The sequence below is a fragment of the Legionella septentrionalis genome, from assembly GCF_003989745.1.
Classification (GTDB): Bacteria; Pseudomonadota; Gammaproteobacteria; order Legionellales; family Legionellaceae; genus Legionella_A; species Legionella_A septentrionalis.
In genome coordinates this window covers 1-46,613 of record NZ_RZGS01000019.1, presented here as the reverse complement: position 1 = coordinate 46,613, position 46,613 = coordinate 1, and the positions used below count along the sequence as shown (strand labels likewise).

Sequence of the window (46,613 nt, the reverse complement as noted above, 5' to 3'; positions counted from 1 at the left end):
GTTTCAAATAGCCCACCACCTTTGTGGGAATACAATAATGTGGGAAAACATAAAAGTGGTTATAGTTATGAGTTTCTTCCCTTTTGATGACTTATGTTTGAGATAGATAACGTACCTTATCTTTCACAAATAGGGTATGATCGTGAAAAAATAAAAATGAGACCCTATGAATTTATTGGACGAGCAAAATTCGAAAAATCAAAAGTTTGTGATAGATAAGATTTTTCATCCCCTAGATGTTCATTTTGATACCAATTCACTTTCAGTATGGCTGTCTTATTATTATTCAGTGCATGTGAAGGGTGCTCCTGAAAAAACGGAACAGGCAAAAAAGAAAGACTTGGCCAAATTCGCCCAATTTTTTCAAATGGAAGTAGGGCATGACTTAGTAGATAGTTGGACTCCAGCAGTCAGTAAACAGTTTCAAAAAAATTTAATCAGAACAATTTCGGAGAAAACGGGGAAGCCATATAAAGCAACGTCCATTAATCGCACCATGGCAACGATTCGTCATGTTGGTCGTTGGCTCCACCAGCAACGTCCTTTATTAGCAGGCGATCCTCTTGCCCAAGTAAAAGATTTACAAACGGATGCTCCCGATTGGAACGGGTTAACCCCAAGACAATTAATGCGCTTAAAGTCTGCCTGTGAGCAACGCATTAAAAGCTGCACTCGTAAAAATCAAAACCCGCTAATGGAAACGGCACTATTTTATTTGTTGTTGGGTACTGGGCTTCGGGAATCCGAAGTGGTTTCTTTAAATGTAAGCCAATACCGACAAAAAGGATTATGTGAAGTACTACGCCATAAATCAAAACGCATTAGTCAGAAAATTCCATTACCACTAGAGGCTAGGGGGTATTTGGAGCAGTATTTAGAACAAAGAATCACCCAAGAAGATGAGCCATTATTTGTTACACGTTATGGGACGCGTTTACAAACCCTAGATGTTTATCGGATATGCCAACGAGTCTTAAAACAAGCATTGGCTTTTTTGCCTGAACACGAGAAATTTGAATTTACACCCCATAAACTGCGGCATACATTTTTAAAAAAAGTGACTGATAAGCACGGGGTGCATTTTGCTCAGGAGCTCAGTGGAAATGTTTCGATCAAAGAAATTTTCCGCTATGCCAAGCCCAGTCAAGAAGAGATGCAGTCGACCATAGAAGAGTTATTTGAGAGTTAGGAAACTGAGATGATATATCAATAGGTTTGGGGCTATGTGGTTTGGTTCTATCAAATGAAACAATCAGCAGCTTTTGACGTGGTCAAGCAAATTGCGACACACCATTTAAGCAACCATTTTTAATAATCTGACTTCCTTTTCAAATTGATTAGGGCTTTTGTAATTAATAGTTGAATGAAGCCGAAAATCATTATAAAAAACTGTGATGTAATTTAGAACATCCCGATGTGCTTCAGAACGTGTCTGATAATGTTTCCATTGAACCCGTTCTTGTTTCAAGCTACCAAAAAAGCTTTCTGCTACAGCATTATCCCAACAATCACCTTTTCTGCTCATGCTGCCAATGCACTTCCAGTCGTTGAGTAATTTACGGTACTCGCTGCTGGCATATTGAGAGCCTCTATCTGAATGTACAATTAAGCCAGGCTTTGGTTTACGTTGCCATAAAGCCATTTTCAAGGCATCGCAAACTAAATCTGCCTTCATCCTTGAACTCATACTCCAACCAACAACCTTCCTGGAAAACAAATCAATAACCACTGCCAGATATAGCCAACCCTCTTGAGTTAACAGGTATGTAATATCTGAAACATAGGCTCGGTCTGAGGCACCGGGTGAAAAATCCCGATTCAACACATTTTCAAAGACCGGCTTTTTATGCCTGCTGTTCGTGGTGACTTTGTATTTTTTTCTATACCGAACAATAACACCGGCCTCCTTCATCAGACTTTGAGTTTTTCGCCTGCCAACTGGATACCCCAAGGCATTTAGTGCTTTCCTCATGCGCCTGCTTCCAAATGTATAAGTGCTTTTTTCCGCAATCTCTTTCACAAAATTTATTATTTCCTCATGTGCTGTGTTCCATGGCTTATCACGTCGATTGAATTTGCCGCCGCCTTTTTTAAAATTTCTTTTTCCATCTTCAGGCGTCGATTTTCTTCTCTTAATTGCCGAAGCTCTAGCTGTTCAGCCGTTAACTTTCCATTACCCCTGAACGCATGATCCTTTTCAGCTTCTTCCTCTTTTATCCAGCGACTAAGCATATTGGGATTAATTGACAAACTGCGAGCTACCTCAGCTCGACTGTAGCCTTGATCTTTTACAAGGCTTATCGCATCAAGTTTAAATTCTTGGGAAAATTTTCTTCTAATGACCATCTTTTTACTCCAGTTAAGGTTTAGTATCTCTTAACTGGTGTGTCCGAATCCATTAAACCACGTCATTTTGATAGCTAAAAAGCGAAGGTACTTCGATATCACAGCAGGCATCACAAGGGTGTACCCTATTGATGGTCATCTAAACTAGAAAAATTGAAAATGTAATGCATTTGTTATACAATTAAAGTGTAGGCACTATTGGAGTAACTAAGATGAGTAAGGCGGCAACAATTAATGCTCGTATTGAGCCTGCTCTTAAAATGCGGGCCGAGGCGATTTTGCATAAGGTGGGTTTATCTACAGCTGAGGCAATTCGACTGTTCTATAGCCAGGTCTGTCTTCAAAATGGCCTGCCATTTGAGGTAAAAATACCGAACAAAGAAACACGGGATGCCATGGCAGAACTGGAATCAGGTAAGGGCGAGCGATTTAAAACAATGAAGGATGTATGGGATTCTGTAGATAATGCTTGAATTAGAATTGGCAACACAATTTAAGCGTGATTTGAAAAAGATTACCAAACAAGGAAAAAGCAGGAAGCTTCTGGACTCCATTGTTGAGCAATTGCAAAAGGAGGAGCCTTTAGATCTGAAACATAAGGATCATAGTCTTAGCGGAAATTGGGGTGGTTATCGTGAATGCCATCTTACCCCCGATTGGTTATTAATTTATAAGATCATTAAAGATGATCGCATCCAATTGCTACGATTATCGCGAACAGGCTCTCACAGCGATTTGTTTGGATAAGCCCTAATTGTGTCGCGACCTGTCGCAAATAAATAATAAAATCGTTACCACCCAGTGTGATGTAACCATAATTCAGAAATAATTTGTCGAGCGTCCTGATTTAAAACAGATAGCGCTTGCACAAAATTGGGTGCTTGGGTTTTCTCAAGAAGTTTTTGACCATCTTCTGGATTAAAAAAAGAATACATCATTGCTAATAAAACTTGTTTTCCATGACTGTAGCCACCCATAGCACTTTGAATAAAAGTGTAATTAGGTTCTAATTGCCATTTTTTCTGTGCAGCATCAAGAGATGATGCCTTTATATTAAAAAATTCAACACAAAAGACCTGATGTTAAGATCTATTTGTTTCTCAAGCCCATTTTTTGGCCTTATTTTTTTGTGACCGAAAAAAGCCCAACGGAACGCTTGTCAGAACTGTTTTTTAAACATTATGGCGATGAGGGGCATACTTATTTTGGTAATCAGGGGCTTAAAAACTTTTTAAACGACTTGTTCAAAGGAAAAAGTCGCTATAAAGAGTGTCAGATAAAATCACTTTGTTGGTCTATTGATAAAAACTCTCAAGATTGGATGGATTATAAGAAATTTTTTAATGAAGATAATCTTTATGCGCATATTATCCATACAAAGAAACAGGACAAATATCTTTTGAGAGTAACCTGGGAAAAAGAGAGCACTTCACGCCCAGCTGCTTCTGTAAGCCGATTTGAGTTAGATCAATGTGAAAGGCTCAGCGAGCCTGAATTTAGGCCCTTGGGGAGTAATGGAACGGCCAACCGACTTAAGGAATGGCTCCCTCCAATGCACTTGCTAAAATTTGCTCATCATAATTGTGTAAAATGGAAATATGACCTTCGTCTTCTAAAAACACATAATTAGCTTGAGGTACATGTTGCGCATAGATTTCTGCGTGCTTTACTGGTGCCTGCAAATCTTTACCTCCTTGCCATACAACAAATGGACATCGAATTGCGTTTAAATCAAATCCAAGTGTTTTTGTAAGTAATTTGAAATCATCTATTACTCCGGAAGCATTTTGCCGAAACGCCTCTTTTAATGATAAAACCATTAATTCTTTATAGTGAGTGTTTTCAAATATTTTTGCATCAACTTCCGGTAATTGTTTAAGCATTGATTTTAAACGATTAGGGTTTTCCAATGCTTTGCAAGACATTTTCATCATTAGTTTCAATAGAATAGGACAATACCGAATCATCCAATTCATTTGCTTTTGAGATTTAGATAAGCTGGTTATTGCTTCTGGGTAAGTTAATGGCGCCATGCCTGAGACAATGACTGCTTTATGAAGTTTTTCTGGAAGGCGATAAGCACAAGCAGCTACATAGGGTGCGCCACCAGAATGACCCACAATAGAAAATTTTTTTAAATTTAATGAGGTAGCAAATTCAGATATGTCATTTGGCCAATCTAGTATGATTCGATTTTTTTGATGTGAAGATAGTCCCATTCCAGGTCTATCCAGCCCGATTAATCTCACCTGTAGTTTAAGAGCAGCAGCATGTAATTTCTCTGCTTCAAAGCGGCTACCAGGTAAGCCATGAAAAAATAATATGGGGAACCCATTGCTAAAACCGTATTCTGTATATCCAAGGCTTCTCCCATCTTTCAGCGTAATATAAGTACTTAAATTGGTTTTCATAAAAAACTCCAAAATCAAAAATATTGCCTACTAAATATATAAATAGGCAGCCAAATTTAAGTTAAATTATGTTTTGCATACACTTTCATAGCAGCAACAATGTACTCGGCCAAATCTGGATGAAAGCGATTATAGAAATCACGAAAATCAGGATGGTCCAAATACATTTGTCCGAGTCCTAAATAGGTTTCCTGATTAGGTGTCCAAAAATTATTAACCCAATCGTAGTGCTTTTGAATAAGTTCCTGAACTTTATCGGAGTCTACTTCTTGACCTTGTTTGAGCACTTCCACAAGTGCTACATGCAGTTTTTCACCCGCGTCTTTAAATTGCTCCCAATCAGGTTTTTTCCAATGGGCAACACGTTGCCAACTATCATCAATTTGCTGTTGAGAAATAACTCCTGTGTCCAGCATGTATTTTTCATGTTCTTGTTGTTTAATTGGGTCAAAACCCTCAAACATTTCCTCAATACACATTTTATTTTGTCCTCTTAAGTGTGAAATAGTTTTATCAATCGTCTGAATGAGTGTTTGTGTTCGCTCAACATTAGATTGCAAGGAGGATTTGTGTTGTTGTAATGAATTTATTTTATCGAAGTCATTACAATGCAAAATCCGCTTAATATCATTAAGAGGAAACTCAAGTTCACGAAAAAACAAGATTTGCTGAAGCAAAAGTAGTTGTTCTTCTTTATAATAACGATATTGGTTATCACCATAAAATGCTGGCTTTAATAAACCAATCTCATCATAAAAGCGCAAAGTGCGGGTACTCACACCAGACAGTTTAGCCAATTGTTTAATCGTGTACCTCATGTTGTACTCCTCTTAATCACCAGATACACGATAAGGGTTGACGTTGCGGTAAGGTCAAGCATTTGTTTATTAATCTTGTAAACGATATATCGTAGCTTTGTGGACGTTAAATGTTTTGGCAATTTCACTTACGGATTTATTTTCCTCCAACAATCGTCTGGCTAATAATTTTTGTTCTTCATTCATTTTTTTAGGACGGCCAAATCGAATTCCACGTTGTTTGGCAGCCAACCGTCCCGCAGTAGTACGCTCACGAATTAAATCACGTTCAAATTCAGCAATGCCAGCAAATACGGTCATGATCATTTTACCGGCATGAGAAGTTGTATCTGCCCATGGTTCTGAAAGTGAGCAAAATGAGGCTTCAGCAATTCTTATTCGTTCTACAAATTCTAATAGGTGGTGGGTAGAACGAGCTAATCTATCTAATTTCCACACAACCACTATGTCATTAGGACGAAGTTGATCCAATAAACGTTCCAATTCAGGGCGGTCTTTTTTTGCCCCTGAAATTTTTTCTTGGTAAATACGACTACATCCAGCTTCTTTTAGAGCAGCTAATTGCAGTTCCAAGTTTTGATCAGTGGTTGAAACGCGTGCATATCCTATTTTCATAACAAATTCCAAAATGTTGTTGCAAATTATATCGCAAAACAATAGACTTTTGCATCTGATTTTTGCGACAAATTTAAGCTAATAAATTTGATGATATGAGATTTGTTGCAAAACTTAGAAGTTTTGCAACAGATTTATAATGAGATGTTATGCCAGTCGATTTTCTTTCTCCTACTCATCGTGAAAACTATGGCAGGTACCCTAATGACTTAACACCAGAGTTTATCGCTAATTATTTTTTTCTGGATGATCAAGACAGGGAATGGATAAAAAGTAAACGAGGTCAGTTTAGCAGATTGGGGTATGCACTTCAGTTAACTACGGCTAGATTTATTGGCACTTTTTACAGTGATTTGACTGAAATTCCTTATAAAATCATTGAGCGAATAGCCATCCAAATTAATGTGGATGATATTCAGAGCTCTCTTGATCGTTACCAACAAAGTGAGCAACGATGGCGCCATACTGCTGAAATAAGGATACGCTATGGATTTAAAGAATTTCATGACAAAGGTATTCGTTTTAAGCTAGGTCGGTGGCTGTATGCTTTATTTTGGACTGGAACAGATAGGCCAGGATTATTATTTGAGCAAACAGTGTTATGGCTTATAAACAATAAAGTTTTATTGCCAGGAATAACAACAGTAGAACGTTTTATTGCTGAAGTTCGTAGTAGAATGGATACGCGCTTATGGCGATCGTTGATTAAAAATTTAACTAATGACCAGACAGAGAAACTTAATAATTTACTATTGGTGGAAGAGAAGCAGCGCCAATCATTGCTTGATATTCTTCGCAAAGGCCCTGTGAGGGCAAGTAGTAAGACGTTGGTTAAAGCGCTAAAGCGTATTGAAATGGCGCGCGAACTAAGCATCGAATTACCTAAACGGTTACCTGAGGGGAGAGTATCTGTTCTTTGTCGCTTTGCTAATACTGCAAAGACAACAGCTATAAGCCGTCTTTCTTATGAAAGAAAAATGGCAACTTTAGTCGCTTTTGCTCATCATTTTGAAGCTACAGCACAAGATGATGCTCTTGATATATTATCTATTGTATTAAGTGAACTATTTTCAAAAGCAAAGCGCACTAATCATAAAAAAAGGTTACGAACAATTAAGGATTTAGACTCTGCTGCAGCTACATTGATTAATGCCTGCAAAGTTGTCTTAGATAACAATCTTACTGATCAAGAGGTACGTAGTAAAATCTTCAATACCGTGGGATATGAGGAATTAATAATCGCGGTTAGCGAAGCAAATGCGCTAATTCAGCCGCCGGATGATGTATTTTATCGCGAACTTGAGGATAAAGAACAAACCATTAAAAACTTTTTGCCTGCTCTTCTTCGTGTTATTCACTTTGACGGCAATGAAGCAGGAAAACCCATCATCGAGGCTCTTAATTGGTTAAAGAATAAATCGAAAAAAGAAGCGCCACTGGCTTTAGTCAATAAAACATGGAAACGATATGTTCTGGATAAAGAAAATCAATTCAACAAAACCGCCTATATTTTTTGTATTCTTGATAAATTACAAGGAGCATTGAAACGTCGCGATCTCTTTGTAAGTCCAAGTTGGCGTTATTCTGATCCTAGAGCCAATCTTCATGGAGGAAAGGAGTGGGAAGCGATACGTCCCGTGATTTGTCGTTCCTTGAACTTAACAAATGAACCTCATGGTTATTTACAGGAGTTTGTTAATGAATTAGATGAAACATATAAATTGGTAGCTAAAAATTTTGATAATAACCCTTTTATAAGATTCGATCTGATTAAAGGCAATGAGGAGCTTATCCTAACCCAATTAGACAAGTTAGATGAACCTGAATCTCTAAAGCTGTTGCGCAGCGAAATTAAATCCAGACTTCCCCGTGTAGATTTACCTGAAGTATTGCTGGAAATTGCTAAGCGAACTAACTTTATTTCGGCCTTTACTCATATTAATGAAGGGAATGCTCGGGCTGTTGATTTAGAAATTAGTATTTGTGCTGTTTTGCTTGCCCAAGCTTGCAATACTGGTCTTGAACCTTTTGTTAGAGAAGACATACCGGCATTAAAAAGAGATCGCCTGATATGGGTTGATCAAAATTACATTCGCGATGAGACAATAACGGCATCTAACGCAATATTAGTTGCAGCACAAAACCAGAGTAAATTAGCGAAAAAATGGGGTGGTGGAGATATAGCCTCTGCTGATGGGATGCGTTTTGTTGTACCGGTCCGCTCTTTGCATGCAGCTCCAAACCCAAAGTACTTTAATCAAGGGCGCGGAGTAACCTGGTATAATTTACTTTCAAATCAAAGAACGGGCTTGAATGATGTTACGGTGCCTGGAACTTTGCGAGACAGTTTGATTCTATTAGGAGTAGTGCTAGAACAACAAACAGAGTTAAAACCTACTCGTATCATGACAGATACAGGTGCTTACAGTGATATTGTATTTGGCTTATTTCGTCTCTTAGGGTATCGTTTTAGCCCGCGATTAGCTGATTTGGGAGATGCTCGTTTTTGGCGGGTTGATCCACTCGCCGATTATGGCAAACTCAATATTCTTGCAAAACATCGTGCAAATCTTGAGCGTATTATTCCTCATTGGGATGATGTGCTGCGTTTGGTTGGATCTTTAAAACTTGGCCGGGTACCTGCAACAGGGATTATGAGAACTCTTCAAGTGGGTGATAAACCCACAAGATTAGCACAGGCGATTGCTGAAATTGGACGCATAGATAAGACTATTCATATGCTTAACTATATTCATGATGAATCGTGTCGTCGTAGTACTTTATTGCAACTGAATTTGACCGAGGGACGACATAGCTTGGCACGCTCTGTTTTTCACGGAAAAAGAGGAGAACTTCACCAACGCTATCGTGAAGGACAAGAGGATCAATTAGGGGCACTAGGACTGGTGCTTAATGTTTTGGTTCATTGGAACACTATTTATATGGATGCAGCGTTAGATCAGCTAAAGAACGATAACTTCCCCGTTAATGAAGAAGATGAAGTGCGACTATCACCATTTGCAAAAGCACATTTTAATATGCTTGGTCGATATTCATTCTCAATGCCTGATGAAGTAAAAGATGGAAAATTAAGGTCACTAAGAGATCCTAATAACCCTTAAGTCGGTTGGCCGTTCCATTACTCCCCAAGGGCCATTTAAAACAAGAATGAAACAAATTAACGCTACTGTGGCTAACAGGTTATGCTATGATATTAAACAAAAAGCTGAGTAACGTTCATGATGAATGCGCTTTGGGGTGATAAGAGACTACAATTTGTTCCATGCTATGCCAGCTAAGGGCGCGTATTTTGTTGAGCAATAGCTCCCGATTGAATTCGTTGTCTAAAAGCGGTTTTACCCACAATAAAAATAGCTCGTTATCGTTTAAACACCGTTCTAAAATCGGTAAGCGTTCCTCAATTAATACATCAATAGCACAAGCTACTAACCATTTTGCAGGTTGTGATTCACCGCTGGCCATTCCTTCGATGGCTTTGGGCGAGTAACTTTTATCTTTATCAAATAGGGCTAAGGCTTTCTTATGTAGTTTTTCAGATTTATTATGAACTGCCAAAAGCTCAGAAAATACAGCCTGAACAGGTGAGGTGAGATCGAGTTTTTTATAGGTAGCCAGTCCGATTTTATCCAATAAGGTTAATGCCTCTTGTTTTTTTCCATCGTCCAGTTGTACTGTCGCCATCTTCATCTGTTGAATGATGCCAGTAAGGGCTGCCTCAAAAAAATTATATTTAATGTTCTGGTGGTTAAAAAGGGAGCTAAGTTCATGCAAGGTTGCTACAAAATCGATGGGTAAGCGAAATCGAAAATCCATCAATTTATTACTGGCCTCACTCCCTAATAGGGTATTTATTGCTTCAATGTTTTGAATAAACAAAGCCAGTTCAGTGGCCTGCTCTTCGGTGAGCAGGCTCCATCCATCAAACGATGAAGGATTGTCCGCATGAAAATAGCCATAGTTAGTTTTTAGATCGGGTGATTTCACATAAATACGTGTTGGCCTTCGTAAATTTTGCTTCATTTCAAAGCGGAGCACTTTTTTCATCAGATTAATTCCAAGTTATTGATTGCTTGATTATGGAATAGCATCCCAATAAAAGTCAATATAAAACAACTTTTAAATAGTTGTTTTATATTGACTTAATCTCGGATTTTTGTAATAATAATCATGTTCATTAAGAACATCAGAAATCAAAATTAGGATCTAATATGACTACAATAATTACTGCACAATCAGTTAGCGACAATCAACGCCTTTCCTTCTTACCTAAGCATTTTGGCTCAATGATGATAAGAGCCGAACAATCCATTTATAAAACATTAAGAACGCTGTGCTCCTCTTATGACGGAGGCTACTGGCATTTTTACGAATTGAGTAATTGTGGCTTCTACTTAGCTCCTGACTTAGATGAGCAACTTCCCATCTATGTGGAAGGTAATGGCTACGATGGGCAAGTGAGCTCAGATGCTGCTGGAATCATTACAACCCTGTGTGTCCTTAATCAATTTTGTTGGATGACTAAATCGGATAAAACAATCCATCAGTACTATTTATTACGGGATTACATCGAATACCACAAGGAAGCAGCGGACATTTACGCAGCGATTGATTAATCACATTAAAAAGAGGTCGTAAATTTAAATTGCGGCCTCTAAAAAGTGGAAAAAAAAATCAAGATTAATGTTGGATAAAGGAAAAATGATGAAATTAAGATTATACCACGGACGCAATAATCCAGAACAAGAAATGAATGACTGGGGTTTTGAAGGCGCAATACTTAACGGAGTTGATGGGATTATATGGACTTATGGGGTGCCAAGAGTCTTCTTTGTTAATGATAACGCTTTAAAGACGGCGAAGGATTTAACGGGGTGGGATGAGATTTCTGTGTTGCTTCCACTCTTTGTCTTTTGCGAAAATCATAACAGATGATTCTTCAAAGAAATGACTAATATCATCGATCCCAGCCCATGAGCAGTACGCCTTTATTTCCGAGTAGATATCTTTGGTTATTTCGATTTTAATTTTTTCTTTTTCAGGTGTTACTTTCGCACTGATTAAAGCCATAATAAGTCCTCAATTAAAATTTATAAAATAGCGTTAATAGCGATTATTGAATGGATCATAACTGCTATTGTATGTTGAATTACGATGATAATCATTATTCCAATAATTGTCTCTATCAGATGCACTTGTTCCAATAGAATTTCCCATGCTATCTAAAGCACCAATCATTGGCAGTCCCGTTGCAGGATTGTATTGTGTTTGATTTGATTCAATATCGAAATTTTGTTTATTGTTTTTTGCGTTTCTTGAGTTGGTAATAATGATAGCTAAAAACACAACAATTATTAAGATTGGAAGCATGATCATTTAAAACTCCTTTTTAAAGTATTAAGTCAGATGGTAGAGAACATCACCAATCGAGTCAAATCACAAACGCGCAATTGAACTGCGCTCAACAAGAAATCAAACAAAAACCATAAAAAAATCATAAAAAAATCATGGCAAATAAAAACACAAAAATAGTAACTTCTAAAAACAAGCACACACCACGCAATATAAATATTGCATTTTATTTCAGATAAGTTATTGATAATTAAGTAATATTTATTATAAATTTTGTTTTTAATTTTTTGAAAAAAATCTATCTCATAGATTGTAATCTTTTGTAAACAATTTATAATCTATTGAAATTAAATAAATTAATTTAAATTTGATTACAATTGCACACTTTTTTATAAAACTCTCCAAATTAATTATTGAGTTCAACTTACTGTGGGTAATGTAAAAAATCGTCAAGGAAATAAAAATGACCAGCTTATCCGTGCGACTATCTGAGGAAGAAATAGCGTATTTAGAGGCTATTTCAAAGAATAAAAAATTATTTAGATATAGCTCACGTCGCTCACCAGGTAGAGCATTAAAAGCATTAATAAAGTGGTGCGCTGAAAACAAAATTGATATTAGTGAGAATTTTGAAAAACCGGCAAATTCTTCCAAAAAATTATTGGAACAATTGCATGTCACAATGCCGCATATTCTTTATTTATTAAGGATGCATATTCTTATGGATAGTGGCAAAATTTCAAACGAAGAAATTACCAGCGCAAAGCGGCAAGCCATTGATTATATCAATACCGTTTGTGGTGAATTCCAACTCCATAAATATACTGAAATCGAAGCAATTCCGAATAGCATAGGCATGAAACAACTTCCTATTGAAACAGCAAATTCTGGTTGGCAAGATTCGAAGTAATATATTAATAGGTTATCGCTCAAGAACCAATTCTTTTGGTGAAGAAGTTATTCTATGAGCCTGAGTTGGCATTATATTATTAGTCAATGGATCACTAATTTTTTTATCTTTTAATAGGGCTTGCTCTTTAGGAAACAGGCCCGAAGTATCGCCTGTAAACTGACTAAATTTTTCGTAATTTTTTAATAATTCATGTCCACTTATTGTTTTATTGATAAGGCTTCTAACACCTAAAATGCCCCTGCTTTTCAAGGTATCGTTGAAATCTGTGCCAGATTTGTCGGGAAGGACTATTGAGATCTTTTTCCCTGCTTGCTCCAAGCGTTCTACCGCCTTTCTGATAAGGTTGTCTGAAAATGTTTTTTCTCCATCATTGTCAAGGCATAAAACCACATGATTTCCTAATTGCTTTAGATTGACATTAGCAAAATTACTTTTACTTAAGAGTGCAAGAACATTAGCATTTTTATCACTTTCAAGAATCGATAGACCTGTTTCGACTCCTTCCGTAAGAAAGGTAACATCTGTATTGCCGTGTTTATTTAATTCAATCCCGATACCATTAATGGAGCCATAGGTCTGTTTGGCAATGTTTGACTGTTTGTCTTTGTCTCCTGAAATAGGATCAAGTCTTATAACTTGGACATGATTAATTTTCCCCTCTTCATCCTTTGCCACACATAATAAAGCTGGAACATGTGTTTTGTCCTTATCATGCAAGGTTGAAATTCGTGGTAAAAATCGTAATGCTTCACTTTTATATTCTAAAATTCCGCGATTTTTAAGATATGCTTCAGCGAGTGTGCCATGAATGGGGCGACTCTGATTAAAAAGTTTTTCCGCATATTGTTTTTTGTTATTTGATTCTTTGTGTCGTATTTTCTGTATGGGATTAACCTGCCGGATTTGTACCTTATTGTCCTCGTAATTTAAGTAATCTTTAGCGTAGCCAACCGTATCCTTGAAATCAGAGAAACCCATTTGCATAGCAATTAATTGCAACGCATTGCCTTTTTCTCCTGTTTCAAAGTTATGCCATAAACCTTTTTGGAGATTTAAGCTTAAGCTTCCTTTGCTTCCATATCGAAGGTTATTTGATGAAGAAAGTTTTTGATTCGGCTCACCTAATAAATGATGAGCCAAGTTCTCAAATTGGGCTGTGAGTGCATCGCTGATTTTTTGTACGGTTTCCTGTCTCCTTTCAAAAGTGAGCTTCTTGTTATTATTTTTTGATGAAATTTCTTGGCTCTTATTTAGTTCAGATTTAATTTGAATCTCACCTGTTTTTTTCAACCCATTAACCAACCAAGCCGATGTTTTATCTCCCTCAAATTTCTTATACCGCTCAATCAGCGCTTGTTGATTTTCAGTATAAATGGTTACCTGAGCTCTTGGGCGAGTCACATCAATGATGTGCGCGCGATAGCTGGTGGCCTGGCGCCTTTTTGCAAGCTCAAGTGCAATGACAAAGGGAGATGTTTGTCCCTGCGCACCAAATGCCGTTGTTGAATAAGCATAATCCCAATGACGATGTTCTAACTGAGTTAAATCAATCACTAAAGAACCTTCTTCATTTTTTAGATGCGCTTTTTGATTAAATAGGGATTCAATGGTGTATTCTTTGTTGGCGATATGGCTAATATTTTTTTGCGACAATTTAAGCCTAATACGATCACCGGAAGCAAGATTGACTTGCTCTTCTTCATAAACTGTCATGCCCGACTTGATCGCTATTTTGGCAGGATTAATAGAGAATTTAATTTTGCCCTTTTCTAAACAGTGTAATAAATTTTTTTCTTTATCTAATCCTTCAATCTTGAGATAACCTCCCTTCTCAGCAACAGAGTAATTTTTCTCAAAACGAATTATCTGTCCAGGTTTGAAGTGATTTACATCCAATAACTCTGCGTTCGTTAACGAAACATTTTTAAGTCGTATGCATGAGATCTCCTCTTTTGCAATTTGCCCTTGTTCTTTAAGTCCTTCACGAATAAGGCTATTAATGATTTTTCTATCTTCATGCGCATGCGCAATAACCAAAGTCTTTTCCTGATGTTCGGGGATACGAGATAAATAATCATTCGCTATTGCTCTGTAGATAGGCGTGTAATCTGTCTTTTTTTCTTTCTTATTAAAACAGCTGATTTCAGTTACAGAGGTTTTTGTTTCGTTTTCCAGAGGAGCACTTCGCTTAATGTAATCTTCGGGATTGATTTTATTCAACTGATTAAAAGAGTCGTCAATATTTTTGTTAATTGCATGCAATACTCCCTCTTTCAAAATAGGATTTGCGTTTTGTCTCATAATTTCGGACATTTTGGCTTGTTTTTGAGATGTAGTTTTTATGGTTAATTCATGAGGAATTCCCGCAGTTGGCGATTGTAATTGAGTAATATCTCCTGAAAATACAGCGCGTGCGTTAAAAGATTTTATTTTTTCTTGGATATTCAAATAATCTTCATTACCTATCATGGAGCATTCATCAATGATAAAAAGTGTTTTATCGTCAAACTTTTTATCTTCTACTAGAAATTGGGCAATCGTTTGGGCGTCAATTTTGTTAGCAATCAGCTCTTCCTTAGAAGTGTGCATGGGAGCTAACCCTACTACATGGTAACCGGATGCTTCTGCTTTTTGCTGCAAGACTTGCATCATGGTGGTTTTACCAACACCAGCAAGCCCTTGCACAGATACAAATCGATCTCTTGTACCAAGAACCAAAGAAACGGCACTTTTTTGCCCATGAGTGAGGTGCTCAGGGAATGTAATTTCTTTTTCCAAAATAGGAGAAAGGCAATTTTGTGCATTTTTATTGTTAGCAAGAATTTGTTGTTCAACTTTCAAAGCTTGTGGTGTTATCCAGTAGGTGTTTGCATGGATTAACTCTCCCCTCTCCTGTTTCTCGGAAAGTGCTTTTTCAATATCTGTAACAGATGCTTTACCCATTGCCGAAACTACCGCTTCTTTTAGTAAGTTATAATGGGAAATAGCCGCCTCTCTCTCACCCAATTTTGCTATAGCGAAATGTAATGCTTTGGAAATAACTGTTTCAGAGGAATCCAAGCCTGATTTTTTAAAAATTTCCTCCAATTGCTTAAGTGAATCCTTAATTGCTATAGGTGCAAAACTGCAATCTCGATAAATCATCGTTGCAGAATTCTCAATTGATTCTTTGATCGTGTACCGTAATTGTTCTTTAACCAGCGCCTCACGCGCTTTGTCTTTATCTTCAGTATAAAGGCGTACAGTCTTAGCAAATTCAGCAATTTCTCCAAGACAATTTTGATTGATTTGATAACTTTTCAGGGGAACTAGGGCATGATTAATGGGATTTTTAAGATGAGATGGCTTTTTTACATAATCATAATCAAGTTTCAGGGAAGTTAATTCTTCATTGGAGAAATAGAGACGTGATTTGCCGTTATGGCTTAACACCACACCGTCTGATTGAATATCAGTTACATAGAATTGCTGGCCTTTATTCATTTTAAACTGCCCTATCATAAAGTCCTGATGACTACAAAGAACATCCCCTGCTCCGATTTCAAGCGGCTTGGTTTTGGTAACCAAAGCATCATGAAGCATCGAAGGTGTTACGTTCTTTTGAATTCCGTTTTTATCTTGCGCCACAAGATGGTGTTCGTCTTTTGCGACAATTTTCAGGTTCTCTTGGTTTTTGGTAAATGGACTTAAAGTTATTTGATATCCAGGTTCGTAAAATTTGAGATGTTTTCTTTGAGCTTCACTTAAATACTCATTACCAAGCACCGTTATTTCACGCGTATGCCAGGAAATTTCCCCGTGGTTTTGCAAGTGAGCACGAATTGATTCAGTTAAATCTTTGTGATCTTTATTGGTTAACGCTATAACATGTGTTTGTTCGCGCTCCTCTTTTCCCATTTTGGCAAAGCATGCTGCAACATCTTCTTTTCCATGCTGGGTAGGATGAATTTCAATAAGATGCTCTGGTTTAGATTGTTGCGAAGTTTGACTTATAATTTGAGCTTCACGAAGTGCTGTGATGGGGTTGCCGGCATGAGATCCCGCACGTGATTGCTGATTATTTAAAAGAATAAGTTTGCTTTGATTTTTTTGCGCAAGCCTTTCTAAATCGGATAAATCATTATAAGAAAGTTTTTGTGCATCATGAATAATAAGGACATCATGTTGTGCCTTACCTTGTTTAATTTGCTGTTCATAATTGAATTTAAAACCAGAGACTGTATGTGCCACATTAGGTTTAAATAGATTAAAGAACCACTTTTTCCAGGTTGAACTATCGCGGTGAATAGTGTCATTAATTCGTGCTGCCTGAAATTTTCCCTGATTCAAAATAAAAGCACGAAAACCCTCTTCTTCAGTTGTTTGTACCAGTTCTTGAAGCAATTCCTTTTCTGAAGAGAGTCCTTGTATATCAATCAAATGCACCGCATCTTTAGAGCGCAAGATATTAGCACTCAAAGAAGCCCCTTCAACATCAATTGCAAAGCCTCTTTTCTTTGTTTCTCTAAACTGTGCAATGAATTGTTCCTCACGCTTAAGCATATTTTTAGAGGTATAAAATTGATGTTCAATCCCGAGGATTTCTTTGGTTTGTAATTTATTGGAAAGTTCTTGCTCCAATTCTTCATGTGACACCAAGCCCACCGCAAATTTAAAGGCTTCTTTGATGAGACTTGCATGTTTAATGTGGGTATTAAATTCAGATAAGTGATCGAGCGCATCATTTAATGCTTCTTTTGCATCAGCACTAATCACTAAATCCTCATTAATTTGCACGTCTCCGGCATCAATGGACTTTGATTGTGCGATTAATCGTTCAAAATCAATTCCATATTTCTCTGCCTCTTCACGCCAAAATTCTTTTAAGCTGGCGTTGTCCACCGTTTCTTTTTCTGATCTCAAGTCCAAATTGGCTTTTTCAGCCGCTTTAGCACTGGTTAAAGAAAGTTCTTGAAGCCGATTAAGGATTTGAACCCTTCGTTTGGAAGTGTGCTCCAAATAAGCTTTTGGCAAACCCTTAATTTCGAAATTGCCATATTCATCTTTAACCTCAATATCATATCCAAGCGCCCTTATCTCTTTTGCAAGCTCTGAAGTATATATAAGACCAAAGTAATGTTGATTTTTATAAAGCTGTTCCCGAAAGCCGTTATCATTATGCTCCTTGTCATTTTTGCTTTTTGAAGACAATGCTCGCCATTTTCCATCGGAACGTTCTGTCATGTTCAGAATTAGGCAGTGATTATGAAGTTGAGGATCGAGCTCTCTTGAACTTGTATGTTGAAACTGGGCAACAACTAAATTTTTAGTTTTTTCAAAACGAGTTTCTCCTTTTTCAGTAATGCGTGCTTCAGCAATTTGATCTTCGATGGCATCCAAAGTCTTGGATACTGCTTTTTCATGTGCTTTTATTAATCGCTCATCACCACCAACAAGGCTTAATAAGGAGACTGATTTTGGTGCAGATAAAGTCACGTCCGTGGCAGGCCTATGTTCAATTTCACCTTTTTCATTTTTGATACCTAATTGCTGTCCAGACGGTAATCTTCCTTGTAAAAGAGATAGAAAAGCTTCTCTTTCAATCATTCCTGACAAGCTAAGTGTGAATGCTCCCTTTCCATACCAGCTTGATGCCTTGTCCAAAGATTCAATGTCAGAAAGATAATAATTATCTTCCGCATTGTAATATTTAGCAGCACCTGATGCTGACTTAACAGGTTTAATCGACAACATAACTTCCCTTGCTCTTACTGATTAAAATCGTGTTTCTTCATACATCAAGGAGGCTTCTCTATTTTCAATTTGCTCTGAATTATTGGGAAATTTGTCTGAATACTTTTCCTCAGATTCCTCTTCTTCGATTGCAAAGGCCTCCTCTTCAAATGCTTGCATTTTTTTTATATCTTTATCAGTAAGCGGATTATTTTGAGCTTTGATTGCGATTTGATTAACTTTTTCCAAGGCATCAAAATCAATGCTTCGCTCAATTAAAGGTTCAATTTTCACCGGCCTTTCAATGTAATCGCTTTTAATTTTGGCAATGGGATGGTTACCCGTTAATCTTACATAGCACTCCAAATCTTCCATGGTCATCACACTGCCCGCATCCACTGTTTTACGAACAATCTTTTGTGAGCCAATGGTATTGCCATCCCTGATGGAATTAGGTCCATAGGATTGCGACTCGCGAACCTCTTCAATCACTTGTTCCCCTAAATCATCGGAAACCCATTTCGCTACACGACTTTTAGGACTTCTGAAATAAAGACTGGTATTAAGTAAATCCACAATGGCATGAGCCTCGTGGCTTCCGTAGAGAAATTCAAGTTGTGAAATAGATTGAATGCCGACTGCAACACAGCCCCCAAATTTTCGAATATCAGCCAAAGTATCGGATAACATTTCCAAACGATGTAAACTCGCAAGCTCATCCATAATTAGCCAAATGCGTTTATTGGTGTTGGGCTTTAATGATTGGATTCCCAACATTGCAAGCCCTAACCACAGCGATATCAACGGCTTAATTTCTTTGTGGTATTTCGAACGAGAGGTTATAAATAACCATCCCTTTGGTTTATTTGAAGAATCATGAGCGTTTTTTATCCATTCTTTAATTGAAAAGCCTGAATCCTTATCTGGATTTAATCCTTCTAAAAAGCGCAAGGCTTTAGTGTAAGTAGCAAGTACGGATTTGATAGAAATCGCTGTTTTTTCAATTTCCTTACTGACTAAATTTTCAGATTCTGTGCCCTTTAGAATATCTCGCATCTCCTCAAGCGAAGTTGTCAATAACAGCTTCAATAATAAAATAGCGTCTTTATCATCTCTATTTCGAATTTTCCAAGCCATGGAAGTTAAAATTGTTCTTGCCGAATCAACCCAAAAGGGATCACTTCCCTGCACAGATTTGGGAATAAGATAAGCAGCAAGGCTGCCAAATTCCATTGGATTTTCACATTCCTTCCATAAATCCCAAGGAGCACAACGATTGGAAACAGGGTTAAGCTCTACATCCAGTTTTTCATCAAAGAAATAAGGTTTTATAGTGCATTCTTTATCATAAATGATCGCAGGATCACCAAGGCGTCTAATTTCATCAAGAAGCCTCATAATCGCTTGGGTTTTTCCAGAGCCAGTTGATCCGTGGAAAAAGAATCCCTGAAATTCCGAACGAGCAGGTATTGGTAGTACTGACAACATCCTGATATCAGAAACACCACGTGATGAATTCACCACTGACTTTTTTGTTTCTTTTAGCGAATGGCTTAGCCTAGTACCTGAAACAAATTTATCTTTACTATATTTCTCTCCTTTGCGAATAAACAAGCGCGTAAAGAGAATAATAATTCCTATATAAATAATCGTGCCGATGAAAAGAGACAATAGTGTATTACGTAAAAGAGAGGCTTTAGCATAATGAATAGCTGATTGAATGGTTTTGGCTTTAAGATAGTAGCTTGCATTTACTGTACTGCCATTAGTGCTAGTCCATACAACCTGGTCTTCATAGCCTGTTTTCACTAAAAAACGACTATACTCCTGCAATCCCAGTAACTTAATTTCTGTCCAAGATGTATATAAAACTAATAAAGTGACAAGGAGGATAAATCCAATAATAGCAAGATTTAAAATACGTCCTGAAACCTGGAACCATTGTTTCCAATTGTAATCAAATATTTGTCCACCACGGATAAACTGCAACGCCTTTTGTTTCATAATAGTGCCTCAGCCACTGATCTTATTTTTCGTGGCTTTGAATGCATGGCCCATAACATTCAATAACGGTGCAAGACCCACGCGTTCGAGATCAGTTGTCGCATAAAAAATCGTTCCGACAAAAGCAAATAACAAACCTACAAACTGAGAAAGCAAGGTGTAGATAATTTCATAGGCTGGATCGATTAATATTTCTTCTAACTCAACAAAATGCTCACAAATGGCAATACCAAAAAGAAAGATTCCGATATAAGTAAAAATGAAGCCATGGGCATATTGCTTTAGTTTTGTTTTAAAAAAAGGGGTTGTTTTTAATTCAGACGGCATCATGCGTAATAAAAGCAGTACACGATACACTGGAATAGCTACAAATAAGCCAATAAATAAACAACTACCCCCTGTCACAAGAATGATGTAAAACGTAAACGGGGCATGATACAAACCAACTGCCTTTAGAATGAGCTTACCTAATAGGCTTAAACTCAAAAAAATGAAGGACAGCGTGAAGCCAGTTGAAAAAATGCCATTAAAAAATTTTAACGGTGATGGTGTTTTAAAACGTACATTGGGTAGGTTTTTTAAATCATCTTCTATATCTTGTTGAACTGAAGTATTCATGTATCACTCCTTGTTTATAACATGGTTGTTATTTTTATAAAGTTCCTGGTTATCCTTAATCGGCTCACTAACTTTTTTCATGATATTTTCTGCATCCTCCTTCACACTCAATTCATGATTATCTCTTTGAAGTTTCTTGGCATCGGCCAAATGAGAAGAATTCATTTCCATTAATCCTTGTGCACTTGCTGCCCTCCCCACTTCGCTAGCATCACTCGCATATTGGTTTCTGACAGAATGTGCTGCTTGAATTTTTGAAGCCTCCGTATGGTGAGCGGTTAATAAATCTTGCTGTGATTGTGACAACGCCTGATGGACTTCAACAGAAAGAGCTTGTTGTCCCCTATTGGAATTTAGAAATTCATTTACCCATTTATCCTGCTGTTGAATACTCTGAGTATCCGTTTGTAGCATCACCTGTTCCCCTCTTGATCCATAATGAGAAATAACCCAATCGTGATAAGCTTGATTAAGGTTTTGATCAATATTCATTGCCTCTTCTTTTGCATGACTCGCTGCTTGTTGCAATTGGGCGCTGTGAGCATATTCGCTAGAGGATTGCTCAATTAGAGATTGCCCTTTAGCAAAATTTGCGGCTATTTGTTCAGATTTGCTCAAGTTATGAGTGTCTGTCGCATCCAGATGATTATTTTGTGCAGTGCTTACCATATGATTGAATGCTTCATTAAATGATTTGCCATAGCTTGAGTTATTAAATTTCTGAATACTATGGCTTGTAGAAACACCTGTACGTCCTGTCATAGAAACTTCACCTGAAGCACCGGATACCCATTCGACACCTTTACCTATTAATGATTTTGATGAATTGATTCTTCCAGTAATAGCCGCTTCTGCACTAATTTGTAGCGAGCCATCATGATGTTTATTGAATTGATGAATTGCATCTTGCATTTTCCGCAAATCACTACTGTAGCTATCTGTGCTGGTTATACTTTTTCCTTCTCCGCTGCGATAATCATTACTGTCATTTGTTGTAAAATTGGCAAGCTCACTTAACCCTGTTTGCAAATGTTTATCACCAGCGGTTCTTAAGCTAGAGGCATGATTAAATGACTCATTGGCACTTTGGTGAAGGGAGTCAATAACCCGTTCGGAGCCATGGACACTAACAGCCGCACTTGAAATTGCCGAAGAAACATTACCTATACGGCTACCATTTGCTACTTCAGACAGTAATGCCCCATTTTCTGTTTGAACTGTGGCACGACCTTCCATGTGCTGGTAATTGGTATCAAATTTATGAGCATTGGTGTTTTCATAATTCATATTCCAACCACTGTAGGAAGCCATTGAGACATTTCCCTGAGTGGCCGACTGAGCCTCACTAACGGAAAGAGATTGTGCCATCCCACCAAAATGTTGTGATGCGGTACTTAACACGGAAGGCAGTCCTTTAGTAATTTGATAGGCTAAAAAAGGAACGCTTGCAGCCAAGGCTCCTGCGGTATAAGCAAAGAAACTATGTAAATTGGCAATCGAATCAATGGTCGAAAAAGTGACGCCACCTGTTTTTTTTCCAAATAAAGTGATGGTTGACGATGCAGCTAAAGAGACAAAAAAGTGAATAATGATAAACATAGGTGGCCAAGACCACAAATACACTTGTGATTGTAAATAAATGACATAAACATTTTTCATCGTTGGAAACAAAGCAATTAAAACAACCAGGGGGAATATGCAAATCGTCAGCATCCACATTACCGTCATATAATAGGGCAACCTGAAGCTCGCTAACCAAAAACTATTTGCCTCGGCTACATGCATTTTTTGAAGACTAGTTGTATTAGTGAAATTCATTAATTCCGCATCAGCACCAGCAAAAGCAAAAGCATCCGCAGCAGCATTCCGTGTGGAGTTAATAAGTATATTTTGCGTTAAAATATCGGCAGCGTTTTTAGAGACTTTCATATAGTATTGGTGCGCCGCAGACAAACTATTGTTGAATTTATCCTTGTTTCCCCGTGCCATTAAGTAACTTAAATGTTGAAGCTCTTTATTGAGAGCTTTTGAAAATCTTGGTTTTAGAATACGAGCAGCATTAATACAGCTAACATTCTTACCACTATGTAACATCACGTGATAAATTGGGGATGGCTCTTTAAAATAAAGATTTATTAAATCAGAACTGTTCTTAAGCATATTAGGACTGATTTGTTGGCTGCCTAACAGTTTTGCAGAAAATACGCATTGCCTAATATAAGATGATAAGTCACGTGCCAACTCAGGTGACATTGAAAGCTCAGTACCAGTGGATGCAAGCCAGGTTCTGGCACCAAAAATCATGCCAGTTTTTGTGTAATCCAAATCATCAGGCATATGAAATGCAAAGCTGAAGGCTTTGGTAATTCCGTAGCCAATCCCGCTAATTAATGCAGCCGGAAGTGCCGTACCTAGCGGCACATTATCCACGGTTAACGCAGGCCCTGTCGAATCGGCTGTTTGCATATCCACAATGGCCACGTTGACCCGTAAGCCAATGAGACCATATAAAACAAAAAATGACAGTACAATAAAGCGAAACAAAGACTCGAGTTTTTTGCCACATATATATTGATAACTCACCATGCTTACAGCGAGAATCATCATTATATCCATAGCAGATTTAAAGGTCGCAGTCCCTACCAATGTCACCATAGCATCGAGTACGGTTTTTAAATACTCACCATTTTGCGGGGTATAAATCAGTAAAATACTCATTGATAATCTCCCTCATAAGCAAGTCTCAACATAGGCGTTAAAGCACTTAATGCTTGTCTAATGTTGTTACGAACGAGCTCATTGGTTTTTAATGCCGTATTAAACCGATCCCGACTTTCTGTATTAAAATGTTCAACAAATTGCTGAGCCAATTGCAAATTTTTTAATAAGCGCTCTTCATTGACAGCTCCAAGCTCTTTACCGGCAAGGGATGCTCGAATAACATCTAAGGAATTTGAAAGATATTGAGCAAGTAAATCTGTAGCAACACTTTGAGCGAGTTCAAAACTACCCTGAATCCCAATATTTTGCTGAGCATTAGCTGAAATAAGCTGAAATACTGCAGGCTGCGTCATTTCAATTAAACCTTTTTGCGCAGCTGTCAAAGGGGTTCCCGACTTAATATTGCTGTATATTCCATCAAGTAGCGCTTGCACTTGAGACACTAAGGCATGTTTTGTATCAATAGTCTGATTACCAGATGCATTAATAAGAAGACAGCGAGATTCTTTACCGCTATCCCTGCACTCATAACTAGGTAACTTGCCACCATATAATAAAGCTTTTACAAAATCCTGATTATTGGCAAGGGATGGATAGGTACGAATAGCTCCCTTTTCATTGAAAACTAATGTTCCTGAAATGGACATGTATACTTCTGCAAGCTTTGGATCACTTGCAAGAAAGGAATTAATCTGCAAGGCATCCCAAACAACATTAGTATTTACCAAAACACGGTCTTTGTATTCTGGGTTGCTTTTTGCTTTGCTTAATTGCTCATTCACTACACCACCGGTTGAACATTGTTGTCTAGCCATTGCCCAATCCGTAAATGCACCTGTATGAGCGCCTAGATCTTCGCAAATTTTTTGACTAGCTGCCCGATTTTTTGGCCAAAGAGCAGCTGATAAATTTTCACCCATTTCGCAGGAATTAAAATTATTACCATTAATGTCATTAGCTAATTTCTGCATGTATTGCATGGAATGGGCAATTTCAGGAAGCTCTGTTTCTAAGGCTAAATTTAATGCATAGCCTGCCCCACTCGATAAAATGGATTGCATAAATTTGACAATTTGATCTGCTTTAATAAAGGAAAAACCACCAGCAAAAATATCAATACCACCACAGCCTGAACGAAATCCAGGAACATCGACATGTGCTAACTGAATATTACGAACCTGATTTCTCGCATAAACTGAGCCAAGCGAGCCAAAACCTGCCGCTTGCGTTTCATAAGAATGACTCCCTGTCACATTGCCTTCAAATCCTAAATTATTAAAAAAGTGATTGAGATCAATGCTTGCATTTGCCCATACTGCATCAGATATTAGAAGACATAAAGAAAGCGCTATTACCCTAATCATTAAATTTCTCCTCAATATGCTGCATGAGTTCGTCAACTCGAAGGGCTAACTGATAAGGTTCTGCTTCGCCAAAAAGAGTCGCATAGGCCTCTAAGGTATGACGATTCACTAAAAAAAGAGCTGGTACTGCAGGTTTGTACCCACCGGATGCATATAAAGATTGAAATAACTGCGGCGTTAATGGTTTGGCCTCAAAGCCTGGAAGAGATTCACCATCCACGCTGTAGGATTGGGTTGAAATATGAAAGCTTCTCAAAAAATCTTTCAAGATGGGTGCGATTTTGTGACAATGAGGACAGTTAGAGCGATAGATAAATATAAAATAGTAATTATTCTGTAAGTCTTTTAATCTTTCGTTTTTAATTTGTCTTCCCATAATCTTCTGCTCTTTTTGAGCAAGAAGACCATTTAATTCGTCCAGCGCCACATTGGCATATGCGCTTTTGAAAGTAATCAGCAATATTAGCAATATAAAACGCATATTTATTCCTTAATCCCTTCATAACTGAATCGTTTGAAATTCGTTACCACATCCAAAAACCTTTCTCTTAATCCAGTCACGGAAACTAGTCCATAAGACAAAGGCGACATTTTTTGATTTTCAAGATTCACCAGGAATAAAGCAGGCATATAGCGTGATTTAAGTTCCATGGTTTTGTTTATTGTCTTAAGGGGAATGTTTTTAGGATTAGGTAGACCCGCAATTGGTTGTCCATCCGTTGTAACGGAAATCATTGAAAATTGATTATCTTTAACAAAAGGCATCAAAATAGTGAGAAATTTTTGTGAAATGGAACTATTACCGCGATAAAACAGTATTAAACCGTATTTCTTTGAACTTTCTTTAATCGCGCGATTCATTAACAAGTTCATTGAATCATTGCGAATAGCAACTGCATTATTATCGGTAGGAAAATTCAGGGTGTGATCCAATTCAGGATGGACGAGTAACACTTGCTGCCAGAAGCGGACAAACTCTTGATTCTTTTTCGCATAAATCATTTGTGCTTTCATGTATTCATGGGTTGCTTCAAATGATGGAGTAATAAGCGCTGTTGCGAGCTTATTTAAAGTCTCTTGACGTTGCTTCATCAATTTTTCATAAGGTGTAATTTCAGGTACCGTAGACTTAAGTTCAATTTTCTTTTTCACATGTTCGACAATCTCTTTAGTGTACCAATGGAAACCTGAAGCCTTATGCTGGATTATTTCCGCCTGGATAGAGAAAGAAGTAAGCAGAAGTATTAGTGAAAAGATTTGCATCATGATTCATCCATTTTTTTCTGAATGCGTCTTTTTATTTCTTCCATGGTTTGCGAAGGGCTCGGAGAATTCACATTAAAATCGCTTGCAATGCCTGCCTTTGGTTCCTTTATTCCGCTTCCGTATGGATAAATGGGATTTACAAAATCAACGCGGCTTAAGTCTATGGCTTGTAATTCATTCACACTTAATCCACCACAAGTAGGATGCTTAGGACTACCTAAAGCGCCTGCATTGAGTTGATTAAGACGCTCTTCCTGAATAATTCGCGCCATTTTGCTGTTAAATACGCAGTAAGTACGCTTATGCTCAACGCATATACCTAACTCTTTCTTGCTACAAAATTTGCCTAAATAATGTACGAGGTAATTAAGTTTAGCTTGGCCGAGTGCTTTATCTTCATCACGACAATGGGCTAGATTTAGCTTTTTTCCCCAGCCTTTATCCGAGCAACAATCAATAAAATCCCAAGACCATATTTTGCACTGGGTCACGTGGCCTGCAAAAAGGGTAGAACCGGTTTGAGAAAACTCATGACCTGCCTCCCCTACTACTGCCAATGGTGCGATATTTTTTCCAAACTCATCATTCTGGGTTGAGATATGCTGGGTACAATCACCGTCTCGGCAAAATACTTCTCGCAAACACTCAACATTTGGAGTACAAACTTTTTCTTGGCAACTGTATATTTGTTTATAAAGCGAACAAGTATTGTTCTCAAGTTGAGCGCATTGTGAGCTTAATTGGAGACACCCTTTTTCTTTTTGTACTTGACACTCATCAGTAGCAGCCGATGAACAGGAATAGACAGCATTTTGTTTCCAACAATCGCGAGTGACAGAAAGACCATCGATTACTTTCGTAGAGTTAGCATCCGTACACCACTCCTTTTTGATTTGACAAAGACCCCCCTTCCCTTCCAGCGCTAAACAGCCATTTTCCCAATGCTCTTCTGAAACATAGGACTTAGAATTTGCATCAATTGTTAAAGCAATCTGAACTGGATAGGCACGTTTCCATTTTTGTGTAATATTCAGAGTAACTAAGCCATTATTGTTGCAGCTCGGAAGCCCGACAACACTCACCCAGTAAGCAGGCTTTCCATTATTAATAATTGCGTGGACGGTAGCGGCCATATTTTCGCAAGGGTGATTTAGTCTAACAGGATTAGGCACACTACCACCTGCGGTATTGGTGATAGCACCAGTGACTAAATTAACTGTCACAATGCCCTCCCATTTTTTATGAACGACAAAACTAAAATCGGCTCGCTGATGAATATGTTCAAAATTGACCGCTATTTTACGTGTTTTGATACATTCCTCGTCAGGTAACCTTCTTGAGGTATAACATATTTCATCATGAGTTTTTATTTCACAATTTTGAGATTTTTCATTACACTTGATGCGTTCATTCGATATGCCATGGGTAATGGCATAGCTTTCTTCTTCAATCAATTTTGATTGTTGTATTGCCTTATTATTTTTATTAATCTCAAATTGATTTTTTCCGAACTGCTCTACCACAGTTTTACCACCGAAATCCTGCTTCAGGGCATTGGTAGCATCTTGGCTTAAATCTGTCTTTTCATTTTCAATACCTTGGTAATAGCGTTTTTGTTCTGGGTTCTCATTGTAGTCATTAAAAACATTCTCTGGCCGAAATTGATTCATAGCATTTTTGGGCTGTGCATTAAGTGATTTGGCATAATCTTTTAATTTTGAAAAATCCAAAGCAGTATTGTCAGAAAAAGCGACTCCACTTAAAAAAAACAGTGAAAGTTGTAAAAAACGACTAAACATGGCGATTCTCAAGGATGTGTTTAGCCAGAAGAGATGAGGATTCTCCTTTCTTTACAATAAGTTCTAAGCTTTTCTTAAGTGATGCATTGCCGTACACCACATCAAATGTTTGATTGGCACATAATGCTTGTGGCTCGCAATTTTCCGGTCTCTCAGTTACAACCAGTGCTGGTACTGCGGAAATATGGAATTGTTCAAACCAAATTGGATCAATGGAAACGCCTTTAAAATTCAAATGTTTCTTTTTGGCTTTGGCATGGTAATGGGCAAAAGCTTCAATCGTTTTTTTAAAATCATCATTAACTAACCCATTAATAACCACTGGTATTTTAAACTGTGCCGCTTCATCAGCTAAAGCAAAGAGCAGATCTTCAGGCATCGAGAAAGATACAAACAAAACTGCACCGTGTGCTCTTTGTGGTTGCTGTTTGATAGGAATTGAATTTTTACCTTCCGCGATGAATTGTTTAATTAGCGTTTGATATTCCAATTGCGTTTGCAAAGAACGTGTCTTAAGCGTATCAATTCTCTTACCTGTTACATGCGCGACCTGGCTTAAACCTTCTTCACGATAATTTTCTATCTCATCGTTGGTGTTAGCAAAGGCGTTCCAAGTAACATGCAGAAGTAAAATCACCCAAAAATAGCGCTTCATCTATTCTCCTACCTATTAAAGGAAACAACAGTTTCTTTTCTTCCAAATCAAAAACCCAAAATTATCACCATCACCTGGATAGGTGTGCCCTGCTTCCCAAGTTACAACCGATTGTCCAAAGGGATGACAACGATGGGCTTCAGGCAACGTATTAACCAATTGATAGCGATAACGGCTTTTAGGCAAAATAGCTGAAGAATAAGTGTGACAAATGGCCGGTGAGTCTTTTCCTACAGAATCACGTATCGCTCCTGGAGGTCGATGTAATTTAAAATCAGCTCGTTCTGCCAAAAGTGCTGCCGCTGAAATAGGACTTGCTTGATTAGCTACAAATCCCGTTAATGGATAGGTTGAACCCTGTGAACCTTGGCACCAAAATAGGCTATCTATTGCAGTACCTGTCATTGATTTGGTTGCATCTAAAGCACATGAAGCTCTTACTGCAGGTGTAGTAAATAAAACTGCTTCGGGGTTGATAATAAAAGCTAATTCAGAATCATTCCAGGTGGGGTCGAGTTCTGAAGGATAAAGAATGTCAAAGTCTTCAGTTTCCATGCATCCTAGTGAAGTTAAAACTTGAAGCCAGTACATCAACGGATATTTATACCAATGAACATAGTAAAATGCCCCACGTCCATCAGTATCTGGCATTTGTGAACCACCCAAACCTTGGTCTTTAATATTCAGTTGTATTCCTAGGTTCACCATGCACCAGGGTTTTCGAGTGACATCGACAAGTGCTGCTGGTTCCCAATAGCCAATGGTGACACCCAGACGAGCGCCTATTTTAGTAGGACACAAGCAAAAAGGATTACTTGGATTTTGGGTATCAGGGTAACTGCTTTTGACTAGTGCGGTGCTCCCAATAGTTAATGGAAAAAGGCAATCCCAGCAAATGTCTTTAATAGGATTGACAAAATGAGCTTTACATTGCGAGGCAAAACTCCCGAGTGGACAAAATACAAAAAGAAATAAAAGAATTGGTTTAAGGATATAAGTAAAGAGCTTAAGCATGATCAACCTCAACTTCCTGTGCTTTCCAAAGCAATCCCTGCTGAAAAACTATTGTCGGAACATGTTTAATGTGCAGAAGTTGAGTTAACTGCCCATTGAGATCAAAATAAACTCGACCAAGTGCATTAGCGGCTTCTCGTATATCACCACCCGTTAAAATGAATTTAACGTATTGATAGTCCCGATAATGATTTTTAACCCACGATAGCTGATGCTTATCATCACTATTAAAGAAAAACAGTGTTTTGGAAAATGTGACATGCTTAAATGGATTAAGACGCATGCCAGCTTTCGCAACTACTACCCCGTTGGGTAACCTTATGTCTTGGTTGATGGTAACGGTCGGATCAACGTAAAAAGTCTGAGGCGAGTTTGTTGTTGATAGATTAAGTGGAGAAGGCCTAACAATGTGCTTGCTTACCCGACCAATCACTTCCTGACGATATTTCTCAAGTTCACCACTTGATTCCATTTCATGTAAACGATTCATTAAGATTTGCCGAATATCTTTTTCCAAAACGGGAAAAATTTGACCGTAGTTACCCAAATTTTTACCGTAAGCTACCAAGCCTCCGAAAAACATGGTCATAATGAATAGCCCTTTAATCATGATGCTTTAATCTTTCAAAGGTTTGCCCAATAATCACATCTGTAATGTCTTCGATATGAGATACGATAACGGGCGCTGCAATAACAGTTACATTGTGGGATTTACCATAAGCAGATATAACTTCTGGTAAAGAGTTTGAATATTGTTTAAGCATTTCTGCTTGTTTGTTTGGAGACAATTGGGTACGACTTAACTGGAAGGCAGGCTGATGAAGAGCCCGTTTCATATCGATAACAACCAACGTTGGCTTGTTTTGCAATTGTCCATAAACAAGCATGGCTCCTATAAGCCCTACTAAGAAAAAGGCCAGAATCTTTTTTTTATCCCTAAATTCCATGACTTGCTCCATAATGCTCAATTGCTACCCTTGATACCGCCTCAAGAAACTCCAAACCACTAGCCACATAATTGGCAACTGCCTGATAATCGTCCCCGTCTGACGACAACAAAACTTTAGTAAATGGATCTACAAACAATCGATGGAATGAAGAAATACCATTTGCTCTAACCAGTACTTGGGAAAAGCCAGCATCCCGTGCTTTGGGAAAAGATTTGAGTAAATTGATTTCATATTCAGAAAAGGTTTCATGAGTTTTTTGATGCTCAAGCAAAGCGGATTGCTCCTGCAGGAAAATAAGCTTTAACGCAGAATTTTCCCAAGCAGCTCTCGCCTCAGAAAATTCAAAGTAATCATCAATTCCTTGAGTTATTGTTACAAAAGATGCCTTATGCCGTCGTCCTGTCCGAAACCCTTTAGTAATAAAATTCGCAGCAATTAAGTCTCCAGTAAAGAATGACCAAGCCTCATCTATTACACACATTTTTTGACGGCTTCTAGGAGAATTAAACATTCGACGTTGAAACTGAGAAATCACTGACAAAAGAACAGGAGCTCGAATACTTTGATTGTCTTCAATCTCTTTTAGGTCTACAACAATTAGGCGTGCACTAGGTGAAAGTTCAGAAGGTGCATTGAATGCTTTGCCGTGTTCCGCATGCGTGCAATAGCGATCAAGATTTTTAGCCAAAATTCTAGCGGTTGGATAGGTTTCTTTATCATCCTGGTAAAGCGTCAATAACCGATGCTGAACATCATCAATACACGTTTTATTGCCCGTTGCATTAAAGGACGTGAGAATCGCTTCCCGCAAAGTTCCACGATCATCATCACTTGCCCCATTTCGAGGACAAGCTAACAATTCAAATAAAGCAATGATGTCATCAATATCTCTCCATATATCAACCACATGAGTGAATGGATTCATCGCCAAGTTAGAATATTCGAGATAAACACCATCTAATGCTTCACAAAGCTTTCTATAACTACCGCCAACATCAATAATGAAAATGTCGCCACCATTAAACAAAATATTGAGCATCAGCATTTGGATAAAAAAGCTTTTTCCTCCACCTGAAGTACCTGTCACTGCAATGTTGTAATTAGTCCCAAAAGCATTTGAAAATGGATCGATACAGGCGAACTGTTCTCGCATTGTAGGAAGTAATATCCCTTTGCCCGTTCCGCACCAATCGGCCAGTATTGGCATATATTGTGTTGCATTCCAGGAAGATATCGGCCACATCATGGTGGGTAATTTAAAATCATTTTCCATATGAGCTGTGAAAAAGAAAGGCATGGAGACAAGAAAGTATGGAAGCTGCATCCGCCTACAAAGTGCTAACTTAATGCCGTTATACGAAAAAGCACTACGCGCTGCTTCTATATCCCGTGCAAAATCGCATATTTGTGAAAACAAAATAACGTTATAAAGCATTTTGCATGATCGAGTTTTATGTGAGGATAAGTCATCCCGAAATTTCCGCCACGCACGAGCCTGCTCTTCAGTTCCCGCTACATGCAGGGCATAATCACTTTTTGCTTTTTTATCCAGATCACGAGTTTTCCGGTTGGCACGGCTTTGCGCCTTAGCCAAGTCATCGACCTGATAAGTAACTGAAATAATATGATTGCAAGGAATACTTTGTTCTGGATGAAAAATATTATTAGCATTGTTGATGTTAGACCAAAGATGAAATTCAGAAGGAAGAGCATCTATCGTTAAAACAGAAACTAAAGTTTCATACGGTTTCCCTTGCTTATTTACCCCTCGAATGGTGAGTGCATCTTTTTCAACGTCGATATCAAAATCACGACCTACAACCTGATGTTTTATCAATTGCGTTTTGTCATACACCTCTTTTTTAGGGAAAATATTAGAAGGCTCATTTGCTAGATAAAAATTAAGCAAGGATAGCAAATCATTAACATCACATAATCTAAATCCCAATTTTGCAGCGGTGAGCGCTGCTTCAAAAGATACTTTGAATTGACCAAATGAAGCTTTCAATGCCTTCTCACCGCCCTTTTTAGGCTTGTCTATCAAAACATAACATTCAGTGTGCGTTAGTCTTGGTGCAATAGCTGTACTAGTTTGAAAGCCCTGAACCGCAGCCTTTTGATAAAATGATTTGAGGCTATCACCTAACAAATTTAAATGTTTAAACTCACTTTGATTAAACTGTGACGCAAAATTATCTAAGAAAATTCCGATTTGATTATGTTTGACTAAAATAAGCTGCAGGGTGAAATCATGGGAAATTTTGGTACGTAAAATATTGTCCAGTTGCTCTGCAATTTTCTCATTAGCCCCTGTTAAGGGTGTTATGCGGTAGAGCAAACCCACATTATACTTATTGACGAATAGCTTGGATTCACCATCAAAAAACTGATAAGGAAAAAGCTCAGAAAATGAGGGATATTGGTGCTCACTCAAATCTAATAGATTGTGATTTTTTTCTACATTGACCTCAAATTCCTTTTCATGCAGATACTGATTAAAAAGATTTTTTGTATCAACAACCCAATCTTTTATATTGTTTAGCATTCCTACTCCCTATCAAATGCCTATTTAAATTCTTTGCACGCACCTACACATCTTGCCTGCAGGACAAATTGTCCATCGTGAGTAAATCGTCTTTCATTAACCATTTGATTAACCTGCTCCATACTTTGACACCCACCTCTATCCACGAAAGGGCACCTTGCATCTTTATTGTCAAGAATGGATGTGCCACACCCAGTTAACATAAATATCCCCAATAGTGTGCTTCTCAACATTTTTCTAACCATGAGTGGCGTCCTTTGGACTTACATTTGAAAAAAGAGGCTCACTGCTTACCCCAGTTTGTTTTAAAAATTGCTGTGCCACTTGTTCATCCGGTTCCGAATGGGCGGAATAGACATTTTCTTCATGAACTGGATTCATGGTTTCAGATTGGGGAATACTTAATGCACGGCTTACAGTTGTGGTAATACCTGCTTCACTCTTTGCTTCTTGATTATCAATGGCCTCGCTTGAGTCATATACTTGATGTTTTCTATCAATCCAAAATCCCTTACTAAACATCACAGAAACACGTCGACCAGCCCGTGCAACAACCAAAGGATGATAGATATCAGCAATTTTCATAATGTAATCTGATATTCGGTTCGCCGGATTAGATAGTGCCCCTCCTCCAGCAGATTGAGCAAGATTTGCAGCGGTTGAATAGGTTGTAATAGCCCCTGTCTGCGGATTTATGGATTGAGCGGTTCCGTAGTTTTTTAAACCATCACCAATTCCAGCCAAAAAACCTGCAGCAGCTGTGTAATTTAAAAGTGGTTTTGTCTTTAAAATGGAAGTTCCCCTTAAGTCTTGCATGGCATCTAAGTCAAAAACCGCCCCATAAACCTTTTGCTCAAAATTTAACTTCCCGATGCAAGATAAAGTTTCCAGGTGCATTACCACTGCATCTTCAGACAAATCTCCATAAGTAGACACCAAAGCGAAACAACCATTTAAATGCGAGTGCTTATTGTTTGGCATAATGCCATCCGAATCGAGCCTGATAAGTGCCGTACCCATATTTTTCGCCCCATTAATCCCGGCATCTCCTTTGGCACCACTTAAAAGAACACCTTCAGCAAATGTCCCCGCCCATACATAATTATCCGGTGTTCTCTCCTCTCTAAAATTCTTTCGCCGATAATTAAAGTGGACGGTCTCAAGTCCCGCTTTTAAATACCGTTCCTTTTCTAACTGCAAACGGTTTAGACGATGTTCTTCCATTTCCTCACGTGTAGGAGGTGTTACTGCAACAAGACTTGCTTGGGCATTTTTTAGTAGTGTTACTTGAAGTTTTTCGTTTATTTTTTGATTTTCGGCTTCAAGCTTATCCAGCTTTTCTTTTAAAGCTTCCACCAAAGATTTGGTTTCGTTATCAGAAGGGTTACGGTTGTTTACAAGATTATTTTCATTTTTGGAAATCATCTCTTTTAATGCATCAATCTGATGTTGTTGTTTCTCAATTAATGCCTCGTCGCTGACTCTACTAAATGCTTTATCAAAAGCACCATCAAATACCGGCGGTTCAATTGTTTTTGATGTGTCAGATTCGTTAGAAGAAAATAAGTAAAATCCATAACAAGCACCAGCAATGGCTAAGAAAACGAGAGCATTCTTCAGCTGCTCTATTCTTGCCTTTTTATTGGCATTTATTATTTGTTTAAATCTAAGTAATTTTTTAATTTGAGCAAACATAATCAATTATCCCTTTAAACCAATATGTTCATCTCGATAAAATCCATATAGATAAGCCATTTGCTTCGGTGGTAAGCTTTTTTCCGACAGCTCAAGAGACAATAATTTATTGTTTTCAAAAAGAGACGGCGTTAACTCAACAAACTCTTTTGATTTATTTTCTACGCGATAAATATAAGCAGAAGAACCATTGCCCCTGTATTGTTTCAGTAGAGTTAGCTTGAGGCTTTTATGAAAATAAAATGAGGACGGTTTGATTTTGATTTCACTAAAACCATCTGGAATTTTTCCTTCCATGAGGGACGTCATAGCGTCATCTGTTCTATATTGCTCGTTTTGTTTACTCTGTGCGTAGTCGTAGCCTTTTTGTCCTTTGCGAACAAGCTTTAGTGTTTCTCCAAGCGTTTCATTCGGTTTTACCGTTAATGAAAAATGATGATCTTCATCCGTTGTAAAGAAAACAGTGAGCTCAAAATCGACTAATGGTTTAATATAAACTGATCCATCCAATTCATCCTCTGTCTCGGTCTTATCTACAATAAAGGTATGTTCTGGATAGCTCACTTTAACAATACGCTCACCTTCAACGAAAATTCGATTGAAATTTAATTTGGATAAAGAAGCATTAAGCTGCTCCCCTTCTTCAAATTTAATTTCAGAAGGTTGAGAGCCTGCAAAAAGTGCATTGGAAAACAATATGCCAGCTAGAAATATGCTAATTTTTTGCATTTTCTATCTCCTTTACTGACTCTGGCCACAAAACCCCATCTTTAAAAGAGAAGGTCAAAAGATACGTTTTATATTGTGGTTTGACTTGTAATCCATGACTTGTTCGATATAAAAATCCGTTGATTTTTACCTGTTGAAGGGCTGTATCTGCAGCAATTTCTTCTTCATAAAAAACGCTGCTAATGTTTTTTTCTTGGACTGCTTCCCGCTCTGCATCCAGTATTTTTTTAAACGCTTCTTGTCTGCTAGCAGGAATTAGATGAATTAATGACATAAAACGTGAGTCAACCGTTTCAGGGTTGTACGTTAAACGAAGATTAATGACTTTTATGGCCATTTCTTTTAAATAAGATGGGGAGTAATTCGATTCACTTAAATTAAATTCAGAAACACCGCAAACAGGAAGCCAGTGGACTTGTTTATGCTTGAATGCATACAAGCAAAGAAAGCTCAAAACCACGACAGCAAGACTCGAAGATAACGCCCAAACTAAAGTCATTTTTAATAGAAGTTGAGATCGAACAATTGCATTATCACGATAATCAGTATCCATAATCTCACCTGATATAAACTCTATTTGCAGAATTAGGAAACGTCCGAAAAAGGATATGCGTCATGGCTTGTGGAAATGACCAATAAACCATTGACAGTAGAATACGCAAGGATAAGCCTCCAAATTTAAAATGCATGAATAGGCTCAAGGCTGTTCCTATTAAAAATAATGTGGTGGCAAATCCTGTCACCAAACCAATCGCAGTCAGAAGAAATACAGGCACACCTGTTGTGACGGGTATACCTGCAATCTTTGGCTCATCTGCGAGCATAAAAGTTTGATAACTGTAAGCCATTATCTTAGAGCCCAATGGGTAAAAACCATTAAGACTGGGAGCCCGCATAAAACAGGGATACTCTTAGTTTTCCAGAAGGCATAAGCACCTCCCAATCCTTCAGCTAAAAGGATAAAATACTGTGTATCAGAACCTTTTCCGAAAGTAGCGCTGACATCAGCTTTTAATCCGCTTAGATGATTTGTTCCACCTGCATAACTTACATTTGTAAGTAAAAAATAAAAAAATGTTCCTAGGACAATAAACGGAAGAATATCTCTGCAATATAAATAAATTTTGACACTGGCATCGTCACATATTTTTTTAATTTTCACTTTTTATCTCCTTTTTTTTCAAAAAATCTATGCTTTTAATTAGATTTACTGCTTGAATTTCCTTTTTTTGGGTTGTGAAAATACCTTAGGCCCTAGTTGCCTAATTTCATAAATAATTGAGGTATATATCAGTCGTAAAGAATTACTTAATAATGACGGACGTCACGTATTAACCAGTGAAAGCTCTTCTGAGTCGTTCCAAAATGTTTATTTCGGATTCCAAAAGTATAGTTTCTGAAAGAGCAATTCTTGATTCTTGGGATACGTGAGTACAATTAGACCTATTGCTACCTATTTCGTTTAATTCATGTTTTGCAAATTTAACTGTCTCCAGAGCTTTATCTATCTTGTTATGAAGCAATTCATTTTTGGTCGCTTTGATATATGCTGATGCAATAGATAAATCTCCACGGCAAGATCCTAGCTGATCTTTACTTATAATATGGTCAATACTTCTTTTTACATGATCACATTGATTGATAGCTTGGTATTTATCAGACTCCGCTGCAAATATCGCAGTTGATAAAGAAGCGTTGAAAATTACTGCATAAGACAAATATTTAACCATTTTTTTCATATTACACTCAGCATTAATTGGTTTTAAATTCCTAAATTCAAATTTTCTCTTCTATGCGAATTCAAGTGTTTCACGCAATAACAATCACATAATAAAAAATCTGAGTTCTTCTATAGCTAAATCCCATTGTAAGTTCTTTTTAGATAATTTTCTGAAGACTTTTCGAAATTGGTAGGTACTGAGATTTCTTTAGAATTTTTTAATTTTCTTTGAAATATTTCATATCTATCAATGATATCGTCTTTTGGAGCCTCTATTCCTAGATCGATTTTTCCGTTTAAATCTTTAAGCACAGTTATATAAATTGTTTTATTTATAACTATTGTTTCTCCGACCTTCCTTTTTAGTACAAGCATCGTTACTTCCCTTTTACATATTTCGTTATTGGTTTACGACAGGCTTTACACTGTCTTGAAAAGAGTCATTTTTATGTTACGATCCTCGCGAAGGCATTTATTTTACCTGCGCATTGATGCGCAACCACTAATGCGCATAATATCACTTTGATAACAGGCGTCAATACCCCATGACAGAAATTTGTAGTCCTCAATTGACAGAAGTAAGTAAGATTCTTAAAAAACTTATTACTTCATTTGACAATATCTCGGGTTCTGAATTAGCAAAAAGATGCGGTGTACCAGTTTCCACAATTAATAGAATCCTTGCAGGAACAGTTATCGATCCTAAGATTTCCACTTTGAAGCCACTAGCGGATTATTTTGCAATATCAGTGGATCAACTGTTGGGATATGCGGCATTACCTGAAAAATTTGATAGAAAGAGTCAAAGTTTAAAGCCAACTATGGCCTTGCCAGTTTTTAAATTAAAAAATTTTCAATCAATTTCTCAAAAACCCAGTAAATGGTTTACTTGGGTGTCAGAAAGACAGGCGCAAGATGATACCTTTGCCATTTCAATAGATACTGAGGAATTTGAACCTGTATTTGCGAAAGATAGCGTATTAATTATTGAACCTTCTATGCAACCACCACAAGATAATGACTATGTGGCTCTAATTTTTGAAAATGAAAATATTATCGCAATAAGAAGGTATAGGATTGATGGACAAGATCATTATTTTGTACCATTGAATCCACAATTTAAAGCCGTGTTATGTTCTGAAAAGAAGTATAATTTGCTGGGTGTAATTTCTGAAGCACACACAAAATTAAGAGATATATAAAGTAGGATTTAGTTGTAAATGGAGTATTAGTAATGTCCAAGGCAGAATGGAAAGAGTTTGCATTACATATAATTAATAACTGGTTTTTAATACGCAGATCTATGTATTTTATTTTGATTAAGGATATCTATTTTTGCGATAAAAAACAACAAATTATGATAAAATATCAATGCTCTAATAAACGAATTGGAGACATAATTTCGATAACAGAATTCATGCAATCACCTCTAAAGCATGCAACCCATCCCGACCAAATGCTGCAAATAGGTATCGAGTTAGAAAGGCAGCTGAATAACCTAAAAAAGCATACTCACCCTAATTCAGAAGCTAAAAACCAACTCACAAGGTTCAAGAGAGTTTTTTACAATGAAGAAGAGATAACATGATTACTTCAGACGCTGATAAAGTTCCATTGCAATTTCGCTACTTTCATTTTATAGCTGCATTTTTTGTACTTTCTTTTATTATTTCTAATTTACTCGCAAGTAAAATAGCAAACTTAGGGTTTTTTGATTTTCCTGCCGGAATGGTTACATTTCCATTGTCGTATATTTTCAGTGATATTCTAACTGAAGTTTATGGTTTCCAAAGAGCACGACAGCTTCTTTGGTTTACTATATTTTGTGAATTTATGGTATTCATTGCCATTTCTGCTGCAGTTTCATTACCGTCTGCGAGTTTTTGGGACGGCCAAAAAGATTATCAGAATGTACTACTACCACAGTTCAACATTATTTTAGCTTCTTGCTTGGCATATTTTTTGGGTGATTTTGTTAATAGCAAATTCCTTTCAAAACAGAAGTTAAAACACGGGAACAACTTGATAACAGCTCGATTTATTGGTTCAACCGCTCTTGGAGTACTAGTTGATAATTCTGTTTTCACACTCTTAGCATATGGACCTTTATTCTTTTCAAATAATATACCATTTAATTTTATGGTTTGGTTAATAGTAAGCCAATATGTAATAAAAGTTAGTTATGAAACTTTAATGTCTCCCCTATCAGTAAAATTCAGTAAATGGCTCAAGCAAAAAGAAAAAGTGGACATTTATGATGTAAATACTAATTTTTCAATTTTTAAAATAGCCGTAGATGAAACACAACATTCAAATAAATTCTACCTGGACTAAATTTGTTAAACGATTACACCAAATTTATTAATTTTTATATTGAGGATATAACAGGAACAGGTTATTTGGCATTCAGGGATCTTCCTTTTCTTATAAATATTAACTCCGGCTCAAAAGCATTAGATTTTGGATGCGGCGCAGGTCGTTCCTCCAAATATTTAAAAAGATTGGGTTTTAATATCACAGGAGTTGATATAAATGCAGAAATAATTGCGAGGGCTAAACTTACTTTACCTACTTCAGAATTTTTAGTAATAGATAAATATTACCTTCCGTTTGAAAATGCTGAATTTGACCTTGTATTTAATTCATTTGTTTTATTTGATATGCCCACCAAAATAGATATTTTTTCAAATCTCATGGAAATGAAAAGAGTCTGTAAACCTGGCGGAAATATTATAACTATAGTTAACAGCGATTATTTATTTACAAAAAAATGGCTTACTGTCGAAAATAATTTTTCTCAGAATCTCAATTTAAAGAGCGGCGACGTTGCTCGTTTGTTTTTATTAGACATAAAGGTTGATATATACGACTACTTCTGGAGTAGTGAAGATTATAAAGAATGTTTTGAAAAAGTGGGGTTTAAAAAAATTTGCTTACATGAACCCTTAGGTAATATTAATGATGGGTATCCTTGGAAAGATGAATTTCTTTTTCCACCCTATTCTATATATATCTGTGAATGTTAAATCGAATTACATTTTTAATAAATTTTCATTATTATTCAATAGGTTAAACTCCAGTTTCATTTATGAAACTGGAGGTTTTTAAACAAATTCATCAAGTGCGTCTATCAACATTTCTCTAACTTTCTCTTGTTCTTCGGAAGTAATATTTGATCTATTAATCTCAAAAACAACTTTTCGATTACTAGTTAGGTTAGCTTTAAAAATTGTTTTTTCTCCGATTTTATAGGTCTTACTCTTTTTACTTGTACTTTCCTTTTCAGATTTAATTGAGTCCACAAGTTCTGAAATGATTACATTTACCTTTAGTTTATTTTTACGCTTAGAATTAACCTCTCTTAGCTCAATTGCTTTCTGAACTATGGCCGCCCTATTTCTATCACTTTTTTCGATTAGAAGAACTAAGGAATAAATAGGGTTGATCTTAAGTAGGGTTATATCGTCAAAAAGAGACATAACCTCTGAGTAATTACTTATTTTAGCTGCAGACAACATCTTAGATAATTTACTTTTCTTTAAATCAAGAGCGGCTGCCATTTCATCTTGACTATCAAATAGTTTGGCTTCTAATTGTTGTTTATAGCTAATAGCATCTTCAAATTCGCTAATATCGTTTCTGTCTTTATTTTCTAGACTCATTAAAATAGCGCATTCTCGATCACTTGCTTCAACAGCTTTTACTCTTACTTTTTTTCCTAAATGATTACAAGCAAACCATCTTCTTCGACCAGCAATGATCTCCCAATTTTTGCCTTCAGGATCATTTTCAATTTTTCTAGCAAATATTGGAACTTTTTGGCCATTTTTACGAATAGAAGATATTAGATCTTGGCATTTATCTAAGCTCATCCATATTGTATCTCTATTATGAAAACGCCAAGGTTTGCAGTCGGAAGTATCAACTAAAAATTCATTTCCACGAACTATCTCTAAACTCTTATTCGAATCTGTTTGAACTGTCCTAGAAGCAGCAGGCAAAATAACCTTCTTCTCTTCTAAGGGTCTTGGATTCTCATTACTTACAATAACATTCGATAGAGATCTTTTTTTACGCGTAGACATTTTCACCTCCGAGCACAAACTTTCCTTGCTTTTCCAGTTTTTTGATTTTACTAGGCCATGTTTTCCACACTTCGATTTCAATCTCTTTACAAAATGCATTTATAATATTTAGAGCCCTTTTTTGAGGTCTTCTAACTTCCAAGGCAGTTTGAAAATCAATTGCTGCATTTCCAATTTCTGTTGTATGTAAAAAATAGTTACTCATCATATGGAAACCAAAAACATCCTGCATCAGTGGCAAAAATTCTCTATGATTTGTTTGATTTGGAAAAACATCTGTGGCTAATATTTTTATGAAGTGAAATTCTTTTTTTGGAGCAATCATTTCAATTACATTTTCTATCATCTTTAGGTACTGTACGGTGGAGCTAAATTCATATAAGGCTGGCGGAGTTGGAATTACAAGGGCGTCAGCAGCACAAAGTATATTCATAGATGTGAAGCCTAAGGCAGGAGGACTATCCATGATCACTACATCATAAGAGTTCTTAACTGTCTCAATACCATGCTTTAATTCGCTAAATAAAAAGCTTTTTTCTATTGTTGGTATATTTTTAATTTCCTCAGCTATTCCCAGCTCTAAATTATATAACTGTAAATTAGAAGGTATAATGTCTAATCCTTCCCAATATGTTTTTCTTATACAATATTCGAGAGTGTTTTGTTCGCCTTTAAAATATGGAAGTAGGGTATTCTCATCCTTTATATCTCTATCCGGTATATACCCGAAGCTACTAGTAGATGAAGCTTGCGAGTCCATGTCAATAAATAGAACTCGATATCCCAATGTTGTAAAATATTGAGCAACAGCAACACTGGTTACAGATTTCCCCACGCCACCTTTAAAAGTCTGAATTGCCAATGTAAGACATTGATCAACCTCAGGGTCTCTTCGGGGAAACGTTTTAAAATGTTGTCTGAATTGATTTATTTGTTTTAATGTGTAACCTGTTATTCTATTATTATTTTTCTCAATATTATCCAATAAACCTTCATTAATAAGCTGGTTTTGCACTTTCAGTAGTGAGCTTGTGGTTCGTCCAACCAGCTCAGCTGTTTCTTTTAGCGACCACCGTCTATCAAGTATCTTTTTATGGTTAGGTGCTCTTCCGCTTTCTTCTATTTGTCTAAGAACATTTTCGCCTCGATCGATTAAAGAACGTATATATTCTAAACCCGCATGATTTTTCATTTTTTTCCTTTTTTTTATTATTTGAAATTTTAATTTAAAACTTAAATTATTATTAATCAAGGAATAAAACTTAAATTCCATATTTTTTATTTTTATTTGACGTATATTGCGGAATTCATCCAGCTGTTATAAAGTAGTGCGAAAAGGGTAGTTTTATATTGCAAAACTATTATTCAGGGAAAATTGAAATGGAAAGTTAAGATATGTTATTAAGGCAGTTATGGGAAGTTTGCCGACTCCCCATAACTAAATAAATTTAGCTTGGAACAAAGCTAAACCCCAAAATTTTCATGGAATTAGAAGTTCCGTCGAAAGTTTTGGATCCATCCACCCATCATTTTAGCTTTGTTCCCCACAAAAAACAATAATATAAGGATATTATCCATGGGGAACTTATGTTCTATTTTTCATGAGAAACACGATAATCTCAGGAATATAGCTGGCTCACCTGCTAAAGCAGAGTTTTTAAGTAAATGCATTCTCTGGTGGCAAATTTCAAAATATAAAATCCGAGGAAGTGACCATATTTGGTTCACTCGAACACAGAGGCAACTTGCGGAAAATACATTTTTATCAGAAAGCTCGATTGGGCGATATTTAAAAGAATTTTCAACTAAAGGATTGATCGAAAAACGTGTTGTTAAACGATATTCAAAAGAACACAAGCAAGAAATTACTTGCCTTCATATTCGAATTACTGAAAAGCTCCAGTTCCTACTTCGTCAGAAAGATAATCATATTGTAGCTAAAGAAGCAGAGTCGATTATTGAACCAGAAAGTAATTTTTTAAATCAGATTGACGACTCTGGATCGGTCAATTTGACAATTCCTTCTATTAATAAAGATAAAAAAAATAATCATATTAACAATACTGTTAGTCAAAATAATTCTGTTAATTCTGAGGAAAAAAAATCATTCCAAAAAATAAAATTCAAAATTGAAAAAGAAATTGGTGAGCGAATTACTGAAGAACTCAAGGATAAAATAAAGGGTATGCTGTTTAATTTGGAGTATAAGCAGGGAGTAAGGCTATTCGATAAAGAACGTTTATTCGCTGAAATTGTTTTTTCAATAATGAATGAACCACAATTAAAAAATATATCTTGTACTAAACATAGGTTAAACATCATTGCAAAAAAAATAAAATCTCGCCAATGGGCTACTCCTAAGGGGTTTTATAATCATTCTGACATTGGTCAAATATTTAAATTTCGAGATCTGAAAAGAGCTGAAAAAATTGAAAATGAAAAAAAATATTTGCTCCTTTCTGGAGTTGAGTGCTCTAAAAAGCAAATTGAAATCTTAAATAGGCTTCAACCGCATTGCTTTACACAAGAAACGACTGGTACAAAAATTGATACTTCAAAAAGCAACCTGATTTCAGAATTAAAAAAAATTGAGTTTGAAATTTTATCCGATGGGAGGCTTTTACAGGAGCTTGAGAAACATTCTAAAGGTGAAGGTACACTAGTTCATCAAAATTCAATTATTGTCATAAAAACAAAACTTGAGGCGCTGTATCAAAAACAAAAAGATTTAGAAATGAGGGTAGGGGGGATGCAAAATTTTACTGAATATTGTGCTGGATAATTGTAAAAGCATTAAATTTTTAGTATATAGGGAAATTAATAGTGAATATTCGCCTATTAGTTTGTAAATTAAGAATAAATATTAGATTCCCGGCTCAATGGAGGATCTTATCCGGGCAAACCTTCAAAAGGAGCTTTGTATGGAATCTTTCTCTAGTATCAGGGTTAATTACTGTAAATTCCAACACATTTTATCCTCATAAATTCTCGTTATTTAGTTAATTTTTTCAGCCAAACACATTTAATTAAAAATCGAGGATAAGAATGGTTACATTAACTACTACCTTACTTTTGTTTCTCGCTGGTGTTCTTATATCCGGTACAGTTGGATCTTTGGGTACAGCAAGTATTATTGGACTAGTACATCTTCGTTAAGTAACGAATATCATCATTGGGTGTAATCAATTTGTAGCCAATTGAATTCGAGTATTGTTTTAAGTCTTTTCGAAAGGGATTTGAGCGAAGAAAAATTGATGCATGTTGGGCAACAAGACCTTGCGAGCGCATTTTAGCCCACCCTGTTGCGCAATGATGGGCTATGGCTTCATCTAAGGCTTGGTATTCAGTTTGAAGGCCGCCGAAAGAGCAGGAATACATAATTGACTGCTTGGGCTCAAGTACTTCCAAATCAAGGCAAGGCGTTCCATTTAGCTCCATGACCGTTCGCTGCAATACGACATTAAATCGTTTCCGTACAAGCGTTAAATCAAGCTGCCTTAATTCATTGGCTGTAAACACGCCAAGGGCATTTAATTTATTTGCCCACTGACGGCCTACACCCCAAACTTCGTTGACTTTTATTTTTTCAAGCCAGAAGGGGACTTGCGTAATATAATACACGGGGATACCTAATATCCGTTTGGCAACGTGGTTCGCGGTTTTTGCCAGTGTTTTTGTTTCGCCAATACCAATTGAGACGGGAATGCCCGTGTCTTTTAAAATTTTCTTTTGAAGGTTTGTGCAAAATTCTAACACCTCTGCAGGGGGCAGTGTTTTTAATGATAAGAATGCTTCGTCTATGGAGTAGAGTTCAGTCTCTGGCCATTGCTCTTCAATCACGCTCATAACTCGATGGGATAAGTCACCATACAGCGTGTAATTGGAAGAAAATACGTAGACTTTGTGTGCTTTGCAAAGGGCTTTTACATCAAAGTAAGGTACTCCCATCTTAATGCCTAAGGCTTTTGCTTCATTGGAGCGTGCAATCACACAGCCATCATTATTGGATAGCACCACAATGGGTTTGGCTCTTAAGTCGGGTCTAAAAGACGCTCGCAGCTTGCGTAAAAATTATTGCAGTCAATGAGTGCAAACATCATGAGCCTGCCTTGTGAATAACATAAGTCACCACACCCCAAATCACCATGTCCTGCTCGTTTGTGATGTCAATGGGTGGGTATTGGTTATTGGTAGGAAGAAGCTTCATGTGCTCGTTTTTTATTGATAATCGTTTACAGTAAGCTCCCCGTTAATCGCTGCAATGACGATTTTACCGTGTGTTGCGTCAAGGCTTCTGTCCACAATGAGTATATCCCCAGACTGAATCCCGGCTTCCACCATTGAATTGCCCGTGGCTCGCACAAAGAATGTGGCAGCAGGGTGTGTGATGAGATGGGAATTCAAATCAAGGTGGCATTCTAAATAATCATCGGCAGGGGAGGGGAATCCTGCGCTGACTTTATTGGAGTAAAGTGAGATATTTAGGGTAAGATTATCTTCTAATAAAAAAGATTGCATTTTATGGGTAGGTGAAAGCGGGATGGTGATGGGTTTGATGTCTTTCCCGTAACATGGAGCGACCTTTCTTCCCGCGGTTTTATACGTATTGCCCCACATGATGAACTTCCAATTGATTTCTGTACTTAAATCATAAATAAAAAAATAAATCGAATGTAAATAAGCTCGATTGTGCAAATCGGGTGCATTTCACTTAAGTCTAAGAATCTAAATAAAAAATTATTTTGAAAAAAATTTATTCATTTTCGATTGCCTAAGTGGCTAAAATCCGTTAATGCAGACCGCTTTATGAACGTTTCCCGTTTACGCACCAAAGCTTCGCGAAGCGTTGAACAAGGATGGATTGCTGTTGTGTTTTAGTATTTTTTTTAGTGCATGAGGTGGAAACTTACTGTACACGCAGCGAATAGGTTATTTTTTAAGGTTTTTAATACTCTACCCACGGAGTTATTCACAGATTTTGTGGATAAGTGGCATTTAAGTATAAAAAATAAAAGGGCTATCTGCCTTAGTTTGCAAGGCATTTCAAGCGTTAAAAATAATATGTTTTGAAAAATTGGCGGGATGAACAAAAAATTATCCACAGAAAAAATTTAATGATTTTTTCTGTGAATTTTGAATGGTATCTAGGTTCTGTCGACATTTATCTTAACCAAAGGGCGGTTGCAGCAATATAAATGAACGATAAAAAAGATTGAGCAAGTTTATCATATCGTGTTGCCACTCTTCTAAAATGTTTGAGTTT

Annotated in this window: 40 protein-coding genes and 4 pseudogenes; 11 read left to right on the top strand and 33 right to left on the bottom strand. The window is 37.0% G+C overall.

Features of this window, described 5'->3' with window-relative positions:
• Nucleotides 1-166 precede the first annotated feature (166 nt).
• Nucleotides 167-1,189, top strand: a complete 1,023-nt coding sequence (locus tag ELY11_RS07625; RefSeq protein ID WP_127032933.1) for a tyrosine-type recombinase/integrase — start codon at nucleotides 167-169, stop codon at nucleotides 1,187-1,189.
• A gap of 105 nt (nucleotides 1,190-1,294) precedes the next feature.
• On the opposite strand, the pseudogene ELY11_RS07620 reads toward ELY11_RS07625, so the two are convergent.
• A pseudogene (locus ELY11_RS07620) lies at nucleotides 1,295-2,346 on the bottom strand (IS3 family transposase).
• A gap of 212 nt (nucleotides 2,347-2,558) precedes the next feature.
• On the opposite strand from ELY11_RS07620, the gene ELY11_RS07615 reads away from it, so the two are divergent.
• Together ELY11_RS07615 and ELY11_RS07610 are read left to right on the top strand one after the other, a co-directional pair.
• Nucleotides 2,559-2,819: a type II toxin-antitoxin system RelB/DinJ family antitoxin gene (locus ELY11_RS07615; protein ID WP_127032931.1), complete on the top strand. Its 261-nt coding sequence runs from the start codon at nucleotides 2,559-2,561 to the stop codon at nucleotides 2,817-2,819.
• A complete protein-coding gene (locus tag ELY11_RS07610) occupies nucleotides 2,812-3,093 on the top strand; it encodes a type II toxin-antitoxin system RelE/ParE family toxin (RefSeq protein WP_062723415.1) in 282 nt (93 codons plus the stop codon). Before ELY11_RS07615 ends, ELY11_RS07610 begins: the two co-directional genes overlap by 8 nt.
• 44 nt (nucleotides 3,094-3,137) lie before the next feature.
• Here the strand turns inward: ELY11_RS07610 and ELY11_RS07605 are convergent, their stop codons facing one another.
• The 4 genes from ELY11_RS07605 to ELY11_RS07585 all read right to left on the bottom strand — a co-directional run bounded on the left by ELY11_RS07605 (nucleotide 3,138) and on the right by ELY11_RS07585 (nucleotide 6,190).
• Nucleotides 3,138-3,323, bottom strand: coding sequence for a hypothetical protein (locus ELY11_RS07605; protein ID WP_233579738.1), 186 nt, complete (start codon nucleotides 3,321-3,323; stop codon nucleotides 3,138-3,140).
• Between the two features lie 555 nt (nucleotides 3,324-3,878).
• Complete coding sequence (locus ELY11_RS07595) at nucleotides 3,879-4,757, bottom strand: alpha/beta fold hydrolase (RefSeq protein ID WP_127032929.1); 879 nt, start codon at nucleotides 4,755-4,757, stop codon at nucleotides 3,879-3,881.
• 56 nt (nucleotides 4,758-4,813) lie between these two features.
• On the bottom strand, nucleotides 4,814-5,575 hold the full coding sequence (locus tag ELY11_RS07590; protein ID WP_127032927.1) for a MerR family transcriptional regulator: 762 nt from the start codon (nucleotides 5,573-5,575) through the stop codon (nucleotides 4,814-4,816).
• Nucleotides 5,576-5,644: 69 nt separating this feature from the next.
• On the bottom strand, nucleotides 5,645-6,190 hold the full coding sequence (locus ELY11_RS07585) for a recombinase family protein (RefSeq protein ID WP_127032925.1): 546 nt from the start codon (nucleotides 6,188-6,190) through the stop codon (nucleotides 5,645-5,647).
• A gap of 149 nt (nucleotides 6,191-6,339) precedes the next feature.
• On the opposite strand from ELY11_RS07585, the gene ELY11_RS07580 reads away from it, so the two are divergent.
• Entirely contained in the window at nucleotides 6,340-9,312 is a 2,973-nt protein-coding gene (locus ELY11_RS07580; protein WP_127032923.1) for a Tn3 family transposase, read from the top strand.
• 115 nt (nucleotides 9,313-9,427) lie between these two features.
• Here the strand turns inward: ELY11_RS07580 and ELY11_RS07575 are convergent, their stop codons facing one another.
• Complete coding sequence (locus tag ELY11_RS07575; RefSeq protein WP_233579736.1) at nucleotides 9,428-10,255, bottom strand: hypothetical protein; 828 nt, start codon at nucleotides 10,253-10,255, stop codon at nucleotides 9,428-9,430.
• Between the two features lie 164 nt (nucleotides 10,256-10,419).
• Here ELY11_RS07575 and ELY11_RS07570 point away from each other — a divergent pair, with 164 nt between their 5' ends.
• On the top strand, nucleotides 10,420-10,824 hold the full coding sequence (locus ELY11_RS07570; protein WP_127032919.1) for an antirestriction protein: 405 nt from the start codon (nucleotides 10,420-10,422) through the stop codon (nucleotides 10,822-10,824).
• A gap of 250 nt (nucleotides 10,825-11,074) precedes the next feature.
• Here ELY11_RS07570 and ELY11_RS07560 read toward each other — a convergent pair whose 3' ends face one another.
• Nucleotides 11,075-11,278, bottom strand: a complete 204-nt coding sequence (locus ELY11_RS07560; RefSeq protein ID WP_127032917.1) for a hypothetical protein — start codon at nucleotides 11,276-11,278, stop codon at nucleotides 11,075-11,077.
• Between the two features lie 33 nt (nucleotides 11,279-11,311).
• The gene (locus ELY11_RS07555; protein ID WP_127032915.1) at nucleotides 11,312-11,584 is read right to left on the bottom strand and encodes a hypothetical protein; all 273 of its coding nucleotides are present in this window, start codon (nucleotides 11,582-11,584) and stop codon (nucleotides 11,312-11,314) included.
• A 439-nt stretch (nucleotides 11,585-12,023) separates the two neighbouring features.
• On the opposite strand from ELY11_RS07555, the gene ELY11_RS07550 reads away from it, so the two are divergent.
• Nucleotides 12,024-12,470, top strand: coding sequence for a hypothetical protein (locus ELY11_RS07550; protein WP_127032913.1), 447 nt, complete (start codon nucleotides 12,024-12,026; stop codon nucleotides 12,468-12,470).
• Between the two features lie 12 nt (nucleotides 12,471-12,482).
• Here the strand turns inward: ELY11_RS07550 and traI are convergent, their stop codons facing one another.
• The 20 genes from traI to ELY11_RS07445 form a co-directional block, all read right to left on the bottom strand.
• Nucleotides 12,483-18,206, bottom strand: a complete 5,724-nt coding sequence (traI, locus tag ELY11_RS07545) for a conjugative transfer relaxase/helicase TraI (protein ID WP_127032912.1) — start codon at nucleotides 18,204-18,206, stop codon at nucleotides 12,483-12,485.
• 21 nt (nucleotides 18,207-18,227) lie between these two features.
• Nucleotides 18,228-20,189: a type IV conjugative transfer system coupling protein TraD gene (gene traD, locus ELY11_RS07540; RefSeq protein WP_127032910.1), complete on the bottom strand. Its 1,962-nt coding sequence runs from the start codon at nucleotides 20,187-20,189 to the stop codon at nucleotides 18,228-18,230.
• 9 nt (nucleotides 20,190-20,198) lie between these two features.
• On the bottom strand, nucleotides 20,199-20,807 hold the full coding sequence (locus tag ELY11_RS07535; RefSeq protein ID WP_127032908.1) for a hypothetical protein: 609 nt from the start codon (nucleotides 20,805-20,807) through the stop codon (nucleotides 20,199-20,201).
• A 3-nt stretch (nucleotides 20,808-20,810) separates the two neighbouring features.
• Nucleotides 20,811-23,525 (bottom strand): conjugal transfer protein TraG N-terminal domain-containing protein, encoded by a 2,715-nt coding sequence (locus ELY11_RS07530; RefSeq protein WP_127032906.1) that lies wholly within the window; start codon nucleotides 23,523-23,525, stop codon nucleotides 20,811-20,813.
• Nucleotides 23,522-24,892: a conjugal transfer protein TraH gene (locus tag ELY11_RS07525; protein WP_127032904.1), complete on the bottom strand. Its 1,371-nt coding sequence runs from the start codon at nucleotides 24,890-24,892 to the stop codon at nucleotides 23,522-23,524. Before ELY11_RS07525 ends, ELY11_RS07530 begins: the two co-directional genes overlap by 4 nt.
• On the bottom strand, nucleotides 24,885-25,373 hold the full coding sequence (gene trbB, locus ELY11_RS07520) for a type-F conjugative transfer system pilin assembly thiol-disulfide isomerase TrbB (protein ID WP_233579734.1): 489 nt from the start codon (nucleotides 25,371-25,373) through the stop codon (nucleotides 24,885-24,887). Before trbB ends, ELY11_RS07525 begins: the two co-directional genes overlap by 8 nt.
• 2 nt (nucleotides 25,374-25,375) lie before the next feature.
• Nucleotides 25,376-26,158, bottom strand: a complete 783-nt coding sequence (gene traF / locus ELY11_RS07515) for a type-F conjugative transfer system pilin assembly protein TraF (protein ID WP_127032900.1) — start codon at nucleotides 26,156-26,158, stop codon at nucleotides 25,376-25,378.
• Nucleotides 26,155-27,957 (bottom strand): type-F conjugative transfer system mating-pair stabilization protein TraN, encoded by a 1,803-nt coding sequence (gene traN, locus ELY11_RS07510; protein ID WP_127032898.1) that lies wholly within the window; start codon nucleotides 27,955-27,957, stop codon nucleotides 26,155-26,157. Before traN ends, traF begins: the two co-directional genes overlap by 4 nt.
• On the bottom strand, nucleotides 27,950-28,612 hold the full coding sequence (gene trbC, locus ELY11_RS07505; protein WP_127032896.1) for a type-F conjugative transfer system pilin assembly protein TrbC: 663 nt from the start codon (nucleotides 28,610-28,612) through the stop codon (nucleotides 27,950-27,952). Before trbC ends, traN begins: the two co-directional genes overlap by 8 nt.
• 15 nt (nucleotides 28,613-28,627) lie before the next feature.
• Nucleotides 28,628-29,626, bottom strand: coding sequence for a conjugal transfer pilus assembly protein TraU (traU, locus tag ELY11_RS07500; RefSeq protein ID WP_127032894.1), 999 nt, complete (start codon nucleotides 29,624-29,626; stop codon nucleotides 28,628-28,630).
• Complete coding sequence (gene traW / locus ELY11_RS07495; protein ID WP_233579731.1) at nucleotides 29,619-30,215, bottom strand: type-F conjugative transfer system protein TraW; 597 nt, start codon at nucleotides 30,213-30,215, stop codon at nucleotides 29,619-29,621. Before traW ends, traU begins: the two co-directional genes overlap by 8 nt.
• A 13-nt stretch (nucleotides 30,216-30,228) precedes the next feature.
• The gene (locus ELY11_RS07490) at nucleotides 30,229-30,573 is read right to left on the bottom strand and encodes a TrbI F-type domain-containing protein (RefSeq protein ID WP_158615182.1); all 345 of its coding nucleotides are present in this window, start codon (nucleotides 30,571-30,573) and stop codon (nucleotides 30,229-30,231) included.
• On the bottom strand, nucleotides 30,563-33,121 hold the full coding sequence (gene traC, locus ELY11_RS07485) for a type IV secretion system protein TraC (RefSeq protein WP_127032888.1): 2,559 nt from the start codon (nucleotides 33,119-33,121) through the stop codon (nucleotides 30,563-30,565). Before traC ends, ELY11_RS07490 begins: the two co-directional genes overlap by 11 nt.
• Nucleotides 33,122-33,358: 237 nt before the next feature.
• Nucleotides 33,359-34,816, bottom strand: coding sequence for a TrbI/VirB10 family protein (locus tag ELY11_RS07475; RefSeq protein WP_127032884.1), 1,458 nt, complete (start codon nucleotides 34,814-34,816; stop codon nucleotides 33,359-33,361).
• A 6-nt stretch (nucleotides 34,817-34,822) separates the two neighbouring features.
• The gene (traK, locus tag ELY11_RS07470) at nucleotides 34,823-35,545 is read right to left on the bottom strand and encodes a type-F conjugative transfer system secretin TraK (protein WP_127032882.1); all 723 of its coding nucleotides are present in this window, start codon (nucleotides 35,543-35,545) and stop codon (nucleotides 34,823-34,825) included.
• Complete coding sequence (locus tag ELY11_RS07465) at nucleotides 35,532-36,098, bottom strand: TraE/TraK family type IV conjugative transfer system protein (protein WP_127032880.1); 567 nt, start codon at nucleotides 36,096-36,098, stop codon at nucleotides 35,532-35,534. The genes traK and ELY11_RS07465 overlap by 14 nt, the downstream gene beginning before the upstream one ends.
• 4 nt (nucleotides 36,099-36,102) lie before the next feature.
• Complete coding sequence (gene traL, locus ELY11_RS07460) at nucleotides 36,103-36,393, bottom strand: type IV conjugative transfer system protein TraL (RefSeq protein ID WP_127032878.1); 291 nt, start codon at nucleotides 36,391-36,393, stop codon at nucleotides 36,103-36,105.
• Nucleotides 36,393-36,707: a type IV conjugative transfer system pilin TraA gene (locus ELY11_RS07455; protein ID WP_127032876.1), complete on the bottom strand. Its 315-nt coding sequence runs from the start codon at nucleotides 36,705-36,707 to the stop codon at nucleotides 36,393-36,395. Before ELY11_RS07455 ends, traL begins: the two co-directional genes overlap by 1 nt.
• Nucleotides 36,708-36,876: 169 nt before the next feature.
• Entirely contained in the window at nucleotides 36,877-37,284 is a 408-nt protein-coding gene (locus ELY11_RS07450; RefSeq protein ID WP_127032874.1) for a hypothetical protein, read from the bottom strand.
• A gap of 116 nt (nucleotides 37,285-37,400) precedes the next feature.
• Nucleotides 37,401-37,640, bottom strand: a complete 240-nt coding sequence (locus tag ELY11_RS07445) for a carbon storage regulator (RefSeq protein WP_127032872.1) — start codon at nucleotides 37,638-37,640, stop codon at nucleotides 37,401-37,403.
• A gap of 170 nt (nucleotides 37,641-37,810) precedes the next feature.
• On the opposite strand from ELY11_RS07445, the gene ELY11_RS07440 reads away from it, so the two are divergent.
• From ELY11_RS07440 to ELY11_RS07425, 4 genes are read left to right on the top strand one after another with little or no spacing between them, the layout of a single operon-like run.
• The gene (locus ELY11_RS07440) at nucleotides 37,811-38,467 is read left to right on the top strand and encodes a LexA family transcriptional regulator (protein WP_127032869.1); all 657 of its coding nucleotides are present in this window, start codon (nucleotides 37,811-37,813) and stop codon (nucleotides 38,465-38,467) included.
• Between the two features lie 32 nt (nucleotides 38,468-38,499).
• The gene (locus tag ELY11_RS07435; protein WP_127032868.1) at nucleotides 38,500-38,853 is read left to right on the top strand and encodes a hypothetical protein; all 354 of its coding nucleotides are present in this window, start codon (nucleotides 38,500-38,502) and stop codon (nucleotides 38,851-38,853) included.
• Complete coding sequence (locus tag ELY11_RS07430) at nucleotides 38,850-39,599, top strand: queuosine precursor transporter (RefSeq protein ID WP_127032866.1); 750 nt, start codon at nucleotides 38,850-38,852, stop codon at nucleotides 39,597-39,599. The genes ELY11_RS07435 and ELY11_RS07430 overlap by 4 nt, the downstream gene beginning before the upstream one ends.
• Nucleotides 39,600-39,601: 2 nt before the next feature.
• Nucleotides 39,602-40,291, top strand: coding sequence for a class I SAM-dependent methyltransferase (locus ELY11_RS07425; RefSeq protein WP_158615181.1), 690 nt, complete (start codon nucleotides 39,602-39,604; stop codon nucleotides 40,289-40,291).
• A gap of 78 nt (nucleotides 40,292-40,369) precedes the next feature.
• Here the strand turns inward: ELY11_RS07425 and ELY11_RS07420 are convergent, their stop codons facing one another.
• Together ELY11_RS07420 and ELY11_RS07415 are read right to left on the bottom strand one after the other, a co-directional pair.
• Nucleotides 40,370-41,350, bottom strand: a complete 981-nt coding sequence (locus tag ELY11_RS07420) for a ParB/RepB/Spo0J family partition protein (RefSeq protein ID WP_158615180.1) — start codon at nucleotides 41,348-41,350, stop codon at nucleotides 40,370-40,372.
• Complete coding sequence (locus ELY11_RS07415; RefSeq protein WP_158615179.1) at nucleotides 41,337-42,542, bottom strand: AAA family ATPase; 1,206 nt, start codon at nucleotides 42,540-42,542, stop codon at nucleotides 41,337-41,339. The genes ELY11_RS07420 and ELY11_RS07415 overlap by 14 nt, the downstream gene beginning before the upstream one ends.
• A gap of 384 nt (nucleotides 42,543-42,926) precedes the next feature.
• Between ELY11_RS07415 and ELY11_RS07410 the strand changes: the two genes are divergently transcribed.
• Entirely contained in the window at nucleotides 42,927-44,132 is a 1,206-nt protein-coding gene (locus ELY11_RS07410; RefSeq protein WP_127032857.1) for a hypothetical protein, read from the top strand.
• 365 nt (nucleotides 44,133-44,497) lie between these two features.
• Here ELY11_RS07410 and ELY11_RS07405 read toward each other — a convergent pair.
• The 3 pseudogenes from ELY11_RS07405 to ELY11_RS07395 all read right to left on the bottom strand — a co-directional run.
• Nucleotides 44,498-45,447: pseudogene (locus tag ELY11_RS07405) on the bottom strand (Y-family DNA polymerase); the annotation flags it as partial.
• A pseudogene (locus tag ELY11_RS07400) lies at nucleotides 45,447-45,967 on the bottom strand (LexA family protein). The pseudogenes ELY11_RS07400 and ELY11_RS07405, both read right to left, overlap by 1 nt.
• A 544-nt stretch (nucleotides 45,968-46,511) precedes the next feature.
• A pseudogene (locus ELY11_RS07395) lies at nucleotides 46,512-46,613 on the bottom strand (IS5/IS1182 family transposase); the annotation flags it as partial.

Bases quoted from the DNA above. Each gene is read 5' to 3' on its own strand.
- ELY11_RS07580 (WP_127032923.1), top strand. From the start codon at position 6,340: ATGCCAGTCGATTTTCTTTCTCCTACTCATCGTGAAAACTATGGCAGG.
- ELY11_RS07575 (WP_233579736.1), bottom strand. From the start codon at position 10,255: ATGAAAAAAGTGCTCCGCTTTGAAATGAAGCAAAATTTACGAAGGCCA.
- traI (WP_127032912.1), bottom strand. From the start codon at position 18,206: ATGTTGTCGATTAAACCTGTTAAGTCAGCATCAGGTGCTGCTAAATAT.
- ELY11_RS07550 (WP_127032913.1), top strand. From the start codon at position 12,024: ATGACCAGCTTATCCGTGCGACTATCTGAGGAAGAAATAGCGTATTTA.
- ELY11_RS07585 (WP_127032925.1), bottom strand. From the start codon at position 6,190: ATGAAAATAGGATATGCACGCGTTTCAACCACTGATCAAAACTTGGAA.
- ELY11_RS07465 (WP_127032880.1), bottom strand. From the start codon at position 36,098: ATGGATACTGATTATCGTGATAATGCAATTGTTCGATCTCAACTTCTA.
- ELY11_RS07595 (WP_127032929.1), bottom strand. From the start codon at position 4,757: ATGAAAACCAATTTAAGTACTTATATTACGCTGAAAGATGGGAGAAGC.
- ELY11_RS07555 (WP_127032915.1), bottom strand. From the start codon at position 11,584: ATGATCATGCTTCCAATCTTAATAATTGTTGTGTTTTTAGCTATCATT.
- ELY11_RS07445 (WP_127032872.1), bottom strand. From the start codon at position 37,640: ATGCTTGTACTAAAAAGGAAGGTCGGAGAAACAATAGTTATAAATAAA.
- ELY11_RS07625 (WP_127032933.1), top strand. From the start codon at position 167: ATGAATTTATTGGACGAGCAAAATTCGAAAAATCAAAAGTTTGTGATA.
- ELY11_RS07610 (WP_062723415.1), top strand. From the start codon at position 2,812: ATGCTTGAATTAGAATTGGCAACACAATTTAAGCGTGATTTGAAAAAG.
- ELY11_RS07410 (WP_127032857.1), top strand. From the start codon at position 42,927: ATGGGGAACTTATGTTCTATTTTTCATGAGAAACACGATAATCTCAGG.
- ELY11_RS07475 (WP_127032884.1), bottom strand. From the start codon at position 34,816: ATGTTTGCTCAAATTAAAAAATTACTTAGATTTAAACAAATAATAAAT.
- traW (WP_233579731.1), bottom strand. From the start codon at position 30,215: ATGACCATGTTTTTCGGAGGCTTGGTAGCTTACGGTAAAAATTTGGGT.
- ELY11_RS07560 (WP_127032917.1), bottom strand. From the start codon at position 11,278: ATGGCTTTAATCAGTGCGAAAGTAACACCTGAAAAAGAAAAAATTAAA.
- ELY11_RS07525 (WP_127032904.1), bottom strand. From the start codon at position 24,892: ATGATTAGGGTAATAGCGCTTTCTTTATGTCTTCTAATATCTGATGCA.
- ELY11_RS07450 (WP_127032874.1), bottom strand. From the start codon at position 37,284: ATGAAAAAAATGGTTAAATATTTGTCTTATGCAGTAATTTTCAACGCT.
- ELY11_RS07570 (WP_127032919.1), top strand. From the start codon at position 10,420: ATGACTACAATAATTACTGCACAATCAGTTAGCGACAATCAACGCCTT.
- traN (WP_127032898.1), bottom strand. From the start codon at position 27,957: ATGTTTAGTCGTTTTTTACAACTTTCACTGTTTTTTTTAAGTGGAGTC.
- traC (WP_127032888.1), bottom strand. From the start codon at position 33,121: ATGCTAAACAATATAAAAGATTGGGTTGTTGATACAAAAAATCTTTTT.
- ELY11_RS07535 (WP_127032908.1), bottom strand. From the start codon at position 20,807: ATGAATACTTCAGTTCAACAAGATATAGAAGATGATTTAAAAAACCTA.
- traU (WP_127032894.1), bottom strand. From the start codon at position 29,626: ATGCTTAAGCTCTTTACTTATATCCTTAAACCAATTCTTTTATTTCTT.
- trbC (WP_127032896.1), bottom strand. From the start codon at position 28,612: ATGAAGCGCTATTTTTGGGTGATTTTACTTCTGCATGTTACTTGGAAC.
- ELY11_RS07440 (WP_127032869.1), top strand. From the start codon at position 37,811: ATGACAGAAATTTGTAGTCCTCAATTGACAGAAGTAAGTAAGATTCTT.
- ELY11_RS07430 (WP_127032866.1), top strand. From the start codon at position 38,850: ATGATTACTTCAGACGCTGATAAAGTTCCATTGCAATTTCGCTACTTT.
- trbB (WP_233579734.1), bottom strand. From the start codon at position 25,373: ATGCGTTTTATATTGCTAATATTGCTGATTACTTTCAAAAGCGCATAT.
- ELY11_RS07605 (WP_233579738.1), bottom strand. From the start codon at position 3,323: ATGGGTGGCTACAGTCATGGAAAACAAGTTTTATTAGCAATGATGTAT.
- traK (WP_127032882.1), bottom strand. From the start codon at position 35,545: ATGCAAAAAATTAGCATATTTCTAGCTGGCATATTGTTTTCCAATGCA.
- ELY11_RS07415 (WP_158615179.1), bottom strand. From the start codon at position 42,542: ATGAAAAATCATGCGGGTTTAGAATATATACGTTCTTTAATCGATCGA.
- ELY11_RS07490 (WP_158615182.1), bottom strand. From the start codon at position 30,573: ATGGAATTTAGGGATAAAAAAAAGATTCTGGCCTTTTTCTTAGTAGGG.
- traF (WP_127032900.1), bottom strand. From the start codon at position 26,158: ATGATGCAAATCTTTTCACTAATACTTCTGCTTACTTCTTTCTCTATC.
- ELY11_RS07615 (WP_127032931.1), top strand. From the start codon at position 2,559: ATGAGTAAGGCGGCAACAATTAATGCTCGTATTGAGCCTGCTCTTAAA.
- ELY11_RS07590 (WP_127032927.1), bottom strand. From the start codon at position 5,575: ATGAGGTACACGATTAAACAATTGGCTAAACTGTCTGGTGTGAGTACC.
- ELY11_RS07420 (WP_158615180.1), bottom strand. From the start codon at position 41,350: ATGTCTACGCGTAAAAAAAGATCTCTATCGAATGTTATTGTAAGTAAT.
- ELY11_RS07435 (WP_127032868.1), top strand. From the start codon at position 38,500: ATGTCCAAGGCAGAATGGAAAGAGTTTGCATTACATATAATTAATAAC.
- traD (WP_127032910.1), bottom strand. From the start codon at position 20,189: ATGAAACAAAAGGCGTTGCAGTTTATCCGTGGTGGACAAATATTTGAT.
- traL (WP_127032878.1), bottom strand. From the start codon at position 36,393: ATGGCTTACAGTTATCAAACTTTTATGCTCGCAGATGAGCCAAAGATT.
- ELY11_RS07530 (WP_127032906.1), bottom strand. From the start codon at position 23,525: ATGAGTATTTTACTGATTTATACCCCGCAAAATGGTGAGTATTTAAAA.